The sequence below is a fragment of the Halopseudomonas pelagia genome, from assembly GCF_009497895.1.
Taxonomy (GTDB): Bacteria; Pseudomonadota; Gammaproteobacteria; order Pseudomonadales; family Pseudomonadaceae; genus Halopseudomonas; species Halopseudomonas pelagia_A.
Genome location: NZ_CP033116.1, coordinates 800656 through 858326, shown reverse-complemented (window position 1 = coordinate 858326; position 57671 = coordinate 800656). Strand labels below are relative to the sequence as shown.

Here is a 57671-nt window from a genome sequence, read left to right as displayed (position 1 = left end):
GATCAGCAGCGGATCCCCATGGACGAAATTGATCTCGAACTGACTGACGCCCATCTCGTGCATAAAGGTGTCACGCGGAATACCCAGCGCCGCCATGCATGCCTTGAGCTCTTCAAAGAACGGCCGCAGACCGCTATTGGAGGTGACACTGAAGGCGGCGTTGCCCGCATCGCGGCGCCCGTCCAGCCCGACCGGCGGCTGGAACGGCTGGTTTACATCGGCATGCGGCTCAAACAGAAAGAATTCCAGCTCGGTCGCCACAATCGGCTGCCAGTTGCGTGCGGCATATCGCTCAACCACCTCCTGCAACAAGCTGCGGCTCGATAACCCGGAGAGCTGTCCATCCAGCTCCACCGCATCACAAATGGCCAGTGCGCGTGGCGTCTCGGCCCAGGGCAGACCATGCACCTGCTCAGGCACGGCACGCAGCACCAGATCGCCGTCTTCGTTACCGTAAAAGCGCGCTTCCGGGTAACCGCCCATCACTGCTTGCAGCAACACGCCACGGGCCATCTGCAAGCGCCGCCCCTGTAAAAAACCATCCACGGTCATGACCTTGCCCCGGGGTATGCCGTTCAGATCAGGAGTCACACATTCAATATCCGGCACGCCAGCCAGACGCATTTCCAGGGAGACAGCAGATAGCGGCGAGGACATTCGGGATACCTTTCGAGGTGGAGTTGCGCAGCTGGCGTGCAAGGCCGGCATCAATCATCGGGAAGCCAATCCGGGAATCATAGCCTGATGAGGTGGCGACGTCACCGCGATGCTGGTTGGCAGCCCATGCAAAGATGGAGTATCTTAATATTTATGAACGAACGTTCATTCATATATATGCCTTTATAACTATGCCCTAATAACGACAACAAAGGACTACGCCATGCCGGCTGCCATCTGTCTCAAAACCTTGCTGCTGGGTTTGCTCATTCTTCTGCTCAATGGCTGCCTCGGCGGAGGGGGTGGCGGGTCTGACGACAATGCCAGTACGCCACCTGCGCCACCTCCGGCTAACGAGCCTGCCAATCTGACGTTCATGAGCGCTGCAGGGATAGGCGTGAGTGATCTGGATGCAGCGGTGACGCTCTACACACAGGGTATGGGCATGCGTGAACTGGAACGTCTGACGCGCGACAACCGCACCGAGGTGATTCTGGAATCCGCCGACGCCCGTGGCTCCAAGGTGATCCTGATGGACTTCACCGATGGCATCGGCCGCAACTTCCAGCAGAACCCCGGAAAACTGGTGTTCTACGCCAAGGACCCCAATCAGTTCGCGAGCGACTTCAGCGCTGCCGGCGGTCGCATCACGGTACCGCCCGCTGCTCAGCCTTCGGTCGGCAATGTGGTCGTCGGCTTCGGACGCGACCTGGATAACAACCTGATCGAGATCGTCGGTGAACCGACCGCCACAGAGTCGTTTTTTGGCGCCTTTGGCATCGGCGTCAGCAACGTGGACGCTGCCCGGGATTTCTACGTTGAGGTGCTCGGCTTTGAGGAAAGTCAGTTTCTGCAAATTCCAGGGCAATATGACGAATACATCCTGACCTCACCGGTGCCCGGCAGCTCGGCCGTGGTACTGATGAACTGGACCAACGGCAGCGTGCGCAATTACACCGACAATCCGGTCAAGCTGCAGCTGGATGTGGCCTACCCCGAGCGCCTGACCGAGAGCGTCAGAGATTCAGGCGGCGATGTCAGCCGCGACCCTGCAGCTTCCGAAGAGGCAGACCTGGAGGGCGCGCTGCTTGGCTATGCCAGCGATGCCGATGGCACTCTGCTGGAGATACGCCAGGGCATCCGCGGCTACTTGGGCGCCGCTGGTATCGGTGTGGAGGACCTGGAAGCAGCCGTCAGTTTCTACCGCGCCGGACTGGGCATGCAGGAAGTCACACGCCGTAGCCGTGCGGACCGCGAAGAAGTGGTTATGCGCTCTGCCGACGAACGTGGCTCGGACGTAGTGCTGATGGCCTTTACCGACGGCGTCAGCCGCAATTATCAGCAAAATCCTGGAAAGCTGGTGTTCTATGTAAAGGATCCTGATCAATACGCGCTGGATATCATCGCCGCAGGCGGACGAGTCACCGTGCCGCCGGCGTTTCAGGCCGGGCTGGGGGTGACGGTTGGCTTTGGCCGTGATCTGGATAATAACCTGATCGAGTTTGTCGGCAGTGCCGACGCGCTGCAATCCTACTTCGGCGCCTTTGGTATCGGCGTCAGTGATCTACAGGCCGCTCGCGATTTTTATGTCGAGGATCTGGGCTTTCGCGAACTGGTCTACCTGCCTATTCCCTTCCAATACAATGAATACATCCTGCAAGGCCAGGGTGGCTCCGCACTGGTTTTGATGAATTGGACGCATGGCGCTACGCGCAATTACACCGACAACCCGGTCAAGCTGGAGGTGCGCAGCATGTCGCCGGAAGGCATCGCGCAGGCCATCAGCGATGCCGGCGAGCGGGTTACAGAGATGCCGGCCGCCGCTACTGACAGCGACAGAGAGGGCGAGACCGTTGGCTACGCCAAGGATGCCGACGGCACGCTGATCGAAATTCTGCGTGCGCCATGGCAGAAAAAATAGCCGCCAAGCGCTGACAAAAAAGGCCAGCCCGATCGCTCGGGCTGGCCTTTTCATTTGTCGCGATATGATCAGAAATTCAACGGGCGATCGCCGTCTTCATCACGGATACGCGTGGGCAGACCCATCTCGTTCATCAGTTTGAGAAAGGGTTTGGGCGGCAGTTCTTCGACGTTGGCCATCTTTTGCACATCCCACTCACCGCTGGCGATCAACAGTGCAGCCGCTACCGGCGGCACACCGGCGGTATAGGAAATCCCCTGGCTGCCTACTTCCTGATAAGCCTCGGCGTGGTCGGCGACGTTGTAGATGAATATCTCGCGGTCCTCGCCATCCTTCTTGCCCTTGATCAGATCGCCGATACAGGTTTTACCCTGGTAATCCGGCGCCAGCGACGACGGATCAGGCAACACCGCCTTGACCACTTTCAACGGCACCACTTCCAGCCCTTCGGCGGTAGTCACCGGCTGTTCCGAGAGCAGGCCCAGGCTGTTGAGCACGGTGAACACATTGATGTAATGCTCGCCAAAGCCCATCCAGAAGCGCACGTTCGCCACCTTGAGATTCTGCGACAGCGAATGCACTTCATCATGGCCAGTCATATAGCTGGTGTGTGCGCCGACCACTGGCAAATCGTCAGTGCGCTTGACCTCAAACATCTTGTTGCTGACCCATTGGCTGTTCTGCCAGGACCAGACGGTACCGGTGAACTCGCGGAAGTTGATCTCCGGGTCAAAGTTGGTAGCGAAGTACTTGCCGTGGCTACCAGCGTTGATATCGATGATGTCAATATCGCTGACGCTGTCGAAATAGTCGCTGACTGCCAGTGCCGCGTAGGCATTGACCACACCCGGATCAAAGCCGATCCCCAGAATAGCGGTGATGCCGTTGGCTTCGCACAGCTCGCGACGCTTCCACTCGTAGTTGGCGTACCAGGGCGGGGTTTCACAGATCCTGCTCGGATCCTCATGGATCGCGGTATCCAGGTAGGCTGCACCGGTTTCGATACAGGCTTGCAGCACGGACATATTGACGAAAGCCGATCCGACATTGATGACGATTTGCGACCGTGTCTTGGCAATCAGCGCTTTGGTCGCCTCGACATCGAGAGCATCCAGCGCATGCGCTTGCAATTCACCGGCAACCTTGAGGCTGCCCTTTTCCCGTACGCTGTCGACCAGCTGTTGGCATTTTTCCACCGTACGTGAAGCAATATGAATATTACCCAGCACATCGTTATGCTGCGCGCACTTGTGCACGACAACCTGAGCAACACCACCGGCACCAATAATCAGAACGTTTTTCTTCATGTCTCTTCCTCGAAACGCCTCCTTGGAAAAGGCTGGATTAAAGGCCTCAGGAGAGGCCGTTGACAAAGTCTTCGAATCCGAACTCACGGACCAGTTCGATCTCGCCGTCCAGCTGCCGCACGGCAATGGATGGCATTTTCACCCCGTTGAACCAGTTCTTCTTGACCATGGTGTAACCAGCCGCATCGATAAATGACAGGCGATCACCGACCTTCAATGGCTTGTCAAAACGGAACTCGCCGAAAATATCACCCGCCAGACACGACTTGCCGCACACCATGTACTCATGCTCACCTTCACAGGGTTCCATCTTCGCTGGCTGACGATAAATCAGCAGGTCGAGCATATGCGCCTCGATGGAGCTGTCGACCACTGCCAGTTGCTTGCCGTTATACAGGGTATCGAGCACCGACACTTCCAGTGAGGTGCTCATGGTGATGGCCGCCTCACCGGGCTCCAGATACACCTGCACGTCGTAACGCTCGGCAAAACGCTTGAGCCGCTCGCAGAAAGCATCCAGCGGGTAGCCCTCGCCGGTGAAATGAATGCCGCCACCCAGGCTGACCCATTCGACCTGCTCGAGCAACTCGCCAAACCGCTCTTCAATCTGGCTGAGCATCTGGTCGAACAGGCCGAAGTCACTGTTCTCACAGTTGTTGTGAATCATGAAGCCGGAGACCTGATCGATCACATCGGCGATCTTCTCGGCATCCCACTCGCCCAGACGGCTGAAGGGACGCGAAGGGTCGGCGATCAGGAATTCCGAACTGCTGACGCCTGGGTTCAGGCGCAGCCCGCGCACATGCAGGTCAGAGGCATCGGCAAAGCGCTCAAGCTGACTGATCGAGTTGAAGATGATCTTGTCCGAATGCGCCAGCACTTCCTCGATCTCATCATCGCCATAGGCGACGCTATAGGCATGGGTCTCGCCGCCGAACTTAAGACGGCCGAGCTTGACCTCATACAGCGACGAAGAAGTGGTGCCGTCCATATATTGCTGCATCAGATCGAATACCGACCAGGTGGCAAAACACTTCAGCGCCAGCAATGCCTTGGCCCCGGAGTGTTCGCGTACATAGGCAATCTTTTCCAGATTGCGCAGCAGCTTGCTCTTGTCGATCAGGTAATACGGCGTCTTGATCACTGAGTCATACCCCTCTGGTCGGTGCCGAACATCCGGGCAGGGCCCGGCGTTGAGAAAGCGCGCGATTATAGTTTAAAGGGCCCCCGGCTTCGAGGAAAAATGCACCCCGATCCCGTCTCATCGGCCGCCAAGCATAGCGAGTTAGTGTGGCAATTTGGCTGCACAATATAAAAATAATATTCGTCAGATTGCATCAATGCGCATTGCGCATCAAAAACGCACTAAAAATGCATTGGATATATAAGGCTCCGCACTTTTATAGTCTTAACTACTTAAGGTTATTGCCGATAAAAACAACGCTGGAGTTTATCCACCATGCGCTACCGCCCGTTGCTGTTAACCAGCATCCTCACCGCAAGCTGCACCCTGAATGCTTTCGCTGAACCCAAGCCTGCAGAATCCTATACCGCTGAGCGCAACAAGGCGGTTCTCGACGCCCTGCCCTTCGCCAATACCCAGGCATTTGATGACGCCAGGCGAGGATTTATCGCCGAGTGGCCTGAAGGCAAAGTCATCGACAGCGAGGGCAAAACGGCCTGGAATATGGCGGCCTACGCTTTCTTGAATGGTAAAGCAGCCCCGGACACGGTCAATCCCAGTCTCTGGCGTCAGGCACAGTTGAACGCGATACACGGCCTGTTCGAAGTCACCGAAGGCATGTACCAGATTCGCGGCATGGATCTGGCCAACATGACCATTATTGAAGGCAAGACCGGCCTGATCATTATTGATCCGCTGCTGACGCCGGCCACCGCCAAGGCCGGTCTGGATCTGTACTACCAGAACCGTCCGCAAAAACCGGTGGTTGCCGTGCTCTACACCCACAACCACGCCGATCATTTTGGCGGGGTAAAAGGTGTGATCGATGAGGCGGATGTGCGCGCAGGCAAGGTAAAGGTCTATGCTCCGTACGGCTTCATGCAGCACGCCATATCCGAAAACGTGATAGCCGGTAATGCCATGACCCGTCGTGCCACCTACCAGTTTGGGGCGCAGGTGCCACCGGGTGAACGCGGTCATGTGGATACCGGCCTGGGCAAAGCGCTGGGCAGCGGCCCCATTACCCTGATCGCCCCGACTGACACAGTGCCTGATGATGCGAAACTGACCATTGACGGCATCGACATCGAATTCCAGATGGCCCACGGCACCGAAGCCGAGTCGGAAATGATGATGTATTTCCCGCAGTTCAAAGTGCTCAATACCGCGGAAATCACCAGCCAGCATCTGCACAACATCTACACCATTCGCGGCGCAGCCATTCGCGATGCCAGCGCCTGGTCGCACTATATCGACAAGGCACTCGAGCGCTTTGGCGACCGCGCTGACATTCTTATCGCCCAGCACCATTGGCCGATCTGGGAGCAGAAACAGGCTCAGCATTTTCTCGGCGTACAAAGAGATCTGTACAAGTTCATTCATGACCAGTCGGTACGGATGATGAACAAGGGCCACCTGGCGGGCGATATTGCCGAGAACATCAAGCTGCCGAAAAGCCTCGACCAGGAATGGTATGCGCGCGGCTATTACGGCACGCTGAAGCACAATGCTCGGGCCATCTATCAGCGCTATATGGGCTGGTACGACGCCAACCCAGCCAATCTGGATCCGTTGCCGCCACAAGAGAATGCGAGCAAAACCATCAGCTATATGGGCGGCATGGACAAGCTGCTGGAGCAGGCCCGTGCAGATTTTGCCAAGGGTGAATACCGCTGGGTAGCCTGGGTCATGAGTCAGGCCGTATTTGCCGAACCGGGCAACCAGGCAGCTCGCGAACTGGGCGCTGATGCACTTGAGCAGTTGGGCTACCAAGCAGAAGCGGGCACCTGGCGCGGCGCCTATCTGACCGGCGCCCAGGAGTTGCGCGAGGGCACAGCTGAGCCGCGCCGCGGCAACGCACTGTCGCCAGATCTGTTACAGGCTCTGGAAGCCGGCATGTTCTTCGATCTGTTGGCAGTGCGTCTGAATGCAGAAAAAGCCGAAGGCCAACACCTTGTGATCAACTGGAGCCTGACCGATATCGACGAGCAGTATCGCTTGAACCTGCAGAACTCGACCCTGACTTACCGCGCTGGCAGCCTGGCCGATAATGCCGATGCCAGCGTCAGTATGACGCGCGCCACCCTGGACCGTATTCTGCTGCGCCAACTGACTTTCCCCGACGCGGTCAAGGCGGGCGACATCAGCGTGGAGGGCAACCCCAAGGCGTTTTTCGGTTTGCTGCAACTCATTGAGGAACCGCCTACCAACTTCGCGATTATCGAGCCGGTCGCGCGATAACCCTCACTGCAGAAACAACAAAGCCGGAGCGCAAGCCCCGGCTTTGTTGTTTATACCCATTTAACTCAGCATCAGCATGCCGTGCAGCCGCTGCACAAAGAATTCCTCTTCCTGCTTGAGGCAGAACAATTCAGGCGCAAACAGCCAGCTCTGGGTCACGCCCATCAAATAGGTGTAAACCAGCAGCCCGAGTTTGTCCGCTGGCTGCGTGGAGGGAATCTGATGCAATTGCTGCGCCTGGGCGACTAACTGTGACAAGGTATCGACAATATGCCGCGTCAGCTCTCTCTCGCGTTTGAGCGTCGGCGCCACCGCTTCGGTCAATTCGGTTTTGTTCAATAGAATTTCGAACGACTGCCGAAACCAGACATCTTCAGCGAGCAGGACCAACCACTGCCTGGCAAAGGTATCTATTGCGGCAACCGGATTGGCCGTCTCGCGAGCGGCATTGTCGATCAATTGCTCAAGCGGCTCCTGCGAGCAGGCCAGAACAGCCTGGTAGAGGTCATCCTTGTTCTTGAAATGCCAGTAGATGGGTCCGCGGCTATAGCCGGCTTCGGTGCCGATCATCGCCAGGGTGGTATTCGAGAAACCGTTGCGGCTGAACAGCACCAGCGCGGCTTCGATGATTTTCAGGCGGGTTTTTTCCGCGTCTTCTTTGGTACGGCGCATGGGTGTTCCAATCGCATCACCCACCTCGACCGATCAGACCGAGGCAGGTGGAGGGCTTTATCAGAGTGCGTCGTCAGCCGCCATTTGCATGTAGGAGGGATCGAAGCGCAGCTTGATATTATCGGTATCGCCCAGCGTTTTGCCACCGGGGAAGCTGATGCCAACAAAATCGGCAGAAGGCGCACCATCACCCAACAGACCTTTCTCGAAGGAGAAGTCACGAACGCTGTCCATTGCCTCGACTGCTTCGTCGCTGGAAATGAACGCGACTGCGTCGGCCGGCTTCCAGAACATTTTCATGCCCGCCAGTTGTGCTTCATAACCGGCCTGATCCGTACCAGAGGCTTCGCCCAGGGCCGCGCGAGCTTCCTGACCTGCTTCGCTGTCAGTGCCCATTTCAGCCATCAACTCGAACCAGGCGCCAACCAGCGCCTTACCCAGTTTGGGGTTATCTGCCAGGGTCTGGGTGTTAACCACGGTCAGATCCTTGATGTGACCGGGGATCTGGCTGGAGTCGAATACGCGATTGGCGCCAGGCATTTTTGCTACGTCATCAAGCAGCGGGTTCCAGGTCACCACGTTCTTCACGCCTGGCGTGCTGAAGGCAGCCACGATGTCCGCATCTCCGGTGTTGACCACAGTCACATCACGCTCGCTCATGCCAACGCTGTCCAGCGCCCGTGCCAATAGATAATGCGAAACAGACAGCTCGACCAGATTGATTTCCTGACCTTTGAGGTCCCTGATATCGCTGCTGTCTTTCATCACCAGACCGTCATTGCCATTCGAATAATCGCCAACGATCAGCGCGGTGGTATCCACACCACCAGCGGAGGGAATCGACAATGCATCCATGCTGGTAGCGACTACGCCGTCAAACTCACCAGCGGTGTACTGGTTGATGGATTCGATATAGTCGTTGATCTGCACGATCTCGACTTCGATACCGTACTTGTCGGCCCATTTCTTCATGATCCCGGATTCATCAATGTATTTCCACGGAATCCAGCCAGCGTAAATGCTCCAGGCGATCTTGAAGCTGTCACGCTCCTGTGCGTAAGCGGCAGGCACCATGATGGCGGATGCGGCCATAGCCAGAACCGCGCCTTTGAGTAAGCCGCTGAGGCGGCGGGTAAAGGGAAGAGGCTTTTGCATGTTTCAACTCCTGGGGGATATGAGGCTGTTGCCTGTTATGGGTAAGCACAGCAAAAGGCGCGCCAGCTTTTGCTGGCGCAATGAAATCAGAAGAATTTCAGATAACGCTGAATTTCCCACTCGGATACGTGAGTGTGATAGCTGGTCCACTCTTCGCGCTTGAACTGCACGAAGCTGTCGAACATCGCCTGACCAAAAACCTGCTTGGACAGCGGGTCCGCTTCAAAGGCGTCGACGGCTTCGCCAAGGTTCTGCGGCAGCATTTCGATGCCCATCTCGCGCACTTCCTTGTCGCTGTAGTTGTACATGTTCTCGCGGTGCGGCTGACCCGGATCCATGGCCTCGCGGATGCCCTCCAGACCTGCAGCCAGAATCATCGCCGCGCCCAGATACGGATTACAGGCGATGTCCGCCGCGCGGCATTCCACCCGGCCCCCCTGCGAGGGAATACGCAACATATTGGTGCGGTTGTTATTGCCGTAGCAGACAAACACCGGCGCCCAGGTCGAACCGGACATCGCGCCCTTGCGCACCAGACGCTTGTAGCTGTTGACCGTCGGCGCAATCACCGCGCTGATAGCCCCAGCGTGCTTCATGATGCCGGCAATAAAGTGATAGGCCATTTCGGTGACGCCACAGCCATGGGTGTCTTCGCCATTGGCCGGATCGAACAGGTTCTTGCCGGTCTCGCGGTCAGCCAGCGACATGTTGTAGTGCGCGCCGCTGCCGGTGCGGTTGGCCGAGGGCTTGGGCATGAAGCTAGCGAACGCGCCGTGCTTGCGAGCGATTTCGTTGGCCATCAGACGGAAGAACACCAGGCGGTCAGCCATGCCCAATGCGTCGGTATAGGTAAAATCGGTTTCGAACTGGCCGTTGGCGTCTTCATGATCGAAGGAATAGACGTCCCAGCCCATGCTGTTCATTGCCTCAACCAGTTCACCGACGATATGCATGTTATCGCCCAGGGTGCGCGGGTCGTAGCAGGGCTTGGCCAGAATATCGCGGCCGCTAATAGGTTCAAAGCCACCATCGGCGCTGTCCTTGAACAGGAAGAACTCGGTTTCAATACCCAGATTGAAGGTGAAGCCCATATCCGCGGCGGCCGCAACCTGGCGCTTGAGAATGCTCCGCGAACAGGCTTCGAAGGGCGCGCCCTCCAGGTGCAAGTCGCTGGCAAACCAGGCGAGCTCCGAGTTCCACGGGCAGACAGTCATGGTTGCAACGTCCGGCATCGCCGCCACTTCGTTGTCAGCGATATCCTGTGGTACACCATCCAGAGCAGCACCGGTAAAGAGTTCCGAGCCCTTGAGCATGCGACCGATATGCGAGATGGGTACAAACTTGCCCTTGATGATGCCGTGAATATCCACATAACCGGCCAAGGCGTATTTAACGCCTTTGTCCTGCAGGGTTTGCTTGAGGCTTTCGGGTGATGGCTGAACGGTCATGACTGCACTCCAGAATGAAAAAAGCGCCGACATCGGCGAGCTTGGTATGATTCTTCCATTCAACATACATGCCAGCATGCATGTATAAATAAGCGCGGCACTGTCCCGTGTTGCTTTCATGGGCATCTACATATCGAGAGAGGAGTCGTAGTAATGTCGGTATATCAAGGACTTGAGCAAATCATTCAGTTGGGGAATATGCCTCTGCAAAGCGGTGACATATTGCGCGACGCCTGGCTCAGCTATGTCCAGATCGGGGAACTGAATGCAGCGGGCGACAACCTGATTCTGATCCCGACGTACTATGGTGGAACACACGAAGGCGTTCTGCCCCTTATTGGTGCGCAGAGCCCGCTTGATCCAGACAGGTATTGCATTGTCATTCTTAACCTGATCGGCAACGGGCGCTCGATCTCACCGAGTAATGCGCCAAACAATCAGGCGCGCGGTCATTTTCCGCACGTCAGTCTTTACGACAATGTCAGAGCGCAGAAGCGTTTGCTGGAAAAGCGTTTCGCCGATGCCTCACCCGCGCTGGTCATGGGCTGGTCCATGGGCGGTATGCAGGCACTGCAATGGGGCTGCCTATATCCGCAACAGGTCAAACGCGTCATGAGCATTTGCGCCACCGCACGCTGTTGGCCGCACAACCAGGTATTTCTCGAAGGGGTGAAGGCAGCATTGACCTGCGATCCGGCCTGGCATGACGGCTTTTATCACCACCAACCGACGGCCGGGTTAAAAGCCTTTGCTCGCGTTTATGCCGGCTGGGCCTATAGCCAGGCGTTCTTCCGGGATGAGCTTTACCGCCAACTCGGGTTTGAAAATATCCCGGCATTATTGAAGTACTGGGAGGATGACCATCTGGCCCAGGATGCCAACAATTTGTTGACCGTGCTGGAAAGCTGGAAGGCCGCCGATATCAGTCTCAATGACAGCTTCAATGGGGATATTGCCGCGGCACTCGGAGCCATCACAGCAAAGACGCTGATCATGCCCTGCACCACGGACCTGTATTTCACGGAACAGGATGCCGCCTGGGAAGCCGCAAAAATGCCCAATGCCGAGTTTATGCCCCTCGTCTCCGACTGGGGACATTGTGCGGGCGCGCCAGGACGCAATCCGCCGGATACGGCAAAGATTCTGGCGGCCTGCGCCAAGCTGCTCGATCACTGATCACATCTCGCGCCGCTGCTCATCCGTCCCGGCGTCGTCCCAGAACGGCCTGGCACTTTCGCGCTGCGCTTCAGCCCGGGTGATGCCAATATCCCTGAGCTGATGCTGGTCCAGCGCGCCGAGCAAGCGCCGCTCATAGGCCAGTCGCTGCCAACGCTGTACCCGGCGCACCATCGCCAGCACCAGGGTCTTTGCCTGGCCTGGGAAACGGCGCAGAGCCCGCCCGTGATCCTGACTATACTGTTCTACCACAACCTGCTTTCTCGCTACTTTCATCGCCATATCCTCCATCCACCCTCCATAGGGTATGGCGCTAGTCTTGCGCTGGAGCTAACATCAATCCAACGAATGTTTATGATGCCTGCCATCTCAGGAATTGATCTATGGCCAACTTCCCCACTATCGACAGCGAGTTGCTGCGCACCTTCGTCGCCATCGCCGATCAAGGCGGCTTTACCCGCGCAGCCGAAGTCCTGAATCGGACACAGTCAGCGGTCAGCATGCAGATGAAGCGTCTGGAAGAGGACGTACTGCAGCGCGCGCTGTTTCTCAAGGAGGGCCGGCAACTGGGCTTGACCGCAGAAGGTCAATTGCTGCTGGGCTATGCACGGCGCATTCTGAAACTGCAGAGCGAAGTCATGAGCAGCCTGCGCGAACCGCATATGGTCGGCAGCGTCCGTGTGGGCACGCCGGATGATTATGTCATGCGCTTTATGCCCAGCATCCTCGCCCGCTTTGCGCAAACCTATCCGATGGTCCAGGTAGAGCTGCATTGCGAGCCGTCCTTTCATCTGTTGCAACGCAAGGATCTGGATTTGACGATCGTGACGCGGGAGCCGGGCAAGGAAATTGGCCAGTTACTGCGCCAGGAACAGATCGTCTGGGCGCAGGCAGCCGGGTTCGACCTGAACGAACAATCGAGCCTGCCGCTGGCGATGTTCAACGCCGAATGCTTCTGTCGCGATTGGGCCTGCAACGCGCTGGATACCATGGGTCGGGATTATCGGGTGGCCTATACCAGCCCCAGCCTGTCGGCGATCATGGCGGTGGTCAGCGCTGGGTTGGCAATCACCGCGCAATTACAAAGTCTGATCCCGGCTGACATGCGTATTCTCGGCGTTGACGATGGCCTGCCGACCATGCCCAGCGCGAGTATCGTACTGCTGCGCAATGCGCAGACGCGGTCGCCGGTGAGCGAGTGTCTGGCAGACTATATCGCTGATGGCTTCAGACTTTAGGCCAGCGTTTCCTGCTGCGCCCATCCACTGTAGATATAGGTCATTGGCCGCGGGCCTGGCAGGTATTCGGTCGCTACTTCCCCAATATTGAACCCGGCATCACGCAGCAGCTGTGGGATGTCGCGATTGAGATGGCAGCCACCAGCGATTGGTTTCCATATCGGGGTCAACCGGTGCTGCCAGCGTCTGACCGACGCATCCGGAGCCAGCCCGTGCTCGCAGAACAACAAGCGCCCGCCGGGCTTGAGCACCCGCAACATTTCGCGCAGGGCTGGTAGCGGATCGGTAATCGAGCACAAGGTGAAGGTCATGACGATAGTATCGAATCGGTCGTCCGTGGCATGGATGCCTTGCACATCCACCGCGATCATTTCCACCGGAATGCCACACGCGGCTGCACGCCGCAGGGCCAACGTCTGCATCTGCGCGGCCGGGTCGACCCCCACAATGGAGCTTACCTGGTCGGGACGGTAGAACTGCAGGTTCAGCCCGGTGCCAATCCCGATTTCCAGCACCTCTCCTATCGCCTGCGGAACGATGCGTGAGCGCGCTTTCATCACGTCGCCCATCCCACAGGCGATATCGATCATCCGTGGCAATACATAGCGTTCGTAAGGATTCATCAGACCTCCCGTCCCGGGGGGACTGCGGCGTCTCAGTCTTTAACCCAACTGAGCGTTTGCGGTTGCCCCTCATGTGCGTCAAACAGATGCCCGACGTCCGGCACAGCATAGCACCGGTCGCCACGTTGCGGCTGCCAGCGGTTGAATTCCACATGGCTGATACCCACCTCCCAGGGCTCTTCCGAATGCCAGCCGCAGGGCAAGAGTTCCAGCCGGACCTCGGCCCCGATCAAGCTGATTGATTCAATCCGCAAGGGCAGATTGGCGTGCTCTGCGGGTTTGTCCTGCAAGCGCACCTCATGTGGGCGCAGATACAGCTGCACGGCTTCATCGGTTATCGGCGCTGGCATATCCACCCAACCATCGCCCTGAGCCAAACGTTGACCCTGCACGGTACCGTTGAACACGTTCACATGCCCCAGAAAATCAAAGACAAAACGGCTTTCCGGTTGGGCGTAAAGGGCCTGGGGATTATCGACCTGCTCAATTTTGCCGGCGCTCATCACCACCACCCGATCGGACAGCTCCAGCGCCTCTTCCTGGTCGTGGGTGACGAACACACTGGTAAAGTGCAACTCGTCATGCAGCGCACGCAGCCAGCGGCGCAAGTCTTTGCGGACCTTGGCATCCAGTGCGCCAAACGGCTCGTCCAGCAACAGAATCTGCGGCTTCATCGCCAGCGCGCGGGCCAGGGCAATGCGCTGTTTCTGTCCGCCGGACAGCTGCGAAGGAAAGCGATCAGCCAAATGACTCAGCTGCACCATTTCCAGCAATTCACCGACCTGCTTGCGAATATCCGCAGCGCCAGGGCGCTCCTTGCGCGGCAGCACCTCCAGACCAAAGGCGATGTTCTGCGCCACGGTCATATGCCGGAACAACGCATAGTGCTGGAACACGAAACCAACGCGTCGCTCACGCACATGCAGCGACGTGACATCTTTGCCATGAAATAGAATGCGGCCCTGCTCTGCCGTCTCCAGGCCGGCGATGATGCGCAGCAAGGTGGTCTTGCCCGAACCTGAAGGCCCCAGCAACCCTGTAAGCTCACCATCGGGGATCTCCAGAGAGATATCCTTGAGGGCCTGGAATTGGCCAAAATACTTGTTGATACCGTCTAGGGTAATACTCATCAGCGACTGTCCGATTGGTCAGATAGCGGGGCGCGCTGGCGGGACTGGCGCCACTCGACGAAGCCCTTTACCAGCAGGGTCAGCAGCGCAATCCCAGCAAGCAGCGACGCACTGGTGAAAGCCCCGACTGCGTTGTAATCCTGATACAGCAGCTCGACATGCAGCGGCAGCGTATTGGTTTCTCCGCGAATATTGCCGGACACCACCGATACGGCACCGAACTCGCCCACAGCCCGGGCATTGGTCAATATCACGCCGTACAGCAGCGCCCACTGGATATTCGGTAGCGTCACCTTGCGGAATAGCTTCCACCCCGATGCGCCCAGTACCACACCGGCCTCTTCTTCTTCGCGGCCTTGCTGCTGCATCAAAGGAATCAGCTCGCGGGCAACAAAGGGGCAAGTGACGAACACAGTCACCAGCAAAATGCCTGGCCAGGCGAACATCAGTTGCACGTCTTGATCCATCAGCCAGCTGCCGAGCCAACCGTTACTGCCGTACAGCAACAGATAGAGCAAGCCGGCCACAACTGGCGATACGGCGAAGGGGATGTCGATCAGGGTAATCAGTACCTTGCGCCCCGGAAATTCGAAGCGGGTTACCAGCCATGCGAGAAACACGCCAAATACCAGATTGATCGGTACCGTTAGTGCCGCCACAAACAGCGTCAGCCCAATAGCATGCAGCGTGTAGGTGTCGGTGAGATTTTCCCAAAAGGTTTGCGCACCTTCGGAAAAGGCCTCGACGAAGATCAGCACCAGCGGGATGACCAGCAATAGTATAGTCACGCTCAGTGCCAGAGTAATCAGCCCCCATTTAACCCAGGGCTGATCACCGATACGCAAAGTAGATTTTGACCGGCTCATGGGCGCTTACCGTCCATGCAGGCGACGTAAGTAACGCGCCTGCCATAAGTTGATAGCCAACAACAGAACCAGCGAAGCCATCAGCACAACGGACGCAATCGCGCTTGCTGCGGCGTAATCGAACTCCTGCAGGCGGATGAAGATCATCAAACTGGTGATCTCGCTGACGTAGGGCATATTGCCGGCAATAAAAATCACCGCACCGAACTCGCCGAGGCTGCGAGTGAACGACAACGCAATACCCGTCATCAAGGCTGGCCACAGGGAAGGGAATAGAATGCGCCTGAATACCGTCCAATCCGAAGCGCCCATACTCACCGCCGCCTCCTCATCTTCCGGCGCCAGATCCTCCAGTACTGGCTGCACCGTGCGCACCACAAAGGGCAGACTGGTAAAAGCCATTGCGACCACGATGCCCAGTGGCGTAAAGGCAACCTCTAGACCTAGCGCAGCAAGATACTCGCCATACCAGCCGCCCTCGGAGAACAGCGCCGCCAGGGTAATGCCCGCGACCGCTGTCGGCAGCGCAAACGGCAGATCCATCAAGGCATCAACGATGCGCTTACCCCAGAACTCGTACCGCACCAGAACCCAGGCGAGCAAAAGCCCGACCACGCCGTTAAACAGCGATGCGATTGCTGCTGCCCATAAGGTCACCTTGTAGGAAGCGACGACGCGCTCATCGCTGATCACCGCCCAGTATTCAGCCACGCTCATACCGGAGGTCTGAACGATCAGACCGGTTATCGGCAGAATCAGTATCAAGCTGATAAAGAGAAGGGAGACACCCAGACTCAAAGCAAAACCCGGCAAGACGCGCTTGCCGGGTTTGTTCCTACTTGCCGACGATAAGCCGGCCACGGTTGTACTCATGGAAAAATTCGATTACCTGCGCTGAAGTTGATCCAGTTTACCACCACTGGCAAAGTGAACCTTCATCGCGTTCTCCCAATCGCCAGCAATCTCTTCGATAGACACAAGCTCCACCTCTGGAAATTTATCAGCAAATTCTTCGCTGACGGTTTCGTTGTGCACGCGGTAGAAGAAACCAGCAATCAGTCGTTGTGCTTCTTCGCTGTAAAGGTATTCAAGATAAGCTTTGGAAACCGCCTCAGTGCCGTTACGCTCAATATTGCGGTCGATCCAGGTCACCGGCATCTCGGCCAGGAAGCTCACTTTAGGCACTACGACTTCGTAGCCACCTTCCGGGTATTGGGCGACGATATTATTCACCTCGGACTCGAACGTCAGCAGGACATCACCAATTTCCCGCTCAACAAAGGTCGTGGTAGCGCCGCGGCCGCCGGTGTCGAAGACAGCAACATTGCTCAGCACCGTTTTCAGAAACTCATCAATCTTTGCCTCATCACCTTCAAAGGTCTTTTGCGCGTAACCCAGTGCCGCGAGATAAGTGTAACGGCCATTACCAGAGGTTTTTGGATTTGGCAGTACAGAGGTCACGCCTTCGCGAGCCAGGTCATCCCAATTCTTGATATTTTTCGGATTGCCCTTACGAACCAGGAAAGCCATGGTTGAATAATAGGGCGAGCTGGCATTTGGCAAGCGCTCGCGCCAGTTTTCAGGAATCAGATTGCCACGCTCGTGGAGGATATCCACATCAGTCACCTGGTTGTAGGTAACCACGTCGGCACGCAAACCTTGAATGATAGCCTGCGCCTGCTTGGATGAACCGCCGTGCGACTGCTTGATTTCAATCGTCTTGCCGCTCTCTTCCTGCCAGTGTTCACTGAAGAGTTCGTTATAGTCAGAGAAGAGTTCTCGCGCAATGTCGTAGGAGGAGTTGAGTATCTCTTGATCTGCGGCATGGGCTGGCGTCATCACCATACCGGCGCTCAGTGCCAATACGCCAGCCGCGCCTTTTAAGCGTCCCAATACTGATAATCCACCAACCATATAAACCTCCACAGGCATATCAAAGATATGCAGTTCCGTTTGAACAGGAAACACAGCCTACAGAATGCTCCGACATAGAACAATATTGGCTTTAGACGGATTTGCTTATTACTTAAAACACTAAAGCATAAGAAGGATTTGAAGCTGGAAGAGGGTAACCGTCCGGTAATCACATCTTGAGGCTGACAACGGTACGGTCAGGATAGTGTCCACTTATTCTTTAGTGGACACTTGTCATGAACACATCAAGCGTAGTCAAGCCCGCACCGAAGCGTCGCCGCTTCACGTCAGACTTCAAAGCCTCTATCGTTGCTGCTTGCCTGGAACCCGGGGTCTCCGTATCGCGCATTGCACTGGATAACCGTCTGAACGCCAACATGGTCCGCCGTTGGATCAGAGAGTCACAGCGCAGCGATACTCGTTATTCAACACCTTCATTTGTGCCGGTAAAGCTACCAGCACCTGCCTTGTCATCCGAGACCCGCCCGCATAGTGCTATCCGTATCGAAATACCCCACACTGGCGGCGCCGTTGTCGTTGAGTGGCCTACTGAGCAGGCACACCAATGCGCAGCCTTACTGCGTGATCTGCTGCGATGATCCGTATCGACGAAATCTGGTTGGCAACCGAGCCGCTGGATATGCGTGCCGGCCCGGATAAAGCCCTAGCACGCGTTATTGCTGTCTTCGGGGCGGCCAGACCGCACTGTGCTTATCTGTTTGCCAACAACCGCGGTAATCGGATGAAGGTCCTGGTGCATGATGGTCTGGGTATCTGGTTGTGTGCCCGACGTCTGAACCGGGGCAAGTTTCACTGGGCCGACACCTGGCGCGGTGACCGGGTAAACCTGACCAATGAACAGCTCATGGCACTGGCTCAAGGACTGCCTTGGCAGCGTATCGGTGACGCCGGCATCATCTCGGTACTTTAAGCATAGCCTGCTGCCAAGCGCCATAACCCGAAGGGTGTATGCACAGCCAGCTGCGGGTTGGGCATACTACCTCCATGACCCAGCAGCCCGACCTCAATCAGCTATCTGCCGAACAACTCCGCACTCTGGCGGCCGAGTTGATGGCCTCTCTGGCGGCTAAGGATCGGGCGCTGACGCACAGTACTGCGCTGAATGACAAACTGACTCACGAACTCGCGATCCTCAAGCGCCACAAGTATGCCCGGCGCAGTGAACAGTTCTCTGTGATGCAAGGCTTATTGCTGGACGAGCTGGTCGACAGCGACCTGGCTGCTATCGAGGTCGAGCTGGAACAGGCAAAGGCAACTACCGAACCAGCGCCCAAAGCCAAGCAGCAACCCAAGCGCGGAGCCTTACCGACGGAGCTGCCACGCACCTTGATCCGCCACGAGCCCGACAATACCCAATGTCGCTGTGGCTGCCAGCTCACGCGTATCGGCGAAGACATCAGTGAGAAACTGGACTATGTACCGGGCGTGTTCAGTGTCGAGCGGCATATCCGTGGCAAGTGGGCCTGCACCAAGTGCGAAACCCTGATCCAGGCGCCCGTTCCTGCGCAGGTTATCGATAAGGGCATCCCGACCGCTGGCCTGCTGGCTCAGGTACTGGTCGCCAAGTATGCCGATCATCTACCGCTGTACCGTCAGGAACGTATCTTCGGTCGAGCAGGCCTGGAAATCGCACGCTCTACCTTGGCCGAATGGGTCGGTACCTGCGGCGTTCAGTTGCAGCCGCTGGTGGATGCGCTACGGCATGAACTACTCCAGCATCCGGTGCTGCATGCTGATGAAACACCGGTCAGCATGTTGGCCCCAGGCAAGAAGAAAACCCATAAGGCCTACGTCTGGGCTTACTGCACGACACCCTTCGCCGAACTGAAAGCCACTGTCTATGACTTCGCTCCAAGTCGCGCGGGTGAACATGCCCGCAACTTCCTCGATGACTGGCAAGGAAAATTGGTGTGCGATGACTACGCGGGCTATAAAGCCGGGTTCGGTAAGGGCATCGTGGAAATCGGCTGCATGGCGCATGCACGCCGCAAGTTCTATGACTTACACCAGGCTAACCAGAGCACCTTGGCTGCACAGGCACTTGAGTATATCGGTAAGCTCTACGAAATTGAGCGAAACACCAAGGACGAGCCACCCGATAGACGACAGGCGATCAGGGCCGCCAGAGCCCGGCCACTGGCGGATGCCTTGCATCACTGGATGATTGCACAACGGACCAAAGTGCCGGACGGTTCGGGTACGGCACGAGCACTGGATTACAGCCTGAAACGCTGGGCTGCGCTGACGCGCTACCTGGACGATGGCCGTGTGCCTATCGACAACAACCGAGTGGAAAACCAGATCCGACCCTGGGCGCTGGGACGTTCGAACTGGTTGTTCGCCGGCTCGCTGCGCAGTGGTCGGCGCGCCGCCGCGGTGATGAGCCTGATCCAATCAGCCAAGCTGAATGGTCATGACCCGTATGCGTATCTGAAGGATGTGCTGACCAGGCTACCAACACAGCGAGCGAGCCAGATTAGTCAGTTACTGCCGCATCAGTGGGAACCATCAAAAGCGGGTCAGTAATCGCCGCGGTGTATCACCCAAAACGGCTACCCCGTAATAGTCTCGCACTGATTTATAAGCGTGCAGAGGGTGATACAAGAAAAGCGTTCAGCATGTGATACAGCGACCCGTTAAGAGGGTGATACAGGCGCGCAAGGTGACTTCGCCGGACGCTTACGGAAGAGGGTGCGGGGGGCCTAGTGAGCGAGTCAAGCCGGTATTGGTGCTTTGTGCTGGTAAACAGTGATCTGGTTACGCCAACGGCTGTACGCATCGCCCTCGGCTTGTGCGTTAGTCGCTACACCTCTGCCCCCCTCCACCATGCCATTGCAACCCACCTCGTCATTCCCGCGCAGGCGGGAATCCAAGCGCAGCGGTAGAGAGCGCTCTGCTTGCGATCAAGGTGCAGGAGTCCAGGTCCGACTGGATTCCCGCCTGCGCGGGAATGACGGGTATGGCCGGGACAAGGGGGTTGAATACAGGGTAGTCGTTGGTTCAAGTGGCTTGGACCACTTTTTTCCGCGCAAAGAAAAGCCCCGCGCTGTTTCCAGGCGGGGCTGTTCAGTATAAGCGCTTGACGATGACCTACTCTCACATGAGGAAACCTCACACTACCATCGGCGATGCATCGTTTCACTTCTGAGTTCGGGATGGGATCAGGTGGTTCCAATGCTCTATGGTCGTCAAGCAATTCGTTGCTGTGCAGGTGCTAGCCTACACGGCGTAAAGGGGTGGTTCGGTGATAGAAATGTTTTTTCATAGCGGTAACTGCAATCTCAATCCAAGTTCGGATTGTCGTTCATCAAGGTCATGACCACACCAAATTGCTTGGGTGTTATATGGTCAAGCCACACGGGCAATTAGTACTGGTTAGCTCAACGCCTTGCAACGCTTACACACCCAGCCTATCAACGTCGTAGTCTTCGACGGCCCTTTAGGGGAGTCAAGCTCCCGGTGAGATCTCATCTTGAGGCAAGTTTCCCGCTTAGATGCTTTCAGCGGTTATCTTTTCCGAACGTAGCTACCCGGCAATGCCACTGGCGTGACAACCGGAACACCAGGGGTTCGTCCACTCCGGTCCTCTCGTACTAGGAGCAGCCCCTCTCAAATCTCAAACGTCCACGGCAGATAGGGACCGAACTGTCTCACGACGTTCTAAACCCAGCTCGCGTACCACTTTAAATGGCGAACAGCCATACCCTTGGGACCGGCTTCAGCCCCAGGATGTGATGAGCCGACATCGAGGTGCCAAACACCGCCGTCGATATGAACTCTTGGGCGGTATCAGCCTGTTATCCCCGGAGTACCTTTTATCCGTTGAGCGATGGCCCTTCCATACAGAACCACCGGATCACTAAGACCTACTTTCGTACCTGCTCGACGTGTGGGTCTCGCAGTCAAGCGCACTTTTGCCTTTATACTCTACGCACGATTTCCGACCGTGCTGAGTGCACCTTCGTACTCCTCCGTTACTCTTTGGGAGGAGACCGCCCCAGTCAAACTACCCACCATACACTGTCCTCGATCCGGATAACGGACCAGAGTTAGAACCTCAAAGTTGTCAGGGTGGTATTTCAAGGTTGGCTCCACATGAACTAGCGTCCACGCTTCAAAGCCTCCCACCTATCCTACACAAACAAATTCAAAGTCCAGTGCAAAGCTATAGTAAAGGTTCACGGGGTCTTTCCGTCTAGCCGCGGATACACTGCATCTTCACAGCGATTTCAATTTCACTGAGTCTCGGGTGGAGACAGCGCCGCCATCATTACGCCATTCGTGCAGGTCGGAACTTACCCGACAAGGAATTTCGCTACCTTAGGACCGTTATAGTTACGGCCGCCGTTTACCGGGGCTTCGATCAAGAGCTTCGCCGAAGCTAACCCCATCAATTAACCTTCCGGCACCGGGCAGGCGTCACACCCTATACGTCCACTTTCGTGTTTGCAGAGTGCTGTGTTTTTAATAAACAGTTGCAGCGGCCTGGTATCTTCGACCGGCATGGGCTTACGTAGTAAATACTTCACCCTCACCGGCGCACCTTCTCCCGAAGTTACGGTGCCATTTTGCCTAGTTCCTTCACCCGAGTTCTCTCAAGCGCCTTGGTATTCTCTACCTGACCACCTGTGTCGGTTTGGGGTACGATTTCTAGTTACCTGAAGCTTAGAGGCTTTTCCTGGAAGCATGGCATCAACCACTTCTCTTTCTAAAAGAAAGATCGTCATCAGTTCTCGGCCTTGATCTCCCGGATTTACCTAAGAAATCAGCCTACCACCTTAAACACGGACAACCAACGCCGTGCTGGCCTAGCCTTCTCCGTCCCCCCATCGCAGTAACTACAAGTACGGGAATATTAACCCGTTTCCCATCGACTACGCCTTTCGGCCTCGCCTTAGGGGTCGACTCACCCTGCGTCGATTAACGTTGCGCAGGAACCCTTGGTCTTCCGGCGTGGGAGATTTTCACTCCCATTGTCGTTACTCATGTCAGCATTCGCACTTCTGATACCTCCAGCCAACTTCTCAATTGACCTTCACAGGCTTACAGAACGCTCCTCTACCGCTCATCCTAAGATGAACCCGTAGCTTCGGTGTATGGTTTGAGCCCCGTTACATCTTCCGCGCAGGCCGACTCGACTAGTGAGCTATTACGCTTTCTTTAAAGGATGGCTGCTTCTAAGCCAACCTCCTAGCTGTCTAAGCCTTCCCACATCGTTTCCCACTTAACCATAACTTTGGGACCTTAGCTGACGGTCTGGGTTGTTTCCCTTTTCACGACGGACGTTAGCACCCGCCGTGTGTCTCCCGTGCTGACACTCACTGGTATTCGGAGTTTGCATGGGGTTGGTAAGTCGGGATGACCCCCTAGCCCAAACAGTGCTCTACCCCCAGTGGTGATACACGAGGCGCTACCTAAATAGCTTTCGAGGAGAACCAGCTATCTCCGAGCTTGATTAGCCTTTCACTCCTATCCACAAGTCATCCGCTAACTTTTCAACGGTAGTCGGTTCGGTCCTCCAGTGCCTGTTACGGCACCTTCAACCTGCCCATGGATAGATCGCCCGGTTTCGGGTCTATACCCTGCGACTAAACGCCCTATTAAGACTCGGTTTCCCTACGCCTCCCCTAGACGGTTAAGCTCGCCACAGAATATAAGTCGCTGACCCATTATACAAAAGGTACGCAGTCACCCAACAAGTGGGCTCCCACTGCTTGTACGCATACGGTTTCAGGATCTATTTCACTCCCCTCACAGGGGTTCTTTTCGCCTTTCCCTCACGGTACTGGTTCACTATCGGTCAGTCAGGAGTATTTAGCCTTGGAGGATGGTCCCCCCATGTTCAGACAACGTTTCACGTGCGCCGTCCTACTCGATTTCACAACTAAGAGCCTTTCGTGTACGGGGCTATCACCCACTATGGCGGCCATTTCCAGGACCTTCCACTAAACTCTAAATTGCTTAAGGGCTGCTCCCCGTTCGCTCGCCGCTACTTGGGGAATCTCGGTTGATTTCTTTTCCTCGGGGTACTTAGATGTTTCAGTTCCCCCGGTTCGCCTCACACACCTATGTATTCAGTGTGTGATACCTAGCTTATGCTAAGTGGGTTTCCCCATTCAGAGATCTCCGGATCAAAGTCTGTTTGCCGACTCCCCGGAGCTTATCGCAGGCTACAACGTCTTTCATCGCCTCTGACTGCCAAGGCATCCACCGTATGCGCTTATTCACTTGACCATATAACCCCAAACAATCTGTCGTTAGCCGAAGCTAGCGCCGATTATTCAAAGCGATATGTATGACATGATTCACGACAATCCGGAACTTGCGTTGAGATTACAAGTTACCTTAGCCATAACAGATCGCAGTGAAACGTCTGTTATGTCTATCATTTCTATCACTTTCCCACATTGTTAAAGAGCGACTGGCACAAAGACCAGACATCAACAATCCACTCGGAGCCTTCCCGGTGATTGTTCATGTATGAACTCTGGCGTCTAGCGATCGGTATCTCGGTCGTCTCTGACCTACTGCGTCTTGGTGGAGCCAAGCGGGATCGAACCGCTGACCTCCTGCGTGCAAGGCAGGCGCTCTCCCAGCTGAGCTATGGCCCCTTTTTCAAGACCTTCCACACCTCGACAATTGGTGGGTCTGGGCAGATTCGAACTGCCGACCTCACCCTTATCAGGGGTGCGCTCTAACCAACTGAGCTACAGACCCAATTATCTCGGCATCATTCAACTCGTCCGGTCATTGACCTCACCCTACTCCTCATACAACAAGGGGGTGCGCTCTAACCAACCGCGTCAAACTCAATTGCCCGGGGACGCTCGAAACAGATAAGCCTAGACTTAGCTGCTACGGGTGAACTGTAGCTTGAGAGCTAAAGACCCTATCGCTTTCTTAATGAATCAAGTAATTCGTGTGAGTGCTTGACCGAATGGTCTGTGATCTATCGATTAAGGAGGTGATCCAGCCGCAGGTTCCCCTACGGCTACCTTGTTACGACTTCACCCCAGTCATGAATCACACCGTGGTAACCGTCCTCCCGAAGGTTAGACTAGCTACTTCTGGTGCAACCCACTCCCATGGTGTGACGGGCGGTGTGTACAAGGCCCGGGAACGTATTCACCGTGGCGTTCTGATCCACGATTACTAGCGATTCCGACTTCACGGAGTCGAGTTGCAGACTCCGATCCGGACTACGAGAGGTTTTATGGGATTAGCTCCACCTCGCGGCTTGGCAACCCTTTGTACCCCCCATTGTAGCACGTGTGTAGCCCTGGCCGTAAGGGCCATGATGACTTGACGTCATCCCCACCTTCCTCCGGTTTGTCACCGGCAGTCTCCTTAGAGTGCCCACCATAACGTGCTGGTAACTAAGGACAAGGGTTGCGCTCGTTACGGGACTTAACCCAACATCTCACGACACGAGCTGACGACAGCCATGCAGCACCTGTGTCTGAGTTCCCGAAGGCACCAATCCATCTCTGGAAAGTTCTCAGCATGTCAAGGCCAGGTAAGGTTCTTCGCGTTGCTTCGAATTAAACCACATGCTCCACCGCTTGTGCGGGCCCCCGTCAATTCATTTGAGTTTTAATCTTGCGACCGTACTCCCCAGGCGGTCAACTTAGTGCGTTAGCTGCGCCACTAAGAACTCAAGGTTCCCAACGGCTAGTTGACATCGTTTACGGCGTGGACTACCAGGGTATCTAATCCTGTTTGCTCCCCACGCTTTCGCACCTCAGTGTCAGTATCAGTCCAGGTAGTCGCCTTCGCCACTGGTGTTCCTTCCTATATCTACGCATTTCACCGCTACACAGGAAATTCCACTACCCTCTACCGTACTCTAGCCAAGCAGTTATGGATGCAGTTCCCAGGTTGAGCCCGGGGATTTCACACCCATCTTACTTAGCCACCTACGCGCGCTTTACGCCCAGTAATTCCGATTAACGCTTGCACCCTCTGTATTACCGCGGCTGCTGGCACAGAGTTAGCCGGTGCTTATTCTGTCGGTAACGTCAAGATTGCAGCGTATTAAACTACAACCCTTCCTCCCAACTTAAAGTGCTTTACAATCCGAAGACCTTCTTCACACACGCGGCATGGCTGGATCAGGCTTGCGCCCATTGTCCAATATTCCCCACTGCTGCCTCCCGTAGGAGTCTGGACCGTGTCTCAGTTCCAGTGTGACTGATCATCCTCTCAGACCAGTTACGGATCGTCGCCTTGGTGAGCCGTTACCTCACCAACAAGCTAATCCGACCTGGGCTCATCTGATAGCGCAAGGTCCGAAGATCCCCTGCTTTCTCCCGTAGGACGTATGCGGTATTAGCGTCCGTTTCCGAACGTTATCCCCCACTATCAGGCAGATTCCCAGGTATTACTCACCCGTCCGCCGCTCTCAAGAGAAGCAAGCTTCTCTCTACCGCTCGACTTGCATGTGTTAGGCCTGCCGCCAGCGTTCAATCTGAGCCATGATCAAACTCTTCAGTTTTAAGACTGATTGGGTTTTGTGAAAACCCTAAACTTGGCTCAGCTTTATTACAAAAAACTCAGTGAATTCACAGAGTAACTTGCTTAGGCTGATAATCTTTCGGATCATCAATCCCATAAGGCAAGCACCCACACGAATTACTTGATTCACATTGTTAAAGAGCGTTTCGGTTCGCGTTTCCGCTTAACCAAGGCCGCGTATCTTACGCTAACCTTCTAATCTGTCAAGCATTTTTGTGAGAATCTTGTTCATCACATCCTTGCTTGTCTGGCCCCGAGAACAACCTCTTTCTCGTGACCGGGAGGCGCATTCTACAGGAGCCAAAACCCCTGTCAACCGCTTCCGTAAAACTTCGCTGACTTAACTCAGCACCTGGAAAAGTGATCCTGCCGACCTTCCCAGTGAGCGGCGCATTCTACGCTACTCGCCTGCCTTGTCAACCGCTAAATTATCGCTAACTTATTGATTGTAAAGCGCTTTATGCAAAGCACCCCGTTTGGGCAGACGCGCATTATAGGGGCTATGAGAAAACCGTCAAGCGCTTTTTAGCGTAATGCGTGCAAACTTCTTCTTGCCCGCCTGACAGACGTACTCAGTACCCAACTGGAAGACAAAGTCACGATCAACAGCCTCTCCATCCACCCGCACCGAGCCGGCGGAAAGCAGATCGCGCGCTGCAGCCGCATTCTTTGCCATTCCCGCCCGGTTCAACACAGCAGACACCGGCATGGGCTCCGTAGCCTCCAGCTGAATCTCGGGGATATCGTCCGGCAGCTCACCTTCCTTCAGACGATTACCCGCTGAACGGTGGGCATTGGCCGCCGCCTCCGCACCGTGAAACCGCTCGACCAGCTCTTCAGCGAGCTTGATCTTGATATCGCGCGGGTTCGCACCGGCATCCACCTCGGAGCGCAAACCGCTGATCTCTTCCATGCTACGAAAGCTGAGCAGTTCGAAGTAGCGCCACATCAAACTGTCCGGCATGGACACGATCTTGTTGTACATCTCCCCCGGGGCGTCATTAATGCCGACATAGTTACCCAGCGACTTGGACATCTTCTTAACGCCATCCAGCCCTTCGAGCAACGGCATGGTCAGAATGACCTGCGGCTCCTGACCATACTGACGTTGAAGCTCACGACCCATCAGCAGATTGAATTTTTGATCAGTACCGCCAAGCTCCACATCTGCCTGCATGGCTACCGAGTCATAACCCTGCACCAGCGGGTAAAGGAATTCGTGGATGGCGATGGACTGCCCACCTTTATAACGCTTGTCGAAGTCATCCCGCTCGAGCATGCGCGCGACGGTGTATTTGCCGGCCAATTGAATCATGTCGGCCGAGGTCATCTTGTCCATCCAGGTGGAATTGAACATGACCTCAGTCAGTGCCGGGTCCAAAATCTTGAACACCTGCTCTTTATAGGTCTCGGCATTATCGAGAACCTGTTCCCGGGTCAGCGGCAAACGCGTAACGTTCTTGCCGGAAGGGTCGCCGATCATGCCAGTGAAGTCGCCGATAAGAAAAAGTACCTGGTGGCCCAGCTCCTGAAACTGACGCAGCTTGTTGATCAGGACGGTATGCCCAAGATGCAAATCTGGCGCAGTTGGATCAAAACCTGCCTTGATACGTAGCGGCAAACCACGCTCAAGCTTGATACGCAGCTCATTTTCAACCAGAATTTCGTCCGCGCCGCGCTTGATCAGCGCCAACTGCTCGTCAACCGGCTTCATAAATCAGTAGATCCTGTATTTTGATGGGCAAAAAAGGGAACCAAACATACAACATTGCTGACCAATTACAACTTTGGCAGACGGCCTTGCGTCAGAATAGCAACACACCGCGCGCTGGAAAACTGACGGGCGGTGGCACTGAAGGGTTGCAACGAGGGACTTTCAGTTATAATTTAGCAAGTTATTACACTTTATTCAGACTCGACCACAAGAGCGCTTATGCCTTCTCACAAGACAAAACCGCCGCTGTACCCCAAAAGCCATATTGTAGCGGCTAGCGGTATAGCAGCAGCGCTGAGCATCTTTCTGCTCGTTATCCCGACCTCGGATGTAGAAGCTCGCAAAACGTATGTGCAGCTTGATCTTGATACCATTACCAATCACCTGGAGTCACCGGGCTCGTCTAGAGATTTGGACGCCCTGATCAGCGAAACAGTCACTTTTTCGCTGGCCGACGAATTGAACAAGCAACCAGTACCCCTGGCTGCCAAGCAGACTTTCCGTGGCAGCGACCGTCAAGCTCTGCCGGTCGACCTACCCATGGCCATGGTAGCTAAAGCGCAGCCTGCCTCGGAGTGGATGAGCGTTCCTGTTGAGAGCGGTGACACGCTTTCAGTGGTGTTCGAGCGCGTCGGTCTCTCTGCCAGCACGCTGCATTCAGTGATCAATAGCAGTTCGGACGCCAAGCGTTTCACTCGCCTCAAGGCAGGCCAAGTTCTGGATTTCAAACTTGGCGCAAATGGCGAGCTGGATGCACTCAAGTCCAAGCTGAACGATCTGGAGACGCTGCGTCTGGACCGTGAAGGCGATAATTATGTGGTCAATAACGAACTGATCACCCCTGATGTGCGAACGCAATACGCGCAAGGCGAGATTACCAGCTCGCTGTTTCTCGCCGCGCAAAAAGCCGGCATGTCACACAACCTGACAATGGAGATGGCGAACATCTTCGGCTATGACGTGGACTTTGCACGTGATATTCGCCAAGGCGATCGCTTCGAAGTGGTTTATGAAGAGCTCCACGTGGGTGATAAACGCGTGGGCACCAACAATATTCTCGCTGCTCGCTTTAGCAATCGCGGCAAGACGTTTACCGCAGTGCGCTTTACAGACAAGAGCGGCTACAGCAGCTATTACCGTGCTGATGGCACCAGCTTGCGTAAGGCATTTATCCGCACGCCGGTCGAATTTGCGCGTATCAGCTCCAAATTCAACCCCAACCGTCGTCACCCGATTCTGAACAAGATTCGTGCTCATAACGGTGTCGATTATGCTGCCTCTACCGGCACGCCGATCAAAGCCACCGGTGACGGCCGCATCGTCCATTTTGGACGTAAAGGCGGATACGGCAACACCATCGTCGTGCAACACGGGCAGAAATACAAAACGCTGTATGCGCACATGAACCGCTTCGCCAAGAATCTGCGCCAGGGCTCCAATGTGTCGCAAGGTCAGATAATTGGCTATGTCGGCATGACCGGGCTAGCAACGGGCCCGCACCTGCATTATGAATTCCTGGTCAATGGCCGTCACGTCAATCCGCTTGGGGTTGACCTGCCTGTGGCTGACCCGGTACCGCAGAATGAGCGCACCGCGTTTATGGCGATCAGCAACAAGATGATGGCCAGCCTGGACCAGAACAGAGACACTCAACTGGCTCTGCTGGAGCAATAAGTGTCCCACCTGCATGTCGGTATCATGTCGGGCACTAGTCTGGATGGTATCGACATCGCTATTACCGAGATCACCCCTCCTCAACAGGTGCGCTTAATGGCCGCCTGTTGCGTACCCTTCCCCGATTCATTGCGCAACGACCTCCTGGCCCTGTGCAGCCCTGACACCAATGAAATTTATCGCGCCGGTATCGCTGGTCAGGCCTGGGCTCGTCTGGCTGCCGGCGGGGTAACATCACTGCTGGAACAGCTGCAGCTAAGCCCCAATCAAATTGCGACTATCGGCAGTCATGGCCAGACCATCCGTCACCACCCGGACCTGGGCTTCAGCCTGCAGATCGGCGCGCCCGCCCTGCTCGCCGAACTGACAAAGATCTGCGTAATAAGCGATTTCCGCAGTCGCGACATTGCCGCAGGTGGTGAGGGCGCGCCGCTGGTACCGGCTTTTCACGATTGGCTATTACGTGATTCGGCAACTACCCGAACGCTGGTCAACGTGGGCGGCTTTGCCAACCTGACCATCATGCGACCCGGCCAGCCTGCGACAGGCTTCGATAGTGGCCCTGGCAATGTGCTGCTGGATTACTGGATCAACCAGCATCTGGGCCAAGCTTACGATCACGCAGGGGACTGGGCACGCAGCGGAAAAGTGCTGCCAGAACTGCTGAACTCAATGCTGAATGACGGATACTTTCAACGCACGGGACCCAAAAGCACTGGACGTGAATATTTTAATCCGTACTGGCTACACCAGCAGCTTGGAAACTTCCCGCCCGCCGCACCAGAAAATGTGCAAGCGACTCTGGTAGAGCTGAGCGCGCGCTCCATAGGCCAGGCCGCGAGTCAATACGCCAGCGACAGCCAGGCGCTATACCTGTGTGGCGGCGGCGCGCGGAACATCCTGTTGATCGAGCGGCTCGCGCACCACTTGCCGAGCATGCAGGTGCTGACTACCGCAGAACTTGGCGTAGATCCGGACTGGATGGAAGCAATGGCTTTCGCCTGGCTGGCCTGGCGCTGTACCGAGCGCCTAGCAGGCAATCTGCCGGCAGTGACCGGCGCCATAGGCGAGCGTATTCTCGGAGCGATTTATCCGGCCTGAAGCCAGAAAGCGGCAAGCGCAGTGAATGGCTTCAGACGGAGAACGAAGAACCACAACCACAGGTAGTGGCTGCATTGGGATTATTGATGACAAAACGCGAACCTTCCAAGCCTTCCAGATAATCGACCTCAGATCCGGCGAGGTACTGAAAGCTCATCGGGTCGACCACCAGTTTCACACCCTCGCGCTCGACCACGGTATCGTCTTCAGCCAGCTCGTCATCGAAAGTAAAACCATACTGGAACCCCGAACAGCCACCCCCGGTTACGAACACCCGCAGGCTCAGGCGCTCATTACCCTCTTCATCGATCAGCGCGCGGACCTTGGATACGGCGTTGTCGGTAAACAGCAAGGGAGTGGGGGTAAACATTTCAGCAGTAGACATACATCCTCCAGCGACGGGTGCAAAAGCACACTAACGGCCTATTATCCGTTTTCCCGACTCTTTTGGTCAACTATTCTTCGGATACCAAATCGGTATCTACCGGTAACGCGACCTGGGCCGGCAGCTCTGCATCCATGTAATGCAGGTTACCGCTGATCTGTGCACCCATGACCATTTCCATGAAACGGTAATGCAGATCGCCGCTGATGCGCGCCTTGGCATCAAGCTCAAGGTGCTCAGAAGCATGTACGTCCCCGGTTACCTGACCATTGATCAGTACGCTCGGCGCTCTGATAACACCCTCGATACAGCCATGTTCACTAATGCGTACCAAGCCCTGATCCGCGTGCACATTGCCAATGACACGTCCGTCTACCTGCAGGGCGCCGGTGAAGCGAAAATCCCCTTTGAACTCAGCGTCTTGAGCGATGATCGTGGTTTTACCGCCAAACTGACCGATATCTACTTTTTTGTGCTTGTCTGTTCCAAACATCAGGGCCTTGCTCCTGTTACCGTCCAATCGAATGCTTGTTCTACCAGAGTTTTGCCATCGCGAACGGCCTTGAGAATCACGCGTTCTGGCTGAAAATCATCTGGCAGTACCAATTCAGCACCACTGCCGTTGCTGGGCACTACCTGGAAGTAGCGGAAATTCAGGCTCATCACATCTTCAGCCAGATCCCCTGTCACATCATCCAGGGTCAAGGTTACCGCCTCGCCGCCCTGGCGGCCATGAATGGTCACATCCAGCCGCGCCTGGACCGTATCGCTTTCTTCGCCGACGCGGCTGACCATGACTTTATAGCGGAAAGTGTTCGGAGCTTCTGTGGCATGCAGCTCAAAAGCCTGGATACGCAAACCGGGAAGCATCGCATTGGGCGCCAGAGCACCCTGATACTGGGCCAAATCCTGCTGTACTCGGAACAATTGCTGTTCCAACTCTTGGACCACGTCACGCGCTTCCTGCAGACCTTCGCGCGCCACCAGCAAGTCAACCTCCATCTGTTGCTGGCTTTGCCGCGCGCTATCCAGCTCGGAGGCCAGCTCCAATTGCCGCACCAGCAACTGATCTCTCTCCTCTAGAACCGCCTGTTGCGAGCGCAACGCAAACTCCCAGCCGAACCAGGCACTCAACGGCGAAGCCAGCAACAACGTGACAATCAACCCTACCTTCAGCACCTGAACCAGCCTGGATGTGCGCGGGATGAAGACCACGCGATGATCGCGCAAGACCCGGCGGCGCTTCAGTTTGAACATCAGGGCATAAGCGCCGGATGGGACAACCCAAGAGTCTCGTCAAGCCCGAGCGCGATATTCATGTTTTGCACAGCCTGCCCTGAAGCGCCTTTAACCAGATTGTCGATCACTGACAGGACCACCACCAGGTCGCCGCCCTGTGGCCGGTGGACTGCGATCCTGCAAACGTTGGCACCCCGCACACTGCGCGTTTCTGGATGACTGCCGGCTGGCATGACATCGACAAAGGGCTCATCGGCATACCGCTGCTCGAACAAGGTCTGCAAATCCACCGAGTGGTCGACCACAGTCGAGTACAGCGTGGCATGGATCCCGCGGATCATCGGCGTCAAGTGCGGTACGAAGGTCAGCCCTACCGGACCACCGACGGCCTGACGCAACCCCTCACTGATCTCGGGCAGGTGGCGATGGCCGGCCACGGCATAAGCTTTCATGCTCTCGGTGGACTCGCAGAACAACGAACCCAGATTGGTGCCGCGGCCCGCGCCGCTAACACCGGACTTGCAGTCGGCAATGATGCGTGACGGATCCGCCAGCCCGGCCTCCAATAGCGGAATGAGCCCTAACTGGGCGGCGGTGGGGTAGCAGCCTGGCACGGCGATCAAGCGCGCGGTACGGATGGCCTCCCGATTGACTTCCGGCAAGCCATACACAGCCGTTTCCAGTAATTCGGGCGCGCCGTGCGGCTGCCCATACCAGCGAGACCACTCCTCGGAATCCTTCAGCCGGAAGTCGGCTGACAGGTCAATGATGCGAGTGCTGGTCGACAGCAGCTCGCCAGCCATGGCATGGGCCACGCCATGCGGAGTAGCGAAGAACACCACATCACAGGCGCCCAGAGCAGTAACGTCCGGCACGCTGAACTTGAGGTTGTCATAGTGCCCGCGCAGGTTAGGGTACATGTCCACAACCCGCTGGCCTTCTTCCGATCGGGAGGTTATGACCTCGACATGGGCCTGGGGATGTTGCGCCAGCAGCCTGAGCAACTCGACGCCTGTGTATCCGGTCCCGCCTACAATGCCGATTTTGATCATTTTATTTCCTGAATCGTTTTGTACATGACTGTTCGCCCCTATGATAAAAGGGCTGACGTAAAATACCAGCACTCACTGCCCCTGCGTGGGTGCAGACACCCGTCGTAGAGGAGCTTGCCGTGTACCTGTGGATCAAAGCCTTCCATATCATTGCCATGGTGACCTGGTTTGCCGCCCTGTTCTACCTACCGCGACTGTTCGTCTATCACGCCCAGAGTGACGACAGTATCAGCCGCGAACGTTTCAAGATCATGGAGCGCAAGCTATACCGCGGCATTATGACGCCCTCAATGGTAATCACCCTGGCATTGGGCTTCTGGATGCTCTGGCTGCAACCTGCATGGCTCTCGCATGGCTGGCTGCATGCCAAGCTGATGTTGGTAGCGGCACTGGTGGCCTATCATTTTGTCTGCGGCACTCTGCTAAAACGCTTTGCCAATGACGCCAACACGCGCTCGCACGTGTTCTACCGCTGGTTCAATGAGGCGCCGGTGTTCGTGCTGCTGGGAGCGGTCATCCTGGTGGTAGTCAAACCTTTCTAAGGTTAATCCGCCATCACCGCGCGGGTTTTCGCCCAATCCCGTAGCGCCTGTAGACGCTCGGCCATGATCACTGACAGCGGCGATGTCTGCGCCAGCGCCTCCAACACATGGGCATCGCTGACCTCCTGCTGACGCGCAGCAGCCGCATACACGGCCGAGACAACGGCTTGTTCAATTTCTGCGCCGGAGAAACCGTCGCTGGCCTGCGCCAATTGCGACAGGTTGAACAGCGGCACCTGTAATTCGCGACGGACCAGATGGATACGGAAGATGTCTTCGCGCACGGCCGAGCTCGGCAGATCGACAAAGAACATCTCATCGAGTCGGCCCTTGCGGATCAGCTCGGGGGGCAGCTGGCTGACGTCGTTCGAGGTGGCAACCAGAAACACCCGACTTTTGCGCTCTGCCATCCAGGTCAGTAACGAACCGAGCAGACGTCGCGAAACACCTTGATCAGACCCGTCCGGCGCCAGCCCTTTTTCAATTTCATCTATCCAGAGCACACAGGGCTCCATGCAATCAGCCATGTGCAGCGCTTCGCGCAGATTCTTTTCCGTCTCACCAATGTACTTGTTGTACAGCGCCGCGAAGTCCAGCCGCAGTAGCGGGAGCCCCCATACCCCTGCCACCGCTTTGGCAGCCAGGCTCTTGCCCGCCCCTTGCACACCCACCAACAGGACGCCCTTTGGCGCGTCCTTGACATCGCCGGCCTGGAGAAAGGCCGCCTGCCGATTCGCCAGCCAGCCTTTAAAGTGTTGCAGGCCGCCAACGTCAGCAAAATGCGCGGTGTCCTGCTCAAAGCTCAGCACGCCCTGCATATCCAGCAAACCGAACTTGGCTTTATTCAACGCAGGCAGATCTTCCTGCGTAATGGCACCGTCATCAGCAATCAGATTGCGCGCCAGACGACGTGCTTCAGCATGCGTGGTCCCGCGCAGATTACGCACCACCTGCTCCAGGGTGCGGTTATCGGTGCGCACCCTCTGCCCTTGGTTCTCTTGCGTCCAGTTGGCGGCCTCTTCACGCACGATGGCCGCCAGTTGCTCGTCGGACGGCATGCTCAGATTGAGCCGCGCCGCCAGCCGGCTGAGTTCGGCAGGCAAGGCTATCGCGTGGCTTACCAGCACCACTGTGGGGGACGCCCCGGGCTCCATGGCCAAGCTCTTCAGCAGGCGGATCAGCCGGGGCGATTCAAGATAAGGGTGCAAGTCACAGAACACATACAGTGCCTGCTCATTAGCGCGGCGAATCTGCTTTAGCGCCGTCTCCGGGTCAGTGGTGTCCTCGCTCGGTTCTACATCGGCGCCAAACCCGAGTCGGCGCAAGCCGTCGAGTAGATTCCAGGTATACCAGGTCTGCGCTCGCTTGATCGCCAGCGCGGCCATGGTTTCCAGCACCCGACGCTCCTCCCAGGATTCGATCACAATCAGCTTGATCTTGCTGTCGAGCAGCAGATTCAGATCGTGGATATCATTTTTCACAGGCCCTTCCTTTTGCAATCCCAGTTTATGCATTCCCAGGTGATGCACTCTCAGGTGACGCACTCTAAGGTGATGGTGCCATTCTAGCGTTAGATGGTTACACTGGAAGCACTTTGAGCACCTGTTGAGGAGTAGCCTGTGGACTGTCTGTTCTGCAAGATCGTTGAGGGTAAAATCCCGGCAAAGAAAATCTATGAAGACGAGCAGGTTATCGCCTTCCACGACATCAATCCCCATGCTCCGGTGCACTTTCTGGTCATCCCAAAAACGCATATCGCGACCCTGGCAGATATCACCGAAGATGATCGCGCGCTGGTCGGCCATATGATCTATACCGGCCAGAGGCTCGCCAAGGAGCTAGGCTGCGAAGAAGGATTCCGCACCGTCTTCAATTGCAACGCTCAGGGCGGACAAACGGTTTACCATATTCATCTGCATGTGCTCGGGCAGCGCCAGATGAGCTGGCCGCCGGGTTGATCCAACGCAATAGTCGGCCAGCCACAGCCTTTATACTGCCGCTTTTGCCAAGCAGCACAGGAGTGATGTCATGAACTCACCGCGTCAATACAGCTTTCTCGACCGCCTGCTGACCCAGGCTGATCAGTCTCTGCGCACGCTGGTGCCTGGTGCAGCGCAGGCCAGCCGCCCCTCCCCCGCGCAGCATCTGGCCAATGTGCCCATGGATGCGGTGGAGCGCCAGCATATCGCCGGTCTGATGCGTATCAACCACACTGGCGAAGTCTGCGCGCAGGCGCTTTACCAGGGCCAGGCTCTGACCGCCAAGTTGCCCGATGTGCGCGCCAAGATGGAACATGCTGCAGCTGAGGAAATTGACCACCTGGCCTGGTGCGAACAGCGCCTGGAGGAACTCAACAGTCAGCCCAGCGTGCTCAATCCGCTGTTTTACGGTTTGTCATTCGGGATGGGGGCGGTGGCCGGCATGATCAGTGATCGCGTGAGCCTGGGGTTTGTCGCGGCTACCGAACAACTGGTGGAGCGGCACCTGGATGACCACCTGACCCAGTTGCCGGAAGAGGACATAAAATCCCGCGCGATTCTGGAACAGATGCGCATAGACGAAATAGAACACGGCAGCCAGGCATTGGAAGCCGGCGGAATGATATTTCCCGAACCGGTAAAGGCGGCCATGACGCTACTCTCGGGTTTTATGACCAAAGCTACCTACAAGATCTGATGTAAAAGGCTGCCACAGGCAGCCTTTTCACGAACCAGCGGTTTATTCGATCTCGACGATCTCATAACCGTGGGTCATTTCCACCCCGGCGCGCGCCAGCATGATGGAGGCCGAGCAGTATTTTTCGGCTGACAATTCGACTGCCCGCTTGACCTGCGTTTCCTTCAGATTCTTGCCACTGACAACAAAGTGCAGGTGGATCCGGGTAAAAACCTTGGGTTCTGTTTCCGCGCGCTCGGCTTCCAGCTGGGTGTGCACGTCGCGAATATCCTGGCGGGCCTTTTTCAGGATGCTGACTACGTCATAGCTGGCACAACCGCCCAGGCCAATCAGCACCGTTTCCATCGGCCGCACGCCCATATTGCGCCCGCCCGCTTCCGGCGGGCCATCCATGACCAGCGTATGACCACTACCCGATTCGCCAACAAACATGGCGCCGTCTACCCACTTGATCTGTGCTTTCATCTGGCTCTCCGGCTGACATTCTGAATGCGCGCAGAATATCACAAGCTTTATAGCGCGGCGCCACACTGGTCAGCGGCAGAAAAACTGGACATAATCGTCTTTGGTCTCAGTGACGAGGCTTTCAGGGGTGCTCCGGCACCTATGGCTTGCTCGACAGGATAACTACATGGTTTCAATTGCCCTGACACCCAAAATAAAAAATCTCGACTCCTATCTAGCCCATTGCCACCTTCGCAGCTTCAACGCCCGCAGTACCATCATCCACGCCGGCGACCACTCCGACAGTCTGTTTTATATCGTCAAAGGCTCTGTAACCATCCTTATCGAGGATGAGCAAGGCCGGGAAATGATCATCGCCTATCTGAATCAGGGCGACTTCTTTGGCGAGATGGGCCTGTTCGACGAGGTCAAGCCGCAGCAGGACCGCAGCGCCTGGGTGCGCGCCAAGACCGAATGTGAGGTGGCAGAAGTCAGCTACAACAAGTTTCGCGAGCTGAGCCAGACCGAGCCCGATCTGCTGTACGCCGTGGGCCGGCAGATGGCCGAGCGCCTGCGCAACACCACGCGCAAAGTCGGCGATCTGGCCTTTCTTGACGTCACCGGCCGTGTGGCCCGCACGCTGCTGGATCTGTGCAAGCAGCCCGATGCCATGACCCATCCCGACGGCATGCAGATCAAGGTCACCCGTCAGGAAATTGGACGGATTGTCGGCTGCTCGCGGGAAATGGTCGGGCGGGTACTCAAGAGTCTGGAAGAGCAAGGCCTGATCGACGTCAAGGGCAAGACCATGGTCGTCTTCGGCACCCGCTAAGCGCTCTGCAGCCAACCCCTGCAGAGCATCAAGCGCTGAGGTACAATCGCCGGATCATTTCAATCACGGCGAGGCGATTATGGGCTTGAACAATCAATGGATGCAGCGTGACCTGTCAGTGCTCTGGCACCCCTGCACTCAGATGAAAGATCACGAGCATATGCCGGTCATCCCGATCCAGCGCGGCGAAGGTGTCTGGCTGCATGACTTTGAAGGCAATCGCTACCTGGACGCCGTCAGTTCCTGGTGGGTCAATATCTTTGGCCATGCCAATCCCTACATCAATCAGCGCGTCAAGGATCAGATCGACAATCTGGAGCATGTGATTCTGGCCGGATTCAGTCATCAACCGGTGATTGAGCTATCCGAGCGTCTGGTCGATATTACCCCTGCCCCACTGACCCGCTGCTTCTACGCCGACAACGGCTCGTCGTGTATCGAAGTGGCACTGAAAATGAGCTTTCACTACTGGCTCAATACCGGTAAGCCGGAGAAGAAGCGCTTTATCACCCTGTCCAACAGCTACCACGGCGAAACCCTGGCTACGCTCTCCGTCGGCGATGTCGCGCTGTACAAGGAAACCTACGAGCCGCTGCTGATGAGCGTGATTACCGTGCCGTCGCCGGACTGTTATGAGCGTGAAGCCGGTGCTACCTGGGAAGAGCACAGCCGTCTGATGTTCGAGCATATGGAGCGTGCGCTGGAGCAAAATCACCAAGAAGTGGCGGCGGTGATCGTCGAACCGTTGATCCAGTGCGCCGGCGGCATGCGCATGTACCACCCGGTGTATCTCAAACTGCTTCGCGAAGCCTGTGATCGCTATAACGTGCACCTGATCCATGACGAGATTGCCGTTGGCTTCGGCCGTACCGGCAGCCTGTTCGCCTGTGAGCAGGCCGACATCAGCCCTGACTTCCTATGCCTGTCCAAGGCGCTCACTGGCGGGTATCTGCCCATGGCGGTGTGCATGACCACCGACAAGATGTACGAGGCTTTTTACGACGACTACGTGACCATGCGCGCGTTCCTGCACTCGCACAGTTACACCGGCAACCCGCTGGCCTGCGCCGCGGCACTGGCGACCCTGGATCTTTTCGAGCAGACCGATGTGATCGCTGCAAACCGCGTTCTGGCAGCGCACATGAAGAAGGCTACGGCGCATTTTGCTGACCATCCCCATGTCGCCGAAGTGCGCCAGACCGGTATGGTCCTGGCCATAGAGATGGTTCAGGACAAAGCCAATCGCACTCCTTACCCGTGGCAGGAGCGTCGCGGCATTCGCGTATACGAACATGCGCTGAAGAACGAAGCCCTGCTGCGTCCGCTCGGTAGCGTGGTGTACTTCATGCCGCCTTATGTCATTACCCCGGATCAAATTGATCACCTGGCCAGCGTCGCCTGGGAAGGCATTCAACTGGCCACGCGGGACTGATCGCATGCGCGTATCGCGTTTCTATCTGGATACTGCCCTCGCCGAGGGCGACTGCCTGCTTGAGGACAATCTGGCCCACTATGTTGGCCGCGTACTGCGATTGGCTCCAGGAGCGCCGGTGCAGCTGTTCAATGGCAGCGGCGAGGAATGGCCTGGAGAAATACTCGAAGTCAGCAAACGCGAGGTCCGGGTACGCCTTGGCGCCGCCGTTGCCGGCATGCCAGAACCTGCATTGCGGGTGCATCTGGGCCAAGCCATGTCCCGCGGCGAACGCATGGACTGGGCGATTCAGAAGGCCGTCGAGTTGGGCGTAACCGAGATTACACCGCTGTTTACTGAACGCTGTGAGGTCAAGCTGCAAGGCGAACGGGCGGACAAACGCCAGGCCCATTGGCAGCAGATAGCCGTGAGCGCCTGCGAACAATGCGGCCGCAGCGTCGTACCACTGATTCACCCACCAGCGGCATTGAACCCGTGGCTGGGCGGCCTGACCTGCGACCTCAAACTGGTACTGCATCATCGTACCGAGCAAAGCCTCAAGAGTCTTGCCCGCCCTGAGCGGCTCGGCTTGCTGATTGGCCCTGAAGGCGGCTTGAGTGCAGACGAAATTGCCCTGGCGGAAAACAGCGGCTTTCAAGCTGCCCGCTTTGGCCCGCGGGTATTACGCACTGAAACAGCGCCGGTGGTGGCGTTGACCATGGCCCAACATCTTTGGGGCGACTTTTTGTAACCCATACATCTTCGGTTCTTTTGGTCACGCAGGCTGCAAGCCTAAGGCTCAGTGTGGTTGCCAAGAAAACGCGATTGGAACAGAACCCTGCGCCTTCTGTCGTACCCTTATAGACACCTAGCCGAAACGAGCCCCGGGAGCGAGTAGCGGGCAAAACCCAATACGTATCGAGTCAGGAGAGCAACCCCCATGAACTACAGCAAGTTCGCGGCGATGATCGGAACATCAACTATTGTGATGTTAGTACTGATGTACTTAACCACCTACAGTTGGGATCATGTGTTTTTTAGCGAAACTCGTCTGTTCATGGCCATAGTGATGGGCGCTGCCATGGCCTTTATCATGCTGATGTTTATGCTGGGCATGTATAAAAGTCGACGAGTCAATATCTGCATCTTGGCTGGTAGTCTTGCAGTTTTTGCTCTGTCACTCTGGTTAGCCCGCAGCCAAGAGACCGTCGATGACGTTGCGTGGATGAAAGCAATGATACCCCACCACTCCATCGCCATCCTGACGAGCGAACGGGCGAATATCAGCGACCCACGCGTGCAGGAGCTCGCCGCTAAAATCATTGAGGCTCAAAGAGCTGAAATTGCAGAAATGAAAGCCTTGATCAATGATCTTTCCAATGAGTAGTACGCACCCTTTTTAGATAACAATGCATACCGGGCCTAAGATCGCGAGCCCCGACCTGAGACACATCACCCTACACAGAGATAATCTGATCCATGGGCAACGAGCAGTCTAATCTGATCCAACGGCTTAACAACGAGTGTTTTTGTGTCAGCCTCGACCAGCACGCACTGAGTCAGGCGCTGGCAACGGAGACTGGTCGCTCTGACGTTTTTCAGTTGCTGCAAGAGCGCTGTCCGACTGTGTTTGCTGCTCGACCTGTCTTTGTGTCGCCAGCGCATATGAAGCGCATGCGGGATCTCATCTACGCGGTCGAGTCAGTGGTCGCCTTACCCACTTACCGGGAAGAAGTCCTTGCTTACGCCCCAGCAATTGCCAGACATTCATCAGGCCCACGCGGCGTATTCATGGGCTATGATTTTCACGTCGCACAGGAAGGCTTCGGGCTAATCGAGATCAATACCAACGCCGGCGGGGCCATGCTTAACGCGCTGATGGCCCGGGCGCAACGCGCCTGCTGCCCGGAAGTGGCTGGCGTAGTTCCGCCGCCAGCGCTCGCGGAGCGTTTCGAAGCTGAGATTGTCGCTATGTTTCGTCATGAGTGGGCGTTAGCTGGGCGCAAGCAGCCACTGCGCAGTATCGCAATTGTCGATACTGAGCCGGCAAGCCAATATCTCTACGCCGAGTTCATGCTGTTCCAGGCTCTTTTTGAAAGACAGGGTATACGCGCGGTTATCGTCGATCCGGCGGAACTGGAGCTGCGCTCCGGTCGCTTGTGGCATGGTGATCTGGCAATCGACCTGGTGTACAACCGGCTGACTGATTTTCTGCTCGAGTCGCCGGCTAACGAACACCTCAGGGAGGCACACCTTGCCGGCGCTGCTGTGCTGACACCGCACCCCCAGGCCCACGCCCTTTATTCGGATAAACGCAATCTGATCATATTGAGCAGCGATGACCATTTGCAGCGGCTAGGTGTCGCCCCTGAGACCCGCACGACTCTGCTTGCAGGCATTCCGCGCACGCAGCAGGTCCACCGCGAAAAAGCAGAAGAGTTCTGGGCCCAACGTAAAGGACTGTTCTTCAAGCCTGCAGCGGGTTACGGCAGTCGTGCTGCCTACCGCGGCGACAAGCTCACCCGTCGCGTCTGGGAAGATATTCTGGCAGGGAACTACGTTGCTCAGGCTCTGATCGCTCCTGGCCAGCGCGTGTTGGGTAGCAACACATCGCCGCAGGTCCTCAAGTTCGACCTGCGCAATTACGTATATGACACTCAGGTGCAGTGGGTAGCGGCCCGACTTTACCAGGGGCAAACCACCAACTTTCGTACGGTCGGTGGCGGCTTTGCTCCGGTTTATCCCGGCCCATGAAATGATCTTTCATAGGCGCGGTACAAACCAAAAGCTGCAGGCTCACTCGCTTTTTTCAAGCTCGGTCACAACATAGCTGTCGCCTTGCTTGTCCGCCCGAAATCGGACCTTGTCCCCGGCGGCCAGCCCTTCCAGGTCCGCCGCATTCTCGACCTTGAAGACCATGGTCATGGGAGGCATTTTCAAGTTATCGATCGGTCCGTGGCGTAACGTCACCCGTTGCCCGGTCTGATCGATTTTTCTCAATTCGCCTTCGGTCATTGCCTGGTGATTGCTGGCCACGACAGGCACAGCTGCCAGCCCGAACATCATCAGCAATAACATCATTATTTTTTTCATCGCATTCTCCACTCATGGATTATCTTGTGTTTACGTTAAGACCGCCAACCATGCCGGCTTGAAAGTGCCCTGGCAGCAGGCAAGCAAAGTCAAAGCGCCCGGCTCGATTGAAGGTCCAGATCAGCGTTTGCGTTTGCCCCGCGGCTACGTGTGCCATGTACGGCTCGTCATGCTCCATACCCGGAAATTTGGCCATCAGTGCGGCATGCTCTTCCAGCTCTGCAGCCGTGCCCAAAACCAGTTCGTGCAGCATCTTCCCTTCGTTTTTGATTACCAGCTTCAGCGTCTCCCCCTCGGCCACTTCGAAATGGTCCGGGGTAAAGCGCATGCTGTCGTCCATCCGAATGACCAGTTCGCGATCAACCTGCTCTTCACTTGCGCCGATGCCCCACGCCTTCTGCTCCGGAGGCATCATGCTACGCTCGCTCTCTCCGGCCTCGCCATGCGCCAGTACACCAAAAGACAGCGTGCTCAGCGCCGCCACGGCCGCTACCAATGTTAATTTGCTCATCATTTATAGCTTCCCTTGCAGATTAATGTCCGGAATGTCCGGTGGGTTTACGAACTTGCACTTCAACAGCGGGCTTGCCAGTGGATGCTTCCGATTTAAAACGCGACGGCTCTTGTAGAGGCCCGGTCCACTCGAATGCCTGGGTACCTTCCGGCTGCTGGTACCAGCCAGGATCGCTGTAATCACCAGCAGGCTGGTCTGCTCGCACCTTGAGCATGGTGAACATACCGCCCATCTCCACTGAGCCGAAAGGTCCGTCGCCGGTCATCATCGGTATGGTGTTCTCCGGAAGCGGCATCTGCATCTCCGCCATATCTGCCATACCCCGCTCGCCCATGACCATGTAATCCGGGATCAGACTATTGATCTGGGTAACCACCTTGCGATGATCAACACCCAACATCGTCGGCACGTCGTGGCCCATGGCGTTCATGGTGTGGTGGCTCTTGTGGCAGTGAAAAGCCCAATCACCCAAATCGCTGGCGATAAACTCGATCTGCCGCATCTGACCAACGGCTACGTCCGTGGTCACCTCCGGCCAGCGTGCACCGCGCGGTACCGGCCCACCGTCGGTCCCGGTAACTTCAAACTCGTGGCCGTGCAGATGTATCGGGTGGTTGGTCATGGTCAGGTTGCCGACGCGAATCCGCACCTTGTCATCCTTGCGCGCAACCAGGGGATCAATTCCAGGAAAGACCCTGCTGTTGAACGTCCAGATATTGAAGTCAAGCATCTCCATGATCTTGGGTGTGTAGCTTCCCGGCTCGACGTCATAGGCGTTAAGTAGAAAACAGTAATCGCGGTCTACCTCGTCAATATTGGGATGAGCATCGCGCGGGTGGGTTACCCAGAAGCCCATCATGCCCATGGCCATCTGCACCATCTCATCCGCATGCGGGTGATACATAAAGGTGCCGGGGCGCTTGGCTTCGAACTCATACACGTAGGTTTTGCCTGCCGGGATAGCACGCTGATTCAAGCCGGCTACCCCATCCATGCCGTTGGGCAAACGCTGCCCATGCCAATGGATACTGGTATGTTCCGGCAGCTTGTTGGTAACAAAAATACGGACCCGGTCCCCCTCTACCACTTCAATGGTAGGCCCAGGCGATTGGCCGTTATAGCCCCAGAGATGGGCATTGAAGCCTGGGGCCATCTCTCGCACTACCGGTTCAGCAACCAGGTGAAACTCCTTTACACCGTTATTCATGCGCCAGGGCAGCGTCCAGCCATTCAGCGTCACAACCGGCTTGTAAGGCCTGCCAGTATTCGGCTCCAGCGGCGCCATGGTCTCCGGGCTGCTCTGAATTACTGGCTCGGGCAACCCCGCCAAAGAAACCCGGCTGACCGAAGAGGCAGCAACGGCTGCCGTTATGGCACCCGCGCCCATAAAGAAATCACGTCGTGAAACCATGTTAGTGCCCTCCGGCGGGGGAAGCGGGTGTGGTGGAAGCGCTATTGGCCTCGCTCGGCGTTACTGGCCCAAAACGAACCAGGTCCAGTTCAGACTGAGCCACCCAGAAGTCACTCTGGGCCTGCAGATAACGATTGACTGTGGAGATCTGCTCCCGCGCATCAGCAAGTAGCTCGAATACACCGATAAACATGCCGTTGTAGAGCAACATGTTTTCCTCACTGATACGCTTGCGCAGGGGGACGATTTCATCACGATAATGCGCTGCCACATCCCAGGCTGTGCGATAAGCCTGATAGCTCTCCCGTACCTGCGAACGCGCATTGATTGCGACTTCGGCGGTCCGCTGCAGCTGCTGCATGTATCGCGCCTCGTTGCCGGCCATGCGAGCACCGCTCCAATCGAACAACGGAAGCTCAACGGTAATTTCATAGCCACGTTGCACGGGCTCTTCGTTGGAGCTGTTATTGCTGATGCCCAGTTCCAGCACATTGATAAAGCGCGTTGCCTTACCCAGCTTCAGGTTGGTTGCCAGGCGCTCGGCACCCTGCTGGGCCGCCTGGACATCCAGGCGACTGGCCATGGCCTGCTGCTCGATATCTGGCTGGTCCAATGGCTCAGCAGGCACATCCGGCAGCCGCTCTGGCAGGGTGAAATTCGTCTGCTCACCCCATAAACCAAGCAAGCGGACCAGCCGCTCATGGCTGGCGACCTGCTCTTGTCTGGCCTGCAGGTGAGACAGTGCTGCTTCCGCGTAAAAGCTCTGCTCACGGGCTTTCTGCAAGGCACTGTAGTTACCCACGGCGGCCATACGATGAGCCATTTCCGCGCCTGCATCAGCCGCCTGCAGAACCTGCTCGCTATAAGCCAGACTCTGCTGCGCTGCGACCGCGCGATACCAGGCTATACGCGTATCCGTTGCCAACCGCATCACCGACAAGCTGACTTCCCGCTGTACCTGCGCATTCTGGCCATCAGCTATGCGACGGGTTAAGGGCAAGGCGATCAAGCTGCCCAGATTAAGGTGCAGCCCCCGCTCCCACTCCACTTCGCTGCCACGCGTCATGCGCCCGATGGAAAAGCCGGGATTCGGTAAACGGCTCGCCTGTACCCGCTGCGCATCAGCGATACCCAGATCAAACAAGCGAGCTTGCAGCCCGGGATTGTTCATCAGCGCAATTTCCACTGCACTTTCCAGCGCTAACGGCTCAGCCAGAAGCTCGGCGATACGCTCGCGGACCACCGGCGGCTGATCCTGCTCGGTGGCCCAATGCAGCGAATCCTGCCCGGTCAGCTCGGCGCTCTGTTGCTGAACCTGTTCAAGGCTACTCTGAGGCGCCAGCCCCGCGCAGCCCGCCAGGGTCAACAGCAGCACGCCGGTGGAACCCAAACGCGCGAGAGCCGTATTGGTCTTGTTCATAACCAGCTCCTTAATGATGTTGATGCGGATTGGCGTCGCCGCCAGCATCGGCAGCGTTATCAATGTCGGCATCAGCGCCATCATCTTGCGACTGGCTGGCCTCCCATACCTCTGCCGCATAGGCTTGCCAACCGCCTATACGGCCGACGGTAGCATTGGCCTCACGCCAGTCGCCGGGAGTCTGGTGCTCAAAGCCTCGATAGCTGTGCAATGGAGATTGGTAAGTCACTGGCGGGACGACGTCGGCGCCAGATGGATCGGGCTGGTTTGCCTGGGCGTGACTGTGCCACGCCAGAACGGCTAATAAGCCGCCAATACAATACATTGGGGAAAACATGACCACCTCTGCGATCAGATCGGTGTTACCGATCAGAAATGTTCAGCTCAACAGGAGCCGTTATCGTTTCAGAGGAGGACGGTGCGGGGAGGTCGTTTGAGTGGCTCGGGGGTTTGCCCGACAAACAATAGATAGGCCGGTACGCCAGAGAGTACCGGAGCAAACACAGCCAAAGGCTCGCTGTTGCAACTGGTCAGAGCACTGATGCCATGACAACTGACCGCGCAAAGCACACACCCGCTATGCACCACTTGGCCGGTGTCATCATGGGCCTGCTCGGCCATCGCATGATGGGCATGCTCAACTGGCATCTCGTTCTGCTGCGTGGCAGGAGGTGTAGCTGCACAAGACGTAGAAAACGCACCCGCAACTGCCTGGGCCGGGATGATCAAGATCATCAGCCAAAGCAGACAGGTACGTAGTACGCCAGTTTTCATTGAGCATCCTGAAGGAATTGTTATACGCAGGTTAACGCTGAGACGAACAATAATCCAGCCACCGATGTAACCAGGTGCCTCTTTCGATCTCACCAGGCTGACCCGTGTTTATCTGAGGGCACAAAGCGCTCGGTTACTATTGAACCAAGCGCTGACTGAACCACCACATCTCGAGAAAATCGACAACTCAGCGAAGGGCTCTCTAGAATTCACGCAACGACTTCTTAATTACCGGCGGCGGATCCGGGGGCAGGTCTGATGAACTCGCTATTTTTTCTCGTTCCTGGCGTTCCTCACAGCCGCCATAATGCCAGTGTCACCAACGCCGTCGCTCTCGCGCCGAAAACAACGGGGCTTGGTGATCCAGATTGGTTGTAGCCTGAGCTTGTTTTATTTTTATGACGTCTACAGTTGATTGACCGCTCCATTAGCCTTGGGTAATGTTCAGCCGGTTGCCGATTCGCCAGATAAACGAGGTATGTACATGGCCAAGAAAAAAGTCGCCGTGGATTTTGAACAATCGCTGGGCGACCTGCAAAAACTGGTCGAGCGGCTGGAAAGTGGCGAACTCAGCCTGGAAGATTCATTAACGGCGTTCGAGCAGGGCGTGGCGCTGACCCGCGATTGCCAACAGGCGCTGAGCCAGGCAGAACAGAAAGTGCAGCTACTGGTCGAGCAACACGGCAACCTGACCACTGAACCCTTTGACGGACCCGCTGAATGAGCGATTTCGGTGCCTATCTTAGCGCCTGCCAACACCGCATCGACACCTACCTGACGCAACAGCTACAGACCGGAGAACCGCGGCTGGAACGGTTGTTTTCAGCGATTCGTTACAGTGTGACGCACGGCGGCAAACGTATTCGTCCCATGCTCGCCTATGCCTGCTGCGAAGCGCTTGGCGGCCGGCCAGAGCAGGCCGATACCGCCGCCGCAGCGGTTGAGGCAATTCATGCGTATTCGCTGATCCATGACGATCTGCCGGCAATGGATGACGACGATCTGCGCCGCGGGCATCCCACCTGCCATATCGCCTATGACGAGGCCACGGCCATTCTTGCCGGCGATGCGCTGCAAGCCCTGGCGTTTCAGTGGCTGGCTCAGGCCACTGCCCTGCAGGTGAACACCCGGCTGCGCATGATCGAGGTACTGGCTACGACTGCAGGTCCGAACGGCATGGTCGGTGGTCAGGCGATTGATCTGGGCGCCGTGGGTGAGAAGCTTGACCTACCAACGCTGGAGAAAATGCACCGGCACAAGACCGGCGCGTTGATTCGCGCCAGCGTACAACTCGGTGCTCTGGCCAGCGAGCAGGTCAGCGAAGAGCAGCTCAAGGCGCTGGGCGTTTATGCCGACTGTATCGGCCTGGCCTTCCAGGTTCAGGACGACATTATCGACATCGAAAGCGACACCAGCATACTCGGCAAACAACAGGGTGCTGACCTGGCTCGCGACAAGCCTACCTACCCAGCGTTATTAGGTCTGGATGGCGCGCGAGCACTGGCTGACACGCTGCGCCTGCAAGCCATTGAGGCGCTGCAGCCCTTTGCTGACGATGCTCTGCGCCTGCGCCAGCTAGCCGATTTTATTGTACAAAGACGGTTCTAACCCGGCTGCGCTAGTTGGGCTAAGAGGCCGCATCGGTTAAACTGCCGTTTTAATCTTGCCCTGCATGCGGCACCCAGAGCCTGTTTGATGCCAAGCACCTTTCACGAAATACCCCGCGAACGGCCCCACACCCCGTTGCTGGACAGCCTGAACGACACTGCTCGCCTGCGTGAGCTGGACGAAGAGCGTCTGCCGGAACTGGCCGACGAGCTGCGTGCCTACCTGCTGTGGACCGTCAGCCAGACTGGCGGCCATTTCGGTGCAGGCCTGGGCGTGATCGAGTTGACTGTTGCGCTGCACTATATTTACCAAACGCCCGAAGACCGGATCGTCTGGGATGTCGGCCATCAAGCCTACCCACACAAGATTCTGACCGGGCGCCGCGAGCAGATGAGCACCTTGCGCCAGAAAGACGGCCTGGCCGCCTTTCCGCGCCGCCATGAAAGCCCCTACGATACCTTTGGTGTGGGCCACTCCAGTACTTCGATCAGCGCTGGACTGGGCATGGCCGTAGCCTCGCGGCTACAAGGCCTGGACCGTCGGACCGTCGCGGTAATCGGCGATGGCGCACTGACAGCGGGCATGGCCTTCGAGGCGCTCAACCATGCCTCGGACGTCGAAGCCGATATGCTCGTAGTGTTGAATGACAATGATATGTCGATCTCGCGCAATGTCGGCGGCATGTCCAACTACCTGGCGAAGATTCTCTCCAGCCGCACCTACTCGCATATGCGTGAAGGCAGTAAAAAAGTGCTGTCGAAGATTCCGTCTGCCTGGGAACTGGCTCGCCGCACGGAAGAGCACGCCAAAGGCATGCTGGTGCCCGGCACGCTTTTTGAAGAGCTGGGCTGGAACTATATCGGGCCCATCGATGGCCACGACCTGCCAACCCTGATCGCGACCATAGGCAATATGCGCGAACTCAAGGGCCCGCAGTTTTTGCATGTGGTCACGCAAAAAGGCAAGGGTTTCTCCCCGGCTGAAGCCGACCCGATCGGCTATCACGCGATTACCAAACTGGAACCCAAACCCGCCAGTAACGGCATCAGCAAGCCGAAATATTCCAATGTGTTCGGCCAATGGCTGTGTGACATGGCTGCGGAAGATCAGCGCCTCGTGGGTATTACGCCGGCGATGAAAGAAGGCTCTGACCTGATTGCGTTCAGCGAACAGTACCCGAAACGCTATTTCGATGTAGCGATTGCCGAGCAGCATGCAGTTACCCTGGCCGCCGGCATGGCCTGCGAAGGCGCCAAACCGGTGGTGGCGATTTATTCGACCTTTCTGCAGCGTGCCTATGATCAAGTGATCCATGATGTCGCGGTGCAGAATCTGGACGTACTCTTTGCCATTGACCGCGCCGGCCTGGTTGGCGAAGACGGCCCGACGCACGCTGGCAGCTTTGATCTGTCCTTTCTGCGCTGCCTGCCGAATATGCTGATCATGGCGCCAGCCGACGAAAACGAAACCCGTCAGATGCTCAGCACCGGTTTTCTGCATAACGGCCCTGCGGCAGTACGCTACCCACGTGGGACCGGCCCGGGTACGCCCATTAACAGCAGTTTAGAGCCATTGCCAATCGGTAAAGGCCAGCTGACCCGCCAGGGTCAGGGGGTCGCCATCCTCTGTTTCGGCACCCTGCACGCCCAGGCACTCAAAGCTGCCGAGGTACTGGATGCTAGCGTGGCGAATATGCGCTTCGTCAAACCGCTGGACACCGCGCTTATCCAGCAATTGGCCGACAGCCATGAGCTGCTGGTCACGCTGGAAGAAAACGCCATCATGGGTGGTGCCGGCAGCGCAGTGAACGAGTGGCTGCTGAGCCAGGGCAAGCCGGTCAACATTCTGAACCTCGGCTTGCCAGACGTGTATGTGGAACACGCCAAGCCGGCAGAAATGCTCGCTGAATGCGGGCTGGATGCGGCCGGTATCGAAGCTGCCATCCGCCAGCGCCTGCACCTCAACAGCTGACATTTTCCCGCTATTCTCGACGTTGGCCCGGGTTACAGCTCGCGGCCAACACAGCAACAGACTTGACCATCCGCCACTTAGCCCCTAGAGTCCATCCCGCTTCCAGTCGCACTGGGTGCCCTGCCGGCCATCGAACCGCAGGGTGAAACGGGAAGTCGGTGCAACCCCGACGCTGCCCCCGCAACGGTAAAGGATCACAGCCCCCTGATACGGGTCTGTCGGTAATGTGCAACACGCCACTGTACGCCTGCGTATGGGAAGGCCACATTATTTGCATCCTGAGCCCGGAGACCGGCCCTGTGCGTAAAGAACCCTGTGCGTGCCGGTATTCAAAGATCCCGTCTGCCATGGTTCGTAGCTGAGGTGTCGCGGAGGGCGTCACCCGGCCAGTGCATGGCTGCCCTCCGCTCTACCGGCAGATTTCGCTGGCTTCTCGCCCTCCTCAAAAGCGTTTCTTTTGAGGATTCATGATGAACAGAGTACTTTTTCTCGTCCCAGGCCTGCTGGCGTCCGGTATCGCCTTGGCCAACAGTGCGGTAGACCTGCCGGACACGGTCGTCACAGCATCACGGCAAGCACAGTCACTTTCCAGAACACCGGCCGCGACCACCGTTTTTACCCGCAGCGAGATTGAACGTCTGCAGCCCAGCTCTGTTGCAGATCTGCTGCGCCGGGTTCCGGGCGCATCAGTCACCACTACAGGCGGACAGGGTAGCCTTACCTCATTGTCCCTGCGCGGAACCGGCAGCACCCAATCGCTGGTACTGGTCGATGGACAACGCATCGGCAGCGCCTCGGCGGGGCAGCCAAGCCTGGAATTTCTCAATATTGATCAGATCGAGCGTATCGAAGTTATCCGCGGCCCCCGTTCGGCTATCTATGGTTCCGACGCCATCGGCGGTGTAGTGCAGATATTTACCCGCCAGGGAGAGTCTGGCCTCAACCCCAGAGTCACCGCCGGCATCGGCAGCAACAACACCTACCGTCGCCATGTAGGTATGTCCGGAGGCAACCAGCAGACGCGTTTTGATCTGGGCGCCAGCCTCAATGAAACCGCCGGCTTTGACCGTACCCGCCATGAAGAGGCAGGCGACCAGGACGACGACGGTTACCGCAATCGCGCATTCAACGCCTCTCTCAGTCACAATTTTACTGACGACGTCGAAGCAGGTGTTCGCTTGCTCGAGCAGAGCGGTAATACCGAGTACGATCTGAATGGCAATCCTGAAGACGATTTCACGTTAAGCACTGTAGCCACGCACCTGCAATGGCAAGTCAGTCAGCTATGGACCACTCGCCTAGAAGCTGGGCACGCCGAAGACAAGCGCAGCAGTCATTATGATGCCAACGCTTTCGGACCGGCCGCTACCTATAGCTACAACACCTATCGCGACTCTGCCAGTTGGCTTAACAGTCTGCGCCTATCCGAGCAGCACAGCCTGCAAACCGGTGTGGACTGGTATCAGGATCGACTGCGCAGCACCGGCAGCTATCTGCAAACCGAGCGCTACAACCGTGCCGCTTTTGTTCAACACCGATTTGAAGGCGAGGCATATCAGACTGAATTGGGTTGGCGGCATGATGACAACGAGCAATTTGGCAATGCCAACACCTTTAACGCAGCGCTGACTGTGCCGATCACCGACAATCAGCAAGTGGTCGCATCCTACGGGGAGGGCTTCCGCGCACCCACGTTCAACGATCTTTACACTAGCTTCGGTGCAAATCCAAACCTGCGCCCCGAGCGCTCCAAAAGCTATGAACTGCAGTGGCGCGGCCAAGTGCAGGCCGCTCAGTTACAGGCTGCGGCATTCCGCACCGATATTGACGACCTGATTCTGCTTGACCCGTTCTTCACCGCCCAGAACATTAGCCGCGCCCGGATCCATGGTTTGGAGTTGAGCGCCAGCACTCAAGTAGCCGGTTGGGATACGCTGCTCGCAGCAACCTGGCTGGATCCGCGTGATCGTAACAGCGGCAATCAACTGCCACGCCGACCCAAGCGCCTGTTAAGTCTGGATGTGGATCGTCAATTGGGTGTGTTCGGGATTGGTTTCAGCCTTAGCGCCAACAGTCAGCGCTATAACGACCCGGCCAACGAGCAGGAGCTATCCGGCTACGGCCTGGTCGAGGCCCGCGCACGCTGGAACATGACCCCTGCGCTGCGCTGGGATCTGAAAGTAGGCAATCTGCTGGATAAGGATTACAGCCTGGCCAACTATAACTACAACGGTCAGACCTACGGCTACCGGGAGGTCGATATCAACGCCCAGCTATCTGTGAGCTGGACACCTAGCTACTGACAGTACGGCACCGGCCAGCGTCATGCAGCCGGTGCCACCAGCCGACATAAGCGCTGCAAACCATGGACAATTTGCGGCGTTGGTCGAACCAGGCTATCGCCGTTCATTACCTTCAATTGCCCTTCGCGCACCGCTCGCATTTGCGGAAACTGACGCCAGCGTCGAAGCCACGGATGCCCGGCTGCAGGCTGGTCATCCACTACCAGAATCATATCCGGATCTGCCGCAAGCACACTCTCAAGCCCAACCTGGGGTGCGTAAATCGACAGATCTGCAAACACGTTGCGCGCGCCGCAGTGGCGCAAGGCATCACCAATCAACTGGTTATCGCTGACCGTATACAAAGGCTCGTCCCAGAGCTGCACGAATACCCGTGGGGCGTTGTTCGTCACAGGCCGGTGCAGACGCTGCAGTTTCTGCTCATAGCCGCTAAGCAACGTTTCCGCCGCCGCTGGGCGCTCCAGCAAAACGCCCAGTCGACGGGTCATCTGGGTGATATCAGCCAATCGTTGGGGATCAAAACGCTCGACCCGAATACCCCAGGTTTCCAGGGTGTCGAGTAATTCAGGGGGGTTGCCTGAGGTCCAGGCCAGAATCAGATCGGGATTCTGCGCCAGGATCAGCTCGCGGGACAGGCTTTGATGGCTACCGATGCGGGGTACGCTTTCCAGCTCAAGGGGCAGTTGCCCGTCGTCCAGCACACCGACCAGCTGATCTACGGCGTCCAGCTGCACGACCATATCGGTAAGAAACGGCGCCAGACTGACTACCCGGGGAGCCGCTGCCAGCGGTAGGCAAAACAGCAACAGCCCGGCCAGCCAGCCGGCGCGCATCACTTCACCCAGGCACTGGGCGGACGGTACAGCAACATCACGCCCATGCTGGCCAGCACCAGCAACACCAGAGGGACGATTTCGTTGGTGCAGACAAACTGCAGCATGCCCATCCACGCGGGAAACTTGGCGTTCATCAAACCCAACAGCTGTTGCTTGTGCAGGGTTTCCCAAGCCGATTCCGCCTGTGGCTGGTCGCCCAGCGCTTCAGCAGCGATCAACGCGGATTTGTAATGGCGGAAGCGCCAGATGGATAGAAACAGCGTCGCCAGCCCAACGACGAACAGTGGAATAGCCCCCTCAGGCCAGGCGCCCGGCTGCTCGCCAATAAACCATACCAGTGCAATCGGCAATACCAGGGTTACACCCGCCTGCATCCGCCAGTTGCGCTGCAAGGCCTTCCAATGAGGACGTGCATCAAACATTATTCCGCCTCCGCCTGGTGCATCTCGCCAAGCATATGCCCGAGCTTGCCGGCCTTGGTCGCCAGATACTTGCTGTTGTGCGGGTTGAGTCCAAACTCCAGCGGCAGCCGTTCAGTCACCTTCAGGCCATAACCTTCCAATGCTTTGACCTTGCGTGGATTATTGGTCAGCAACTTGAGGCTGGTGATACCCAGATGCGCGAGTATTGGCTGGCAGATGGCGTAGTCACGCTGATCGGCGCCAAAACCCAGTTGCTCGTTGGCCTCGACGGTATCCGCACCACCATCTTGCAAGTGATAAGCACGAATCTTGTTCATCAGGCCGATGCCCCGGCCTTCCTGGCGCAGATACAGGAGCGCGCCGCGCCCCTCCTCGGCGATGGCCTGCAAAGCCGCTTCCAGCTGGAAACCGCAATCACAACGCAGACTGAACAGCGCGTCGCCGGTCAGGCACTCGGAATGCAGCCGGCCGAGCACAGGCTTGCCATCGGCTACATCGCCCATGGTCAATACAACATGTTCCTTGCCGGTATCCTGTTCGAGGAAACCGTGCATGGTGAACGTACCCCATCGGGTAGGCAATTTGGATGACGCAACAAAGGTGACTGACACACCGGTCTCCTGTACAGCCGCTGCAATAAGGGGCAGCTATATTATCAGGAGAATGCCCGCGCCGCGACGTAAAGCACCGGATGGAATGTATCAGCATTTCCTGAAACGAGCCGCGCCAGGCGCCTCAGCGGCTTTCCAATATCAGGGTGCCGTTCTGGTCCACCATACGTATGCGGTTCAGATAGCTGTTGCCGAGCAATACTTCGGTGGGAAAGCCGCCTTCCAGAATCAGACCGTCGACATTGGTCAGTTCGACATCGCCCACTTTGACCCGGGCAAGCGTTACCCGGTAGCCCGCAACCTGACCACTAGCGGTAGTGGCCCGCACTTCGGAGCCGGTGACCCGATAGTCGATGCCCAGCCGCTGTGCCTCGAAAGAGCTCATGGCGACGCTGGTCGCTCCGGTGTCGACCATAAACTGAACGGTCTGGCCGTTGATCGAGCCGGTGACACGGTAGTGTCCACCCCTGCCGCGCGGGATGCTTACCTGGGTAGTGGCGCGCTCAGCGAATCCGTCGGTGTAGTCGCGCTGCATGCCGAACTGGCGAGTCTGGCCGTTGATGCGCAGCGTGGCGGTGGTGCTGTCTGCGGCTACCAGCTCAATACCTTGGGGGCCGGGCTGACCGATCCGCAACATATGCCGCTGACCGTCAATATTGACCACCGCGGCGCCAGCAAACAGACCGACCACTCTCACTGACGGATCGGCGACGGCTGCGGGGCTGAGCAACAGCAGCACACTCAGGCGCAACAGGGTGGGATAAAGCAGGGGCATGGTGTCCGTTCCTCGCCAGTGTCAGATCAACAGTTCGGCTGCTAACAATACCAGCAGCGCCATGAGGCCGGCGAGAAGATCGTCCAGCATGATGCCGAAGCCGCCGCCGACCCGCCGATCTACCCAGCCAATTGGCCAGGGTTTCCAGATATCAAACAATCGGAACAGCGCAAAACCGGCCAACAGCCATAGCCATCCCGGTGGCGCCAGCAACATGGTCAGCCACAGGCCAACGAATTCGTCCCAGACGATGCCGCCGTGATCATGCACGCCCATATCCTTGGCGGTGCGGTCACACAACCAGATACCCAGCAGGGTTGCGACCACCAGCACCAGCACATACCCGGCCAGCGGCAACTGTTGCCAGATCAGTACAAAGGGCACGGCGGCAAGTGTGCCCCAGGTACCCGGAGCCTTGGGAATCGCCCCACTGCCGAAGCCGAAGGCGAGAAAATGGATCGGGTTGCGCCACACGGAAGCGGGAGCGTGCGGCTGCAGGTCAGTCATCGGTTGTATCCTTGAAGTGTTGGTAGCCCGCGAGGCTATCCATGTTCACCAGTTGCTGCCCATCATCCAGCCACACCCCCTGCCCTGCAACCACTTCACCAATCACCTTTACCTGGTGGCCCTGGGATAACCACACATCAAGGCAGGAGCGGCTGGCGACCGGAAGAGTAAAAAGCAGCACATAGTCATCACCCGCACCCAGCATCCACTCCCGGCGTTGCGCCTCAGGCCAGGCCTGTAGCGCGGGGGAGCAAGGCAGGTCGGCATAGCGCATATGCAAAGCCACATCGCTGCTCCGCGCGAGATGACCGGCATCTGCCAGCAGCCCGTCTGATACATCCAAGCCAGCACTGGCAATGCCAGCCAACTCAAGTCCCAGTTCGCACTGAGCGCGAGGCCGCCAAAAACGCTTGGCGAGATACTCTCGCGCGGCATCGCTGAGCTGTTCGGGAAGCGTTTCGCCAAGCACTACCGCCAGACCTGCGCCACCATCACCCAATGGGCCACCCACGCACACCAGGTCTCCCGGTTGTGCGCCTTTGCGGCGGACTACCTTGCGCGCGGCAACCTGGCCGATAACCGTCACGCCAATATTCAACGGGCCGCGCGTGGTATCGCCACCGACCAGACAAATACGGTGATCCTCGGCCGCCTGGGCCAGACCCTGGGCAAAACCCGCCAGCCAGTCTTCGTCAACCTGCGGCAACGTCAGCGCCAAGGTAAAGCCCAACGGCCTGGCGCCCATCGCCGCCAAGTCGCTCACCGCGACGGCAAGCGCGCGGTAACCCAGATCAGCGGGCAGATAATGTTCGGGGAAATGAGTGCCGAGCACCAGACTGTCAGTAGAAACCACACACTGCTTATCTGGGTCGGGCTGCAGCAGAGCGGCGTCATCACCAATACCCAGGGTAATGGCCCCAACGTCGCCCGCCGCTTCCAGGGCAGGACCCTGGAAGTAGCGGTGGATCAGTTCAAACTCACCCAGCGGCATGGCGACAGCCTCCTGCCGGCGACATTCAGCGTCCCCGGCGGGACGCGTTGACTTCGGCACTGCGCAGGCGCGGTGCGAGCTTGTCGAGAATACCGTTGACGTATTTGTGCCCATCGGTCGCACCGAAGGTCTTGGCCAACTCGATGCCCTCGTTGATCACCACTTTGTAGGGCACATCAATGCGGAACATCAATTCGTACACGCCGATGCGCAAGGTTGCGAGTTCGATAGGGTCGAGTTCTTTTACCGGGCGATCAAGCACGGTAGCCAGGCACTCATCCAGCTCGGTGAGATTCTTGCCCACGCCGGTCAACAGCTCGTGAAAATAGGCGCCGTCAACCTTGGCGAAGTCGTTGTCGGTACGATACTGCGCTTCAATATCGGACAGCGGCAGGTCTGCCACGTGCCAGCCATAGAGCGCTTGCAGCGCGAAGCTGCGAGCCTTGCGCCGGGCTGAAGCCTTGGGCTTGCCGGCGGTAACTGGCTGGGAGTCAGACTCGCTCACTTCGCCTCCAACTGCTTGAACAGGCTAACCATCTCGAATGCGGACATGGCCGCTTCTGCGCCCTTGTTGCCAGCCTTGGTGCCGGAGCGCTCAATGGCCTGCTCAATGCTATCGACGGTCAATACGCCGAACGCCACCGGAATACCGTATTCCAGGGACAGGCTGCCGATGCCTTTGACGCACTCGCCAGCGACATATTCGAAATGCGGCGTACCACCGCGAATGACCGCGCCCAGCGTAACAATCGCGTCGAACTGCTTCATCTCGGCGACTTTCTTCACCACCAGGGGGATCTCGAACGCACCTGGAGTACGGATGATGGTGATATCGGCATCCTTCACCCCATGGCGCTTCAGCGCATCAATGGCGCCGGACAGCAGGCTTTCGACCACAAAGCTGTTGAAGCGTCCAACAACCAGTGCGTAGCGGCCTTGGGTCGCCATGAAATCGCCTTCGATGGTACGTATAACTGACATGTTGTCTCTCTCTTAAAGAACCGACTGCGCACCGGGCGCAGTCGTGGATCGGGTGCGTTTATTCGCAGGGCAGATATTCTACTACTTCCAGATCAAAGCCGGATATGGCGTTGAACTTCATTGGCTTGGACAGCAGGCGCATCTTGCGCACGCCGAGGTCGCGCAGAATCTGTGAACCGGCGCCTACCGTATTGTAGGTGGTCGGCTGGCGTTCGGGCGTATCGGTGCCGGCCAACTGGTTGACGTGATGCAACAGCTCGTCGGCGCCCATCTGGTTGCCCAGCAGCAGTACCACGCCATGACCTTCCTCGGCCAGTT

The 57671-nt window shown here is 57.0% G+C and carries 55 protein-coding genes, 2 tRNA genes, 3 rRNA genes and 1 riboswitch (2 of these 61 only partly in view); of the genes, 21 read left to right on the top strand and 39 right to left on the bottom strand.

All coding sequences use genetic code 11. From position 1 onward, the window contains the following. Positions 1-657, bottom strand: the start of a protein-coding gene (locus tag EAO82_RS04120) for a glutamine synthetase family protein (RefSeq protein ID WP_096345958.1). The gene continues 693 nt to the left of window position 1, outside the view; the window shows 657 of its 1350 coding nt (coding positions 1-657); it begins with the start codon at positions 655-657; its stop codon lies beyond the left edge, outside the window. 223 nt (positions 658-880) lie between these two features. Here EAO82_RS04120 and EAO82_RS04115 point away from each other — a divergent pair, with 223 nt between their 5' ends. Next, on the top strand, positions 881-2578 hold the full coding sequence (locus EAO82_RS04115) for a VOC family protein (protein ID WP_096345957.1): 1698 nt from the start codon (positions 881-883) through the stop codon (positions 2576-2578). A gap of 68 nt (positions 2579-2646) precedes the next feature. On the opposite strand, the gene EAO82_RS04110 is transcribed toward EAO82_RS04115, so the two are convergent. Together EAO82_RS04110 and nspC are read right to left on the bottom strand one after the other, a co-directional pair. After that, the gene (locus tag EAO82_RS04110; RefSeq protein WP_096345956.1) at positions 2647-3885 is read right to left on the bottom strand and encodes a saccharopine dehydrogenase family protein; all 1239 of its coding nucleotides are present in this window, start codon (positions 3883-3885) and stop codon (positions 2647-2649) included. Between the two features lie 46 nt (positions 3886-3931). Then, positions 3932-5029: a carboxynorspermidine decarboxylase gene (gene nspC / locus EAO82_RS04105; RefSeq protein WP_096345955.1), complete on the bottom strand. Its 1098-nt coding sequence runs from the start codon at positions 5027-5029 to the stop codon at positions 3932-3934. A 315-nt stretch (positions 5030-5344) separates the two neighbouring features. Here nspC and EAO82_RS04100 point away from each other — a divergent pair, with 315 nt between their 5' ends. Continuing rightward, positions 5345-7309 (top strand): alkyl/aryl-sulfatase, encoded by a 1965-nt coding sequence (locus tag EAO82_RS04100; protein WP_096345954.1) that lies wholly within the window; start codon positions 5345-5347, stop codon positions 7307-7309. A 60-nt stretch (positions 7310-7369) separates the two neighbouring features. On the opposite strand, the gene EAO82_RS04095 is transcribed toward EAO82_RS04100, so the two are convergent. The 3 genes from EAO82_RS04095 to glnT all read right to left on the bottom strand — a co-directional run bounded on the left by EAO82_RS04095 (position 7370) and on the right by glnT (position 10584). After that, a complete protein-coding gene (locus EAO82_RS04095) occupies positions 7370-7981 on the bottom strand; it encodes a TetR family transcriptional regulator (RefSeq protein ID WP_096345953.1) in 612 nt (203 codons plus the stop codon). Between the two features lie 60 nt (positions 7982-8041). Further along, a complete protein-coding gene (locus EAO82_RS04090) occupies positions 8042-9136 on the bottom strand; it encodes a putative urea ABC transporter substrate-binding protein (RefSeq protein WP_410402925.1) in 1095 nt (364 codons plus the stop codon). A gap of 86 nt (positions 9137-9222) precedes the next feature. Continuing rightward, positions 9223-10584: a type III glutamate--ammonia ligase gene (gene glnT, locus EAO82_RS04085; protein WP_096345952.1), complete on the bottom strand. Its 1362-nt coding sequence runs from the start codon at positions 10582-10584 to the stop codon at positions 9223-9225. Positions 10585-10737: 153 nt separating this feature from the next. Between glnT and EAO82_RS04080 the strand changes: the two genes are divergently transcribed. After that, a complete protein-coding gene (locus tag EAO82_RS04080) occupies positions 10738-11760 on the top strand; it encodes an alpha/beta fold hydrolase (RefSeq protein WP_096345951.1) in 1023 nt (340 codons plus the stop codon). Here EAO82_RS04080 and EAO82_RS04075 read toward each other — a convergent pair whose 3' ends face one another. Next, on the bottom strand, positions 11761-12036 hold the full coding sequence (locus EAO82_RS04075; protein WP_174958699.1) for a DUF1127 domain-containing protein: 276 nt from the start codon (positions 12034-12036) through the stop codon (positions 11761-11763). A gap of 107 nt (positions 12037-12143) precedes the next feature. On the opposite strand from EAO82_RS04075, the gene EAO82_RS04070 reads away from it, so the two are divergent. After that, the gene (locus tag EAO82_RS04070) at positions 12144-12998 is read left to right on the top strand and encodes a LysR substrate-binding domain-containing protein (RefSeq protein ID WP_096345949.1); all 855 of its coding nucleotides are present in this window, start codon (positions 12144-12146) and stop codon (positions 12996-12998) included. Here the strand turns inward: EAO82_RS04070 and EAO82_RS04065 are convergent. The 5 genes from EAO82_RS04065 to cysP are packed head-to-tail and all read right to left on the bottom strand — an operon-like array spanning position 12995 to position 17531. Then, positions 12995-13621 (bottom strand): class I SAM-dependent methyltransferase, encoded by a 627-nt coding sequence (locus EAO82_RS04065; protein ID WP_096345948.1) that lies wholly within the window; start codon positions 13619-13621, stop codon positions 12995-12997. The genes EAO82_RS04070 and EAO82_RS04065 overlap by 4 nt on opposite strands. A gap of 32 nt (positions 13622-13653) precedes the next feature. After that, positions 13654-14751, bottom strand: a complete 1098-nt coding sequence (locus tag EAO82_RS04060) for a sulfate/molybdate ABC transporter ATP-binding protein (protein ID WP_096345947.1) — start codon at positions 14749-14751, stop codon at positions 13654-13656. Then, the gene (cysW, locus tag EAO82_RS04055) at positions 14751-15617 is read right to left on the bottom strand and encodes a sulfate/thiosulfate ABC transporter permease CysW (protein WP_096345946.1); all 867 of its coding nucleotides are present in this window, start codon (positions 15615-15617) and stop codon (positions 14751-14753) included. Before cysW ends, EAO82_RS04060 begins: the two co-directional genes overlap by 1 nt. A 6-nt stretch (positions 15618-15623) precedes the next feature. Beyond that, positions 15624-16490 (bottom strand): sulfate/thiosulfate ABC transporter permease CysT, encoded by an 867-nt coding sequence (gene cysT / locus EAO82_RS04050; RefSeq protein WP_096345945.1) that lies wholly within the window; start codon positions 16488-16490, stop codon positions 15624-15626. 12 nt (positions 16491-16502) lie between these two features. Then, entirely contained in the window at positions 16503-17531 is a 1029-nt protein-coding gene (cysP, locus tag EAO82_RS04045) for a thiosulfate ABC transporter substrate-binding protein CysP (RefSeq protein ID WP_096345988.1), read from the bottom strand. A gap of 236 nt (positions 17532-17767) precedes the next feature. Between cysP and tnpA the strand changes: the two genes are divergently transcribed. From tnpA to tnpC, 3 genes are all read left to right on the top strand, one after another. Then, complete coding sequence (tnpA, locus tag EAO82_RS04040; RefSeq protein ID WP_096347531.1) at positions 17768-18130, top strand: IS66-like element accessory protein TnpA; 363 nt, start codon at positions 17768-17770, stop codon at positions 18128-18130. After that, the gene (tnpB, locus tag EAO82_RS04035) at positions 18127-18462 is read left to right on the top strand and encodes an IS66 family insertion sequence element accessory protein TnpB (protein ID WP_096347532.1); all 336 of its coding nucleotides are present in this window, start codon (positions 18127-18129) and stop codon (positions 18460-18462) included. The genes tnpA and tnpB overlap by 4 nt, the downstream gene beginning before the upstream one ends. Before the next feature lie 74 nt (positions 18463-18536). After that, entirely contained in the window at positions 18537-20078 is a 1542-nt protein-coding gene (gene tnpC, locus EAO82_RS04030) for an IS66 family transposase (RefSeq protein WP_096347533.1), read from the top strand. Positions 20079-20629: 551 nt separating this feature from the next. On the opposite strand, the gene rrf is transcribed toward tnpC, so the two are convergent. The 6 genes from rrf to tyrS form a co-directional block, all read right to left on the bottom strand. Continuing rightward, positions 20630-20745: ribosomal RNA gene (gene rrf, locus EAO82_RS04025) — 5S ribosomal RNA — on the bottom strand. A 151-nt stretch (positions 20746-20896) separates the two neighbouring features. Further along, positions 20897-23786 (bottom strand): 23S ribosomal RNA (locus EAO82_RS04020). 301 nt (positions 23787-24087) lie between these two features. Next, a tRNA-Ala gene (locus EAO82_RS04015) sits at positions 24088-24163 on the bottom strand. Positions 24164-24192: 29 nt separating this feature from the next. Next, positions 24193-24269, bottom strand: a tRNA-Ile gene (locus EAO82_RS04010). 240 nt (positions 24270-24509) lie between these two features. Further along, positions 24510-26046 (bottom strand): 16S ribosomal RNA (locus EAO82_RS04005). Together the 16S, 23S and 5S rRNA genes with 2 tRNA genes alongside form the textbook arrangement of a ribosomal RNA operon. A 534-nt stretch (positions 26047-26580) precedes the next feature. Next, the gene (tyrS, locus tag EAO82_RS04000) at positions 26581-27780 is read right to left on the bottom strand and encodes a tyrosine--tRNA ligase (RefSeq protein ID WP_096348509.1); all 1200 of its coding nucleotides are present in this window, start codon (positions 27778-27780) and stop codon (positions 26581-26583) included. Positions 27781-27999: 219 nt separating this feature from the next. Between tyrS and EAO82_RS03995 the strand changes: the two genes are divergently transcribed. Both EAO82_RS03995 and EAO82_RS03990 read left to right on the top strand, forming a co-directional pair. After that, positions 28000-29454 (top strand): OapA family protein, encoded by a 1455-nt coding sequence (locus EAO82_RS03995; RefSeq protein WP_096348508.1) that lies wholly within the window; start codon positions 28000-28002, stop codon positions 29452-29454. Further along, a complete protein-coding gene (locus EAO82_RS03990; RefSeq protein WP_096348507.1) occupies positions 29455-30555 on the top strand; it encodes an anhydro-N-acetylmuramic acid kinase in 1101 nt (366 codons plus the stop codon). 31 nt (positions 30556-30586) lie between these two features. Here the strand turns inward: EAO82_RS03990 and erpA are convergent, their stop codons facing one another. The 4 genes from erpA to argC all read right to left on the bottom strand — a co-directional run bounded on the left by erpA (position 30587) and on the right by argC (position 33231). Continuing rightward, positions 30587-30940, bottom strand: coding sequence for an iron-sulfur cluster insertion protein ErpA (erpA, locus tag EAO82_RS03985; RefSeq protein ID WP_096348506.1), 354 nt, complete (start codon positions 30938-30940; stop codon positions 30587-30589). Positions 30941-31010: 70 nt separating this feature from the next. Then, positions 31011-31433 carry a polymer-forming cytoskeletal protein gene (locus EAO82_RS03980; RefSeq protein WP_096348505.1) on the bottom strand — a complete coding sequence of 141 codons (423 nt, stop codon included), beginning with the start codon at positions 31431-31433 and terminating at the stop codon, positions 31011-31013. After that, complete coding sequence (locus EAO82_RS03975) at positions 31433-32197, bottom strand: DUF6776 family protein (protein WP_096348504.1); 765 nt, start codon at positions 32195-32197, stop codon at positions 31433-31435. Before EAO82_RS03975 ends, EAO82_RS03980 begins: the two co-directional genes overlap by 1 nt. Further along, positions 32197-33231, bottom strand: a complete 1035-nt coding sequence (gene argC / locus EAO82_RS03970) for an N-acetyl-gamma-glutamyl-phosphate reductase (RefSeq protein ID WP_096348503.1) — start codon at positions 33229-33231, stop codon at positions 32197-32199. Before argC ends, EAO82_RS03975 begins: the two co-directional genes overlap by 1 nt. 119 nt (positions 33232-33350) lie before the next feature. On the opposite strand from argC, the gene hemJ reads away from it, so the two are divergent. Next, positions 33351-33773, top strand: a complete 423-nt coding sequence (gene hemJ / locus EAO82_RS03965) for a protoporphyrinogen oxidase HemJ (RefSeq protein ID WP_096348502.1) — start codon at positions 33351-33353, stop codon at positions 33771-33773. A gap of 2 nt (positions 33774-33775) precedes the next feature. Here hemJ and EAO82_RS03960 read toward each other — a convergent pair whose 3' ends face one another. Next, positions 33776-35254, bottom strand: a complete 1479-nt coding sequence (locus tag EAO82_RS03960; protein WP_096348501.1) for an AAA family ATPase — start codon at positions 35252-35254, stop codon at positions 33776-33778. 138 nt (positions 35255-35392) lie between these two features. Between EAO82_RS03960 and EAO82_RS03955 the strand changes: the two genes are divergently transcribed. Next, positions 35393-35731, top strand: a complete 339-nt coding sequence (locus tag EAO82_RS03955) for a histidine triad nucleotide-binding protein (RefSeq protein ID WP_096348500.1) — start codon at positions 35393-35395, stop codon at positions 35729-35731. A 70-nt stretch (positions 35732-35801) separates the two neighbouring features. Then, positions 35802-36449 (top strand): 2-polyprenyl-3-methyl-6-methoxy-1,4-benzoquinone monooxygenase, encoded by a 648-nt coding sequence (gene coq7, locus EAO82_RS03950; RefSeq protein WP_096348499.1) that lies wholly within the window; start codon positions 35802-35804, stop codon positions 36447-36449. A 42-nt stretch (positions 36450-36491) separates the two neighbouring features. Here the strand turns inward: coq7 and EAO82_RS03945 are convergent, their stop codons facing one another. Beyond that, positions 36492-36914, bottom strand: a complete 423-nt coding sequence (locus EAO82_RS03945) for an OsmC family protein (protein ID WP_096348498.1) — start codon at positions 36912-36914, stop codon at positions 36492-36494. Between the two features lie 166 nt (positions 36915-37080). Here EAO82_RS03945 and crp point away from each other — a divergent pair, with 166 nt between their 5' ends. From crp to EAO82_RS03920, 5 genes are all read left to right on the top strand, one after another. Beyond that, on the top strand, positions 37081-37725 hold the full coding sequence (crp, locus tag EAO82_RS03940; protein ID WP_096348497.1) for a cAMP-activated global transcriptional regulator CRP: 645 nt from the start codon (positions 37081-37083) through the stop codon (positions 37723-37725). 79 nt (positions 37726-37804) lie between these two features. Beyond that, positions 37805-39157: an adenosylmethionine--8-amino-7-oxononanoate transaminase gene (locus EAO82_RS03935; RefSeq protein ID WP_096348496.1), complete on the top strand. Its 1353-nt coding sequence runs from the start codon at positions 37805-37807 to the stop codon at positions 39155-39157. Between the two features lie 4 nt (positions 39158-39161). After that, the gene (locus tag EAO82_RS03930) at positions 39162-39887 is read left to right on the top strand and encodes a 16S rRNA (uracil(1498)-N(3))-methyltransferase (protein ID WP_096348495.1); all 726 of its coding nucleotides are present in this window, start codon (positions 39162-39164) and stop codon (positions 39885-39887) included. Positions 39888-40076: 189 nt separating this feature from the next. Continuing rightward, positions 40077-40523 carry a DUF305 domain-containing protein gene (locus EAO82_RS03925; RefSeq protein ID WP_096348494.1) on the top strand — a complete coding sequence of 149 codons (447 nt, stop codon included), beginning with the start codon at positions 40077-40079 and terminating at the stop codon, positions 40521-40523. A 92-nt stretch (positions 40524-40615) separates the two neighbouring features. After that, on the top strand, positions 40616-41890 hold the full coding sequence (locus EAO82_RS03920; protein ID WP_096348493.1) for a hypothetical protein: 1275 nt from the start codon (positions 40616-40618) through the stop codon (positions 41888-41890). Between the two features lie 42 nt (positions 41891-41932). Here the strand turns inward: EAO82_RS03920 and EAO82_RS03915 are convergent, their stop codons facing one another. The 6 genes from EAO82_RS03915 to EAO82_RS03890 all read right to left on the bottom strand — a co-directional run bounded on the left by EAO82_RS03915 (position 41933) and on the right by EAO82_RS03890 (position 46348). After that, positions 41933-42229 (bottom strand): copper-binding protein, encoded by a 297-nt coding sequence (locus EAO82_RS03915; protein ID WP_096348492.1) that lies wholly within the window; start codon positions 42227-42229, stop codon positions 41933-41935. Between the two features lie 19 nt (positions 42230-42248). Further along, positions 42249-42743, bottom strand: a complete 495-nt coding sequence (locus EAO82_RS03910; RefSeq protein ID WP_153274268.1) for a plastocyanin/azurin family copper-binding protein — start codon at positions 42741-42743, stop codon at positions 42249-42251. Positions 42744-42762: 19 nt separating this feature from the next. Next, a complete protein-coding gene (locus EAO82_RS03905; RefSeq protein ID WP_153274267.1) occupies positions 42763-44154 on the bottom strand; it encodes a multicopper oxidase family protein in 1392 nt (463 codons plus the stop codon). A 1-nt stretch (position 44155) separates the two neighbouring features. Further along, positions 44156-45574, bottom strand: coding sequence for a TolC family protein (locus tag EAO82_RS03900; protein WP_153274266.1), 1419 nt, complete (start codon positions 45572-45574; stop codon positions 44156-44158). Between the two features lie 10 nt (positions 45575-45584). Further along, the gene (locus EAO82_RS03895) at positions 45585-45911 is read right to left on the bottom strand and encodes a hypothetical protein (RefSeq protein WP_153274265.1); all 327 of its coding nucleotides are present in this window, start codon (positions 45909-45911) and stop codon (positions 45585-45587) included. A 68-nt stretch (positions 45912-45979) separates the two neighbouring features. After that, positions 45980-46348, bottom strand: a complete 369-nt coding sequence (locus EAO82_RS03890) for a hypothetical protein (RefSeq protein WP_153274264.1) — start codon at positions 46346-46348, stop codon at positions 45980-45982. Positions 46349-46832: 484 nt separating this feature from the next. Between EAO82_RS03890 and EAO82_RS03885 the strand changes: the two genes are divergently transcribed. The 4 genes from EAO82_RS03885 (at position 46833) to EAO82_RS03870 (ending at position 52230) form a co-directional block, all read left to right on the top strand. After that, entirely contained in the window at positions 46833-47072 is a 240-nt protein-coding gene (locus EAO82_RS03885; RefSeq protein WP_096347357.1) for an exodeoxyribonuclease VII small subunit, read from the top strand. Continuing rightward, the gene (locus EAO82_RS03880) at positions 47069-47956 is read left to right on the top strand and encodes a polyprenyl synthetase family protein (RefSeq protein ID WP_096347353.1); all 888 of its coding nucleotides are present in this window, start codon (positions 47069-47071) and stop codon (positions 47954-47956) included. Before EAO82_RS03885 ends, EAO82_RS03880 begins: the two co-directional genes overlap by 4 nt. A gap of 87 nt (positions 47957-48043) precedes the next feature. Beyond that, a complete protein-coding gene (gene dxs / locus EAO82_RS03875; RefSeq protein WP_096347352.1) occupies positions 48044-49927 on the top strand; it encodes a 1-deoxy-D-xylulose-5-phosphate synthase in 1884 nt (627 codons plus the stop codon). Positions 49928-50023: 96 nt separating this feature from the next. Beyond that, a riboswitch (cobalamin riboswitch) is annotated at positions 50024-50242 on the top strand. Positions 50243-50397: 155 nt separating this feature from the next. Further along, positions 50398-52230: a TonB-dependent receptor domain-containing protein gene (locus tag EAO82_RS03870; protein ID WP_096347351.1), complete on the top strand. Its 1833-nt coding sequence runs from the start codon at positions 50398-50400 to the stop codon at positions 52228-52230. A 20-nt stretch (positions 52231-52250) separates the two neighbouring features. Here the strand turns inward: EAO82_RS03870 and EAO82_RS03865 are convergent, their stop codons facing one another. From EAO82_RS03865 to ribBA, 9 genes are all read right to left on the bottom strand, one after another. Continuing rightward, positions 52251-53063: an ABC transporter substrate-binding protein gene (locus EAO82_RS03865; RefSeq protein WP_096347350.1), complete on the bottom strand. Its 813-nt coding sequence runs from the start codon at positions 53061-53063 to the stop codon at positions 52251-52253. Continuing rightward, complete coding sequence (locus EAO82_RS03860) at positions 53063-53488, bottom strand: MFS transporter (protein ID WP_096347349.1); 426 nt, start codon at positions 53486-53488, stop codon at positions 53063-53065. The genes EAO82_RS03865 and EAO82_RS03860 overlap by 1 nt, the downstream gene beginning before the upstream one ends. Further along, the gene (gene ribA, locus EAO82_RS03855; protein WP_096347348.1) at positions 53488-54099 is read right to left on the bottom strand and encodes a GTP cyclohydrolase II; all 612 of its coding nucleotides are present in this window, start codon (positions 54097-54099) and stop codon (positions 53488-53490) included. The genes EAO82_RS03860 and ribA overlap by 1 nt, the downstream gene beginning before the upstream one ends. A 124-nt stretch (positions 54100-54223) precedes the next feature. Continuing rightward, on the bottom strand, positions 54224-54853 hold the full coding sequence (locus EAO82_RS03850) for a TIGR02281 family clan AA aspartic protease (protein ID WP_410402945.1): 630 nt from the start codon (positions 54851-54853) through the stop codon (positions 54224-54226). A 42-nt stretch (positions 54854-54895) separates the two neighbouring features. Further along, a complete protein-coding gene (locus EAO82_RS03845) occupies positions 54896-55381 on the bottom strand; it encodes a phosphatidylglycerophosphatase A (RefSeq protein WP_096347346.1) in 486 nt (161 codons plus the stop codon). Continuing rightward, entirely contained in the window at positions 55374-56366 is a 993-nt protein-coding gene (gene thiL / locus EAO82_RS03840; protein WP_096347356.1) for a thiamine-phosphate kinase, read from the bottom strand. The genes EAO82_RS03845 and thiL overlap by 8 nt, the downstream gene beginning before the upstream one ends. A gap of 31 nt (positions 56367-56397) precedes the next feature. After that, positions 56398-56877: a transcription antitermination factor NusB gene (nusB, locus tag EAO82_RS03835; RefSeq protein ID WP_096347345.1), complete on the bottom strand. Its 480-nt coding sequence runs from the start codon at positions 56875-56877 to the stop codon at positions 56398-56400. Continuing rightward, on the bottom strand, positions 56874-57353 hold the full coding sequence (gene ribE, locus EAO82_RS03830) for a 6,7-dimethyl-8-ribityllumazine synthase (RefSeq protein ID WP_096347344.1): 480 nt from the start codon (positions 57351-57353) through the stop codon (positions 56874-56876). Before ribE ends, nusB begins: the two co-directional genes overlap by 4 nt. Before the next feature lie 58 nt (positions 57354-57411). Next, positions 57412-57671 carry the final stretch of a bifunctional 3,4-dihydroxy-2-butanone-4-phosphate synthase/GTP cyclohydrolase II gene (gene ribBA / locus EAO82_RS03825; RefSeq protein WP_096347343.1) on the bottom strand. It continues 835 nt past the right edge of the window, so only the last 260 of its 1095 coding nucleotides appear in the window; its start codon lies off the right edge, out of view; it ends in the stop codon at positions 57412-57414.

Coding starts and splice junctions, on each gene's coding strand:
- coq7 (WP_096348499.1), top strand. CDS start 35,802: ATGAACTCACCGCGTCAATACAGCTTTCTCGACCGCCTGCTGACCCAG.
- EAO82_RS03895 (WP_153274265.1), bottom strand. CDS start 45,911: ATGTTTTCCCCAATGTATTGTATTGGCGGCTTATTAGCCGTTCTGGCG.
- EAO82_RS04095 (WP_096345953.1), bottom strand. CDS start 7,981: ATGCGCCGTACCAAAGAAGACGCGGAAAAAACCCGCCTGAAAATCATC.
- ribE (WP_096347344.1), bottom strand. CDS start 57,353: ATGTCAGTTATACGTACCATCGAAGGCGATTTCATGGCGACCCAAGGC.
- EAO82_RS03995 (WP_096348508.1), top strand. CDS start 28,000: ATGCCTTCTCACAAGACAAAACCGCCGCTGTACCCCAAAAGCCATATT.
- EAO82_RS03865 (WP_096347350.1), bottom strand. CDS start 53,063: ATGCGCGCCGGCTGGCTGGCCGGGCTGTTGCTGTTTTGCCTACCGCTG.
- EAO82_RS04075 (WP_174958699.1), bottom strand. CDS start 12,036: ATGAAAGTAGCGAGAAAGCAGGTTGTGGTAGAACAGTATAGTCAGGAT.
- EAO82_RS04060 (WP_096345947.1), bottom strand. CDS start 14,751: ATGAGTATTACCCTAGACGGTATCAACAAGTATTTTGGCCAATTCCAG.
- EAO82_RS03860 (WP_096347349.1), bottom strand. CDS start 53,488: ATGTTTGATGCACGTCCTCATTGGAAGGCCTTGCAGCGCAACTGGCGG.
- EAO82_RS03915 (WP_096348492.1), bottom strand. CDS start 42,229: ATGAAAAAAATAATGATGTTATTGCTGATGATGTTCGGGCTGGCAGCT.
- EAO82_RS04115 (WP_096345957.1), top strand. CDS start 881: ATGCCGGCTGCCATCTGTCTCAAAACCTTGCTGCTGGGTTTGCTCATT.
- EAO82_RS03845 (WP_096347346.1), bottom strand. CDS start 55,381: ATGACTGACCTGCAGCCGCACGCTCCCGCTTCCGTGTGGCGCAACCCG.
- EAO82_RS03910 (WP_153274268.1), bottom strand. CDS start 42,743: ATGATGAGCAAATTAACATTGGTAGCGGCCGTGGCGGCGCTGAGCACG.
- argC (WP_096348503.1), bottom strand. CDS start 33,231: ATGATCAAAATCGGCATTGTAGGCGGGACCGGATACACAGGCGTCGAG.
- EAO82_RS03980 (WP_096348505.1), bottom strand. CDS start 31,433: ATGTTTGGAACAGACAAGCACAAAAAAGTAGATATCGGTCAGTTTGGC.
- dxs (WP_096347352.1), top strand. CDS start 48,044: ATGCCAAGCACCTTTCACGAAATACCCCGCGAACGGCCCCACACCCCG.
- EAO82_RS03930 (WP_096348495.1), top strand. CDS start 39,162: ATGCGCGTATCGCGTTTCTATCTGGATACTGCCCTCGCCGAGGGCGAC.
- tnpA (WP_096347531.1), top strand. CDS start 17,768: ATGAACACATCAAGCGTAGTCAAGCCCGCACCGAAGCGTCGCCGCTTC.
- erpA (WP_096348506.1), bottom strand. CDS start 30,940: ATGTCTACTGCTGAAATGTTTACCCCCACTCCCTTGCTGTTTACCGAC.
- EAO82_RS04100 (WP_096345954.1), top strand. CDS start 5,345: ATGCGCTACCGCCCGTTGCTGTTAACCAGCATCCTCACCGCAAGCTGC.
- EAO82_RS03880 (WP_096347353.1), top strand. CDS start 47,069: ATGAGCGATTTCGGTGCCTATCTTAGCGCCTGCCAACACCGCATCGAC.
- EAO82_RS04110 (WP_096345956.1), bottom strand. CDS start 3,885: ATGAAGAAAAACGTTCTGATTATTGGTGCCGGTGGTGTTGCTCAGGTT.
- EAO82_RS03870 (WP_096347351.1), top strand. CDS start 50,398: ATGAACAGAGTACTTTTTCTCGTCCCAGGCCTGCTGGCGTCCGGTATC.
- cysP (WP_096345988.1), bottom strand. CDS start 17,531: ATGGTTGGTGGATTATCAGTATTGGGACGCTTAAAAGGCGCGGCTGGC.
- EAO82_RS04065 (WP_096345948.1), bottom strand. CDS start 13,621: ATGAATCCTTACGAACGCTATGTATTGCCACGGATGATCGATATCGCC.
- EAO82_RS03905 (WP_153274267.1), bottom strand. CDS start 44,154: ATGGTTTCACGACGTGATTTCTTTATGGGCGCGGGTGCCATAACGGCA.
- EAO82_RS03900 (WP_153274266.1), bottom strand. CDS start 45,574: ATGAACAAGACCAATACGGCTCTCGCGCGTTTGGGTTCCACCGGCGTG.
- cysW (WP_096345946.1), bottom strand. CDS start 15,617: ATGAGCCGGTCAAAATCTACTTTGCGTATCGGTGATCAGCCCTGGGTT.
- EAO82_RS04080 (WP_096345951.1), top strand. CDS start 10,738: ATGTCGGTATATCAAGGACTTGAGCAAATCATTCAGTTGGGGAATATG.
- EAO82_RS03935 (WP_096348496.1), top strand. CDS start 37,805: ATGGGCTTGAACAATCAATGGATGCAGCGTGACCTGTCAGTGCTCTGG.
- tyrS (WP_096348509.1), bottom strand. CDS start 27,780: ATGAAGCCGGTTGACGAGCAGTTGGCGCTGATCAAGCGCGGCGCGGAC.
- EAO82_RS03890 (WP_153274264.1), bottom strand. CDS start 46,348: ATGAAAACTGGCGTACTACGTACCTGTCTGCTTTGGCTGATGATCTTG.
- EAO82_RS03945 (WP_096348498.1), bottom strand. CDS start 36,914: ATGAAAGCACAGATCAAGTGGGTAGACGGCGCCATGTTTGTTGGCGAA.
- EAO82_RS04070 (WP_096345949.1), top strand. CDS start 12,144: ATGGCCAACTTCCCCACTATCGACAGCGAGTTGCTGCGCACCTTCGTC.
- EAO82_RS04090 (WP_410402925.1), bottom strand. CDS start 9,136: ATGCAAAAGCCTCTTCCCTTTACCCGCCGCCTCAGCGGCTTACTCAAA.
- cysT (WP_096345945.1), bottom strand. CDS start 16,490: ATGAGTACAACCGTGGCCGGCTTATCGTCGGCAAGTAGGAACAAACCC.
- EAO82_RS03885 (WP_096347357.1), top strand. CDS start 46,833: ATGGCCAAGAAAAAAGTCGCCGTGGATTTTGAACAATCGCTGGGCGAC.
- EAO82_RS03925 (WP_096348494.1), top strand. CDS start 40,077: ATGAACTACAGCAAGTTCGCGGCGATGATCGGAACATCAACTATTGTG.
- EAO82_RS03920 (WP_096348493.1), top strand. CDS start 40,616: ATGGGCAACGAGCAGTCTAATCTGATCCAACGGCTTAACAACGAGTGT.
- tnpC (WP_096347533.1), top strand. CDS start 18,537: ATGACCCAGCAGCCCGACCTCAATCAGCTATCTGCCGAACAACTCCGC.
- glnT (WP_096345952.1), bottom strand. CDS start 10,584: ATGACCGTTCAGCCATCACCCGAAAGCCTCAAGCAAACCCTGCAGGAC.
- EAO82_RS03975 (WP_096348504.1), bottom strand. CDS start 32,197: ATGTTCAAACTGAAGCGCCGCCGGGTCTTGCGCGATCATCGCGTGGTC.
- crp (WP_096348497.1), top strand. CDS start 37,081: ATGGTTTCAATTGCCCTGACACCCAAAATAAAAAATCTCGACTCCTAT.
- tnpB (WP_096347532.1), top strand. CDS start 18,127: ATGATCCGTATCGACGAAATCTGGTTGGCAACCGAGCCGCTGGATATG.